At 39.7% G+C, this 57,671-nt stretch carries 44 protein-coding genes and 1 pseudogene (1 of these 45 running past the window's edge); 21 read left to right on the plus strand and 24 right to left on the minus strand.

What is annotated here, in order from left to right:
* The 3 genes and pseudogenes from V7K32_RS09580 to V7K32_RS09590 form a co-directional block, all read left to right on the plus strand.
* Positions 1 to 94 (plus strand): annotated as a pseudogene (locus V7K32_RS09580) (photosystem II protein D1); the annotation flags it as partial.
* Between the two features lie 247 nt (positions 95 to 341).
* A complete protein-coding gene (locus tag V7K32_RS09585; protein WP_334992496.1) occupies positions 342 to 851 on the plus strand; it encodes a hypothetical protein in 510 nt (169 codons plus the stop codon).
* A 48-nt stretch (positions 852 to 899) separates the two neighbouring features.
* Positions 900 to 1,787: a hypothetical protein gene (locus tag V7K32_RS09590; protein WP_334992498.1), complete on the plus strand. Its 888-nt coding sequence runs from the start codon at positions 900 to 902 to the stop codon at positions 1,785 to 1,787.
* A gap of 390 nt (positions 1,788 to 2,177) precedes the next feature.
* Here the strand turns inward: V7K32_RS09590 and V7K32_RS09595 are convergent, their stop codons facing one another.
* The 4 genes from V7K32_RS09595 to V7K32_RS09610 form a co-directional block, all read right to left on the minus strand.
* Positions 2,178 to 2,897: a hypothetical protein gene (locus tag V7K32_RS09595; protein ID WP_334992500.1), complete on the minus strand. Its 720-nt coding sequence runs from the start codon at positions 2,895 to 2,897 to the stop codon at positions 2,178 to 2,180.
* A 233-nt stretch (positions 2,898 to 3,130) separates the two neighbouring features.
* The gene (locus V7K32_RS09600) at positions 3,131 to 3,442 is read right to left on the minus strand and encodes an RNA recognition motif domain-containing protein (RefSeq protein WP_334992502.1); all 312 of its coding nucleotides are present in this window, start codon (positions 3,440 to 3,442) and stop codon (positions 3,131 to 3,133) included.
* Positions 3,443 to 3,838: 396 nt separating this feature from the next.
* Positions 3,839 to 4,699 (minus strand): 3'(2'),5'-bisphosphate nucleotidase CysQ family protein, encoded by an 861-nt coding sequence (locus V7K32_RS09605; RefSeq protein WP_334992504.1) that lies wholly within the window; start codon positions 4,697 to 4,699, stop codon positions 3,839 to 3,841.
* A 26-nt stretch (positions 4,700 to 4,725) separates the two neighbouring features.
* On the minus strand, positions 4,726 to 5,643 hold the full coding sequence (locus V7K32_RS09610) for a sugar kinase (protein ID WP_334992506.1): 918 nt from the start codon (positions 5,641 to 5,643) through the stop codon (positions 4,726 to 4,728).
* 101 nt (positions 5,644 to 5,744) lie between these two features.
* On the opposite strand from V7K32_RS09610, the gene rsmI reads away from it, so the two are divergent.
* From rsmI to V7K32_RS09630, 4 genes are all read left to right on the plus strand, one after another.
* On the plus strand, positions 5,745 to 6,605 hold the full coding sequence (gene rsmI / locus V7K32_RS09615) for a 16S rRNA (cytidine(1402)-2'-O)-methyltransferase (protein ID WP_334992508.1): 861 nt from the start codon (positions 5,745 to 5,747) through the stop codon (positions 6,603 to 6,605).
* A gap of 396 nt (positions 6,606 to 7,001) precedes the next feature.
* Positions 7,002 to 7,280, plus strand: a complete 279-nt coding sequence (locus tag V7K32_RS09620) for a GlsB/YeaQ/YmgE family stress response membrane protein (protein ID WP_334992510.1) — start codon at positions 7,002 to 7,004, stop codon at positions 7,278 to 7,280.
* Positions 7,281 to 7,338: 58 nt separating this feature from the next.
* The gene (locus tag V7K32_RS09625) at positions 7,339 to 8,268 is read left to right on the plus strand and encodes a hypothetical protein (protein ID WP_334992513.1); all 930 of its coding nucleotides are present in this window, start codon (positions 7,339 to 7,341) and stop codon (positions 8,266 to 8,268) included.
* Positions 8,269 to 9,116: 848 nt separating this feature from the next.
* Positions 9,117 to 12,761 carry a response regulator gene (locus V7K32_RS09630; RefSeq protein ID WP_334992515.1) on the plus strand — a complete coding sequence of 1,215 codons (3,645 nt, stop codon included), beginning with the start codon at positions 9,117 to 9,119 and terminating at the stop codon, positions 12,759 to 12,761.
* On the opposite strand, the gene V7K32_RS09635 is transcribed toward V7K32_RS09630, so the two are convergent.
* Both V7K32_RS09635 and V7K32_RS09640 read right to left on the minus strand, forming a co-directional pair.
* Entirely contained in the window at positions 12,735 to 13,070 is a 336-nt protein-coding gene (locus V7K32_RS09635) for a hypothetical protein (RefSeq protein WP_334992517.1), read from the minus strand. The genes V7K32_RS09630 and V7K32_RS09635 overlap by 27 nt on opposite strands.
* Before the next feature lie 200 nt (positions 13,071 to 13,270).
* Positions 13,271 to 14,287, minus strand: coding sequence for a ribose-phosphate pyrophosphokinase (locus V7K32_RS09640; RefSeq protein WP_334992519.1), 1,017 nt, complete (start codon positions 14,285 to 14,287; stop codon positions 13,271 to 13,273).
* A 1,202-nt stretch (positions 14,288 to 15,489) separates the two neighbouring features.
* On the opposite strand from V7K32_RS09640, the gene V7K32_RS09645 reads away from it, so the two are divergent.
* The 5 genes from V7K32_RS09645 to V7K32_RS09665 all read left to right on the plus strand — a co-directional run bounded on the left by V7K32_RS09645 (position 15,490) and on the right by V7K32_RS09665 (position 21,698).
* Positions 15,490 to 17,235: a protein kinase domain-containing protein gene (locus V7K32_RS09645; RefSeq protein WP_334992600.1), complete on the plus strand. Its 1,746-nt coding sequence runs from the start codon at positions 15,490 to 15,492 to the stop codon at positions 17,233 to 17,235.
* Entirely contained in the window at positions 17,235 to 17,915 is a 681-nt protein-coding gene (gene bioD, locus V7K32_RS09650) for a dethiobiotin synthase (protein ID WP_334992521.1), read from the plus strand. The genes V7K32_RS09645 and bioD overlap by 1 nt, the downstream gene beginning before the upstream one ends.
* Positions 17,916 to 18,346: 431 nt before the next feature.
* The gene (locus V7K32_RS09655; protein ID WP_334992522.1) at positions 18,347 to 19,249 is read left to right on the plus strand and encodes an undecaprenyl-diphosphate phosphatase; all 903 of its coding nucleotides are present in this window, start codon (positions 18,347 to 18,349) and stop codon (positions 19,247 to 19,249) included.
* A 329-nt stretch (positions 19,250 to 19,578) separates the two neighbouring features.
* Positions 19,579 to 20,271, plus strand: coding sequence for a DUF4337 domain-containing protein (locus V7K32_RS09660; protein WP_334992523.1), 693 nt, complete (start codon positions 19,579 to 19,581; stop codon positions 20,269 to 20,271).
* Positions 20,272 to 20,459: 188 nt separating this feature from the next.
* Positions 20,460 to 21,698, plus strand: a complete 1,239-nt coding sequence (locus V7K32_RS09665; protein WP_334992525.1) for a M20 family metallopeptidase — start codon at positions 20,460 to 20,462, stop codon at positions 21,696 to 21,698.
* A gap of 434 nt (positions 21,699 to 22,132) precedes the next feature.
* Here the strand turns inward: V7K32_RS09665 and V7K32_RS09670 are convergent, their stop codons facing one another.
* Positions 22,133 to 22,402 (minus strand): hypothetical protein, encoded by a 270-nt coding sequence (locus V7K32_RS09670; RefSeq protein WP_334992527.1) that lies wholly within the window; start codon positions 22,400 to 22,402, stop codon positions 22,133 to 22,135.
* A 93-nt stretch (positions 22,403 to 22,495) separates the two neighbouring features.
* On the minus strand, positions 22,496 to 26,134 hold the full coding sequence (gene nifJ / locus V7K32_RS09675; RefSeq protein ID WP_334992529.1) for a pyruvate:ferredoxin (flavodoxin) oxidoreductase: 3,639 nt from the start codon (positions 26,132 to 26,134) through the stop codon (positions 22,496 to 22,498).
* Between the two features lie 259 nt (positions 26,135 to 26,393).
* Between nifJ and V7K32_RS09680 the strand changes: the two genes are divergently transcribed.
* Both V7K32_RS09680 and V7K32_RS09690 read left to right on the plus strand, forming a co-directional pair.
* Positions 26,394 to 26,528 (plus strand): hypothetical protein, encoded by a 135-nt coding sequence (locus tag V7K32_RS09680; protein ID WP_334992531.1) that lies wholly within the window; start codon positions 26,394 to 26,396, stop codon positions 26,526 to 26,528.
* Between the two features lie 581 nt (positions 26,529 to 27,109).
* Positions 27,110 to 28,288: an endo-1,4-beta-xylanase gene (locus V7K32_RS09690; RefSeq protein ID WP_334992533.1), complete on the plus strand. Its 1,179-nt coding sequence runs from the start codon at positions 27,110 to 27,112 to the stop codon at positions 28,286 to 28,288.
* A gap of 172 nt (positions 28,289 to 28,460) precedes the next feature.
* On the opposite strand, the gene V7K32_RS09695 is transcribed toward V7K32_RS09690, so the two are convergent.
* The 12 genes from V7K32_RS09695 to V7K32_RS09750 all read right to left on the minus strand — a co-directional run bounded on the left by V7K32_RS09695 (position 28,461) and on the right by V7K32_RS09750 (position 43,232).
* Positions 28,461 to 29,282 carry a WecB/TagA/CpsF family glycosyltransferase gene (locus tag V7K32_RS09695; protein WP_334992534.1) on the minus strand — a complete coding sequence of 274 codons (822 nt, stop codon included), beginning with the start codon at positions 29,280 to 29,282 and terminating at the stop codon, positions 28,461 to 28,463.
* A 117-nt stretch (positions 29,283 to 29,399) separates the two neighbouring features.
* Positions 29,400 to 30,551, minus strand: coding sequence for a glycosyltransferase (locus V7K32_RS09700; protein ID WP_334992536.1), 1,152 nt, complete (start codon positions 30,549 to 30,551; stop codon positions 29,400 to 29,402).
* A gap of 107 nt (positions 30,552 to 30,658) precedes the next feature.
* A complete protein-coding gene (locus tag V7K32_RS09705) occupies positions 30,659 to 31,546 on the minus strand; it encodes a glycosyltransferase family 2 protein (protein WP_334992538.1) in 888 nt (295 codons plus the stop codon).
* Between the two features lie 214 nt (positions 31,547 to 31,760).
* A complete protein-coding gene (locus V7K32_RS09710; RefSeq protein WP_334992540.1) occupies positions 31,761 to 32,777 on the minus strand; it encodes a hypothetical protein in 1,017 nt (338 codons plus the stop codon).
* A 24-nt stretch (positions 32,778 to 32,801) separates the two neighbouring features.
* Positions 32,802 to 34,073 (minus strand): glycosyltransferase family 4 protein, encoded by a 1,272-nt coding sequence (locus tag V7K32_RS09715; protein WP_334992542.1) that lies wholly within the window; start codon positions 34,071 to 34,073, stop codon positions 32,802 to 32,804.
* Positions 34,074 to 34,238: 165 nt separating this feature from the next.
* Complete coding sequence (locus V7K32_RS09720; RefSeq protein WP_334992544.1) at positions 34,239 to 35,066, minus strand: class I SAM-dependent methyltransferase; 828 nt, start codon at positions 35,064 to 35,066, stop codon at positions 34,239 to 34,241.
* 42 nt (positions 35,067 to 35,108) lie between these two features.
* Positions 35,109 to 36,329, minus strand: a complete 1,221-nt coding sequence (locus V7K32_RS09725) for an O-antigen ligase family protein (RefSeq protein ID WP_334992546.1) — start codon at positions 36,327 to 36,329, stop codon at positions 35,109 to 35,111.
* Positions 36,330 to 36,367: 38 nt separating this feature from the next.
* Positions 36,368 to 37,294, minus strand: a complete 927-nt coding sequence (locus tag V7K32_RS09730) for a glycosyltransferase family 2 protein (RefSeq protein ID WP_334992548.1) — start codon at positions 37,292 to 37,294, stop codon at positions 36,368 to 36,370.
* A gap of 52 nt (positions 37,295 to 37,346) precedes the next feature.
* A complete protein-coding gene (locus tag V7K32_RS09735; protein ID WP_334992550.1) occupies positions 37,347 to 38,669 on the minus strand; it encodes a flippase in 1,323 nt (440 codons plus the stop codon).
* Positions 38,670 to 38,782: 113 nt separating this feature from the next.
* Positions 38,783 to 39,736 (minus strand): glycosyltransferase family 2 protein, encoded by a 954-nt coding sequence (locus V7K32_RS09740; protein ID WP_334992552.1) that lies wholly within the window; start codon positions 39,734 to 39,736, stop codon positions 38,783 to 38,785.
* A 274-nt stretch (positions 39,737 to 40,010) separates the two neighbouring features.
* The gene (locus V7K32_RS09745) at positions 40,011 to 40,952 is read right to left on the minus strand and encodes a hypothetical protein (protein WP_334992554.1); all 942 of its coding nucleotides are present in this window, start codon (positions 40,950 to 40,952) and stop codon (positions 40,011 to 40,013) included.
* A 75-nt stretch (positions 40,953 to 41,027) separates the two neighbouring features.
* Positions 41,028 to 43,232, minus strand: coding sequence for a GumC family protein (locus V7K32_RS09750; RefSeq protein ID WP_334992556.1), 2,205 nt, complete (start codon positions 43,230 to 43,232; stop codon positions 41,028 to 41,030).
* Between the two features lie 1,192 nt (positions 43,233 to 44,424).
* Here V7K32_RS09750 and V7K32_RS09755 point away from each other — a divergent pair.
* The 4 genes from V7K32_RS09755 (at position 44,425) to V7K32_RS09765 (ending at position 47,857) form a co-directional block, all read left to right on the plus strand.
* Positions 44,425 to 44,817, plus strand: a complete 393-nt coding sequence (locus tag V7K32_RS09755) for a hypothetical protein (RefSeq protein WP_334992558.1) — start codon at positions 44,425 to 44,427, stop codon at positions 44,815 to 44,817.
* A 520-nt stretch (positions 44,818 to 45,337) separates the two neighbouring features.
* Complete coding sequence (locus V7K32_RS28705; protein WP_442938718.1) at positions 45,338 to 45,544, plus strand: DUF3172 domain-containing protein; 207 nt, start codon at positions 45,338 to 45,340, stop codon at positions 45,542 to 45,544.
* Between the two features lie 681 nt (positions 45,545 to 46,225).
* Positions 46,226 to 47,245 carry an RpoD/SigA family RNA polymerase sigma factor gene (locus V7K32_RS09760; protein WP_334992560.1) on the plus strand — a complete coding sequence of 340 codons (1,020 nt, stop codon included), beginning with the start codon at positions 46,226 to 46,228 and terminating at the stop codon, positions 47,243 to 47,245.
* Between the two features lie 117 nt (positions 47,246 to 47,362).
* A complete protein-coding gene (locus tag V7K32_RS09765; RefSeq protein ID WP_334992562.1) occupies positions 47,363 to 47,857 on the plus strand; it encodes an ureidoglycolate lyase in 495 nt (164 codons plus the stop codon).
* Here V7K32_RS09765 and galK read toward each other — a convergent pair.
* The 4 genes from galK to V7K32_RS09785 all read right to left on the minus strand — a co-directional run bounded on the left by galK (position 47,854) and on the right by V7K32_RS09785 (position 53,340).
* Positions 47,854 to 48,936, minus strand: coding sequence for a galactokinase (galK, locus tag V7K32_RS09770; protein ID WP_334992564.1), 1,083 nt, complete (start codon positions 48,934 to 48,936; stop codon positions 47,854 to 47,856). The genes V7K32_RS09765 and galK overlap by 4 nt on opposite strands.
* A 5-nt stretch (positions 48,937 to 48,941) precedes the next feature.
* The gene (locus V7K32_RS09775; RefSeq protein ID WP_334992566.1) at positions 48,942 to 50,027 is read right to left on the minus strand and encodes a M24 family metallopeptidase; all 1,086 of its coding nucleotides are present in this window, start codon (positions 50,025 to 50,027) and stop codon (positions 48,942 to 48,944) included.
* Between the two features lie 374 nt (positions 50,028 to 50,401).
* On the minus strand, positions 50,402 to 51,502 hold the full coding sequence (gene galT, locus V7K32_RS09780; protein ID WP_334992568.1) for a galactose-1-phosphate uridylyltransferase: 1,101 nt from the start codon (positions 51,500 to 51,502) through the stop codon (positions 50,402 to 50,404).
* Positions 51,481 to 53,340, minus strand: coding sequence for a glycoside hydrolase family 2 protein (locus V7K32_RS09785; RefSeq protein ID WP_334992570.1), 1,860 nt, complete (start codon positions 53,338 to 53,340; stop codon positions 51,481 to 51,483). The genes galT and V7K32_RS09785 overlap by 22 nt, the downstream gene beginning before the upstream one ends.
* An 868-nt stretch (positions 53,341 to 54,208) precedes the next feature.
* Between V7K32_RS09785 and V7K32_RS09790 the strand changes: the two genes are divergently transcribed.
* The 3 genes from V7K32_RS09790 to glf all read left to right on the plus strand — a co-directional run.
* Complete coding sequence (locus V7K32_RS09790) at positions 54,209 to 55,018, plus strand: phytanoyl-CoA dioxygenase family protein (protein WP_334992572.1); 810 nt, start codon at positions 54,209 to 54,211, stop codon at positions 55,016 to 55,018.
* Positions 55,019 to 55,112: 94 nt separating this feature from the next.
* Positions 55,113 to 56,120: a glycoside hydrolase family 43 protein gene (locus V7K32_RS09795; protein ID WP_334992574.1), complete on the plus strand. Its 1,008-nt coding sequence runs from the start codon at positions 55,113 to 55,115 to the stop codon at positions 56,118 to 56,120.
* Between the two features lie 1,073 nt (positions 56,121 to 57,193).
* A protein-coding gene (glf, locus tag V7K32_RS09800) for a UDP-galactopyranose mutase (RefSeq protein ID WP_334992576.1) crosses the window boundary here: on the plus strand, positions 57,194 to 57,671 show its beginning. It continues 2,000 nt past the right edge of the window; the window shows 478 of its 2,478 coding nt (coding positions 1-478); it begins with the start codon at positions 57,194 to 57,196; its stop codon lies beyond the right edge, outside the window.

Consider the following 57,671-nt stretch of genomic DNA (forward strand, 5'->3'; position numbering starts at 1 on the left):
AATGCACGAGCGTAACGCTCACAACTTCCCCTTAGATTTGGCAGCTTTAGATGTTGCTCCTGTAGCTCTTACCGCTCCTGCTATCAACGGTTAATCATAATCTGAGATACAATCTTAACGATTATCTATAAGTAAAAGACGCTCTCCCGAAAGGGGGGGCGTTTTTGCATTGGGTTAATTGGTACATTTTTTTGAAGTGCAAAATCATGGGTGTTGCATCAAAACTAGACCGCTATAGTTCAGAAATTAGTCAATAATTATCAAAAAGTAAATTTTACAGGTAATAATTGCTAGCAGCGCAGATAATTGCCTCAAAGCTCAAGTATAAGGAGAAACCAGGAATGATTTTACACCGTGGGCGTAGGGTAGTAGCTGCTTTGTTGCTGTCAGTTTTACTACTGACAACAGCCTGTACTCCAAAAGCACCTGGACGTTTTGACCAGGCGCAAAAAGAAAGCACTCAACAAAAAAGCGGTCAAGCGGTTGCTAAGAGTGCAACTCAGGGTAGCGAATTTAATAAACTTTTCCCTGATGCAGGCGATGGCTACCAGCGCGTCTATACCCAAGAGAAAAAAGGCTTTGCGGAAGCGAAGTTGAAAAAAGGCGGTAAAGATATAGCCTTGCTGTCTATTTCTGATACGACAAGCACACCTAGTACAGTAGCAAAGTTCTCAAAAAGCACCAAAAAAATTGGCGGTTATCCCGCAGTAGAAATTGGTAAGACGCAAACTGCAATTTTGGTAGGTAAGTACCAAGTAAAAGCACTTTCCCGCGATCCGTCATTTACAGCTAGCGATCGCGCAGATTGGCTAGAGAAGTTTAATCTTAATGGTCTGGCTAAACTGAAATGATTTGTACTACGAACATTCAAATAACAAAACCTAAATAAGGAGATTTTTGTGAGCAAATCAATTGTTGATTTAGTTGATCAATTACCAACCGGTGGCTTGACCATTTCTATGTTGAATTCTCTCGATTTTGTTGCTCCTGGCCAGTGGCAAAATACTGTCGGCTTTGTCAACACCATTAAGACTGTCACTGGCGAAGACGACGAAGATTTAATTCAGCAAATTGGTGAAAGAGCGGTTTATCTATTCAACGACAAATCTCAAGGATACCAAACAGCCTTGTGGTTATATCAAACCGTTGATGGTACAGATAAAGCACTTGGTGCAGCAGCTTTAGCTAACAAAGTTGGTGAGAAAATTCCATTGTTTGGTTTTTTAAACTCTGTCACTCCCAAACCTGATAAAGCCCAAACCATTGATTTGACATTAAAATTAGTCGCTGAATTGGTAGCCTTTTGTCAAATTAACGGCATTCCTGGAGATAGTATTGGGGATTTTGTCGCCTCTTTAGGTGAGTATAGTGGTGAGTCGCTTATCCGCATGGTGGCATTAGTTTGCGTTGATGGTTTGATCCCTCTGGGGCCAGACTTTATCAGTAAAGCAATATCTGGGCTTAATCAGACAAATCCACAGGAGTTAGAACAAAACTCGACTTTCCAAAATATTAAAGATGTGATTCCAGGCAACAATGCTGGTAGTAAACTCAACTTTATCGGCGAAAGTTTTGACTCAGTTAAAGGTTGGATGAGTGGGTTAGTCAACGCAAATAATTTAACGCCACAAAAAGTTGTCCACAACTTGCAAAATTTTGTCGATATTGCCGATGACAAGTTAGACTACCTCGCAGCATTCCTAGATGTAGCAACAAATTACTATGAACATACTGGCACGCAAACTTTAGCACGTCGCTTGATTGAACGGGCGGTAGCTGAGATTTAGGTTGATTGGGAGTGGGGAGCAGGGGAGTAGTAATTTTAGATTTTAAATTTTGGATTTTTGATTAAATTTTAATTTAAAAGACGCTCGCGGACTCGCTCTAAGCGAAGCTATGCCGTACCACTTCGTTGAAGCAAGCTAGCAAGAGCGTCTCGAAGAGAAGGCTTTACGCTGCGCTATCGTCAATTTTAAATTGAATTGCCCAATGCCCCATGCACCATACCAATTAGGGGACTGACAAATAAAAAAATGTTCCAAAACTGACGCAAAAACTCTCTCTATTTCTTCTCTCTGCGTTCTCTGTGCGGCAGTCGCTCATGGGCGAAACCCCCAAGACCGCGCTGCCTTGTCTCTGTGGTTCGTTTATTGGAATAATTTATTTCTTGGAAGTCCCTAGGGTAAACGCAAATCTGCTGCGATCGCATACAAGTAAGGTTGAAAAATAGCTAAGTTTTCCAGTTTGTCAAACTTACCTGTTTGTGAGCCTGGGTCAAAGGCAGTGGTAATTACGTAAAGTTTACTGCCATCAAAGGCAACATGACCGATATGTTGCTCTTGTACTCCACCTTTTTGCTTGAGTCCGGCGAATCCATAGCGGATTCCCTGAAGCTTACCAACGGCTACTGGTTCGGGTGGGTAGGTTAAGAAAGTAATCTCTTTTCCATATTCACCTTGACGATCTTTAGCAAACGCAGCGTAGTGGTCTGCAACCCAAGCTTTGAGTGCTGCTAATATCTGAGTTTGGTATTTAGAACTTTGGTAGTCCACTTGAGAACCAGGTGGAATCCCGGCTGCTACGAGTTTCTTTTGGAAATCCTCGTTGTTTGCTAATGGGTAAACGTTAATCTCAACTGTACCCAAAAGTTCTCCTTTGGACGAGACACACAATAAAGGCACATTTCCCTTACAAGGAGCAACTTCCCAGGTCGTTGGAACAGGAGTATTTCCCAGAATTTTCTGCCAAATATTTCCCTCATTAGCGTTAGTAAGTTTCGCAATGACAGAGGGTTTTTCCACTTTGGGTGCAGAAAATTGAGAAAAAATAAATTTTGCTCCCACTGGGATTAACATCAGCAAAATAAGACCTAATAATAAATGATAAAGTCGTAACATTTTCTTGAAAATCCAGAGCCAAGGGTTGCAGACTAACAATATTTACAATACTTTCTTAGATGTTTTTTAGCTTATTGCAACCTACCCTTAGATTTATAAAAACTAATTACAACAAAGGTTTCTAATTTTTATCTAGCGAGATCATACGGCATAGCTATAAAATATTCCAGCAGAGTCAAGCCAAAGGCTGCACTCTGCTGGAGACTCTAAATGTGAAATTTTTAGGAATCGACTTAGTAGCGATTATTGTTGCGGCGGGGATTAGCGCCATCCCAGCTACCACGAGAGGAGTTACTTCTTTCCTCACGAGGTTTAGCTTTGTTCACTTTCAAATCACGCCCCATCCACTCAGCACCATCAAGTGCATCAATGGCAGCTTGTTCTTGTGTGTCTGATTCCATTTCCACAAAAGCGAACCCACGCGGCCGGCCTGTTTCCCGATCTGTGGGTAGTTGAACACGACTTACTGTTCCGTATTCTGCAAAAGCCTGCTTTAGGTCATCTTCTGTAACCTGATAGGACAGGTTCCCGACGTAAATTGACATAGAAATCTCCGAATTCAGGGAGTGTAGAGACTTAAATTCGGAGAGACACTTTTTATAAATTAAAACGAGTTACTCAACCGAAAATAATCTTTATATCGATGAGTCTAGCACGACATTCAGCCTTTGAATATCGTCTTATTGTGAATTTTATTCACAAATCAAACCTTAAGGGTAGGTTTGTAGACTTCTCCAAAGACTAGCTTTTGTTGCTTGTATTATAAAAGTTACACTTGAAACAGGAAATCGCAATCAACTAGCGATCGCCCTGGGATTTAGTGTTTTGAAAATTAAGCTGCGGACTCAGGCGTAAAGATTATTATCGTTAGTCAGGCTAATCATAACATGGCTAACTCTTTTCAAAGCAAATTAAAAAATATTCATCCTCAAATGCCCCATTTAGCTATGCTCGAACTGCCCTAAAATCCTTTCTGCTTCTTTACACAGCACCTCGTGATATTCGCCGTTACTAGCCAGCAAACCTCCCCATTGATTGATATCACCGGTGTTATAGTGCAACGGAGTAACGTCAAAGTGGGTAAATTTACCACCGGCTTCTGTTAAAATCAGTTCTGGCGCTGCCATATCCCAATCTTTGGGCGCAGACTTGCCGGAAAGGGAAATGTAGATATCTGCTTGTTGCTCAACAATGGTGGCGATTTTGCAACCTACACTACCCACAGATTTATGATTTTGACAGGGTAAATTTTGTAGTAAATAATCTAAGCGTTGGTTGCGGTGAGAGCGACTAACGACTAAGGTTAAGTCCTCAATTCGTTTACCTGATGACACTTGTATAGGAACAGAACCATCACAAGTTTCTACAAATGTACCCCCGCCTTTGGTAGCATAATATAACTTTTTAGCTTCTGGTACTGCCACCACTGCCAAAACTGGTCGTGTTTCCTTGACTAAAGCAATGTGAACTGCATAGTCTCCAGTTTTTTCGATAAAGTCTCGTGTGCCATCCAAAGGATCAATTATCCATACCCAAGGGGGGGAAGGCTGTGCTACACCACTTGAAGATTGATAGGTTTCTTCGCTGATATAAGCAAAATCTTCATTACCCAAAGTTGCTTGTAGTCTCTGCAAAATGTATTGACTCACAGCTACATCGGCAACAGTCACAGGCTCATTTTGTTTATATTGTACTTCTAAATCAGGGTCTTTTGCAGTCCCGTGATAATACGATCGCAGTATATCTGCTGCACCCCAACCTACCTCACGAGCGATCGCTAATATTTCTTTTAAGTCTTTCATTAATTTGGCCTTATTAACTTGACTACTCAGCACTTTAAATCCATCCAGCGCCGAGTGCCAAAAAATTTACAGGAATCAGCAGCAATATTAGCTGCCAGCGCCAGTGCATCAGTAAAGCTTTGTCTTAAAATGTAATTACAGAAAGCGCCGTGGAAAATATCGCCAGCCCCTAATGTATCAACCGCTTGAATCTGCGGTACATCTACGATACCAGTTTTACTGCAACTCAAGTATTTAATTGGTTTTTGTCCGTGGGTAATAACGATGTGAGGAATGTCAAATCCGCTAAGATAGCTAAAAACGTCTTTTCCAGTCTGGCAGTTAGGGGGATAAAAATTAGCCGAACAGATGGCGTAATTTACAAAAGGCAAAACTTCCTCAAATCCAGGCTTCCAACTTCCACCATCAATTACTACTGGGATATTTTTGGCTTTAGCCATTTGGACTATAGAATAACTAACCGCCATTTGATGTCCATCAATCAGTACTATATCGACATTTTGCAAAATATCTGGGGGGATAGATACGCTGTTGGCTTGAGTTTTGACAGCATTCATAGAAATTACAGCTCGTTCACCTGTGGTTTGGGTGACAATGATTGAGGAAACGGGCGGTGCTAAATCAGTGGTAGGCTCAAGGTCTGCGATCGCAACTTTGTAATTTGCCAAATCCCCCCGAATTAGCTGTGTCATTGGGTGAGAACCCACTACACCCAAGACTGTAGCCTGATTTCCTAAATGGCTGAAAGTCACAGCCGCGTTTGTAGCTGGCCCCCCTGCTGCCACACTATAGTCAGTAGCAACAATCTTCTGATTATTCTTAGGGACATCACCAAGGTAAACCAAATCTAAGGTTACTAAACCTACAAATAACCCACGAGCCGATTTTGGATTTTGGACTTCGGCTACGCTCAGTTGAACGATTTTGGATTTTTGATTATCCATTTATCATATACGTTCGTATAGGTGCATAAATTATTATTTTTAACTCCAAACTCCTAACTCCAAACTCCTAACTCGTAACTCCAAACTCCTAACTCTTACTCATGCAAACCGATCCAAAACCAAGAACACTTTACGTTGTCGGCACACCAATTGGCAATCTGGAAGATATAACCTTTCGGGCGGTGAGAATTTTACAAAATGTAGATATCATTGCAGCAGAAGACACTCGTCACACAGGGAAACTATTACAGCATTTTCAAGTTAAGACTCCCCAGGTGAGTTACCACGAACACAATCGTACCAGCCGCATCCCAGAATTATTAGAGCATTTACTTAATAATAAAGCGATCGCTCTGGTGAGTGATGCTGGAATGCCAGGTATTTCCGATCCTGGATATGAACTGGTAAAAGCCTGTATTGAGGCGGGAATTGCAGTAGTCCCCATTCCTGGGGCTAGTGCAGCAATTACGGCTTTGAGTGCATCTGGATTACCAACGGATCGGTTTGTCTTTGAAGGCTTTCTTCCAGCTAAAAGTCAACAGAGACAACAACATTTAGAATCTCTGCAAACAGAATCTCGCACATTGATTTTCTACGAATCGCCGCACCGTTTGCGAGATACTTTACAAGACTTAGCTCTTGTTTGGGGAAGCGATCGCCAAATTGTGCTGGGGCGGGAGTTAACTAAATTGTATGAAGAATTTTGGCGGGGGACAATTGCCGAAGCGATCGCTCACTATAACCAACGAGAACCCCAAGGTGAATATACATTACTAGTGGCAGGAATTCAAGCCATTCACCCCCAACTCACAGAAGAAGAATTGAAAGGCGAATTGAAACAGTTAATTAGTCAGGGGATATCGCGATCGCAAGCTAGCCGTCAGTTAGCAAAATTTACCTCCCTTCCCCGTCGCCAACTTTATCAACTAGCTCTTTCTATAGTCCTCACTCCTGAATTATGAGCAACTAGTACCGTAAGGCGGAAGTTAACCCCGTAGGGGAAGTCAAAAGTCAAAACTTACGCATAATAATTGTATTCCGAGCTTCTTGCGCCATTTGAAATGGTATGTTTATTACGCGGCCGCTCTACTAGTACCGCTTTTGTAAAATCACAATACTTGCAAAAGTGATGCTCCCAACTCTAAGTTTTGCACAATCGTAACTTAGAGTCAAATACTAAATTTACTAAATTTACTAAATTTATATATTCATCCTCAAACACAAAGGAGTGAATATTAAAATGATATCTAAAGATTTTTGATATTAGTTCTCTAGATAGATCAGAAATTTTGGAGAGAAACTTTAATATGAAATAGTGAAAGGCAAACAAATAATATTCTCAAGGAAGGAGAAATTCAATGGGTAACATAATTGCTTGGCTGGTTTTGGGTTTAATTGCAGGTGCGTTAGCTAAGTTATTTTATCCAGGAACCCAAGGTGGCGGTATTGTCTCCACAATTGTATTAGGAATACTGGGAGCAGTAGTCGGGGGTTATTTAGGCCAAGCTTTACTGGGAAGTGGTTCAGCAGCCGCCGCATCTGCTGGAGCTTTCTCGTTTGGAAGCATTTTATTTGCTGTTCTTGGCGCTATGCTACTGATTTTCCTTTGGGGTTTAGTGACTCGCCGAGCTGTGTAATTACCTCATATCAGCTAACCCTTTTGGGAATTGCTTTAAGCTGCAATAAACCGATAAAATGACATTAGAAAAAGAGCGAACAACTATAGGAGTTTTCGCTAGGTGTTCCGATATACACTTGGTACTTGAGGAATTAAAAGCTTCTAATTTTCCCATGCACAAACTTTCTGTAATTGCAGGGAATGTAGAAGAAAGCGATATTGCTAGTGTTGAAGTTAAAGATCGCACTGGCAATAATACATCCTCAGAAGATGCTGAAGCCTTTAAAAGTGGTGCTTTGGGCGGTATTACTGGCTTATTAGTCGATTTAGTCCTCTGGGTAATTCCTGGTATAGGACGAGTGATTTTAGCCGGAGCAAAAGCAACAGCGATCGCTACTACTTTAACAGGTGGGGCGATCAATGCAACCGTAGGTGATTTGCATCATGTGCTGCTAGGTCTAGAAGTTCGTAAAGAGCAAGCACAGGGTTACAGCGATTTAATTTGCAAAGGTTACTATTTGGTGATAGTAACCGGCATAGATATAGAGATTCGTCTTGCTAAAAGGATTTTTAATCGCCGTGATATTCAACAGTGGAGTAATTATGAGCCATACTTGACCCCAAATAATCGTTATAAAAATGCAGTTGCTGTTTTTTCTACACGTCAAGATACAGAAAAAGCACTTGCTGAACTAAAAATAGCTGGCTTTCCTATGGCTCAAGTTTCGGTGATTGCTAAGGATACAAACACAATGAATGGTATTACTGAGGTAGATATTAGCAGTTGCAAAGATAACTATACTACTTTAGGAATTCCTGAGGATCTAGCTAGATATTATGAACATCAAGTGACCCTTGGCAATTACTTATTGGTTGTAAATAGTACTGATATCTACATGGCAGGTGCGAGAGCAATTTTAGAGAATCACAAAATTGAAAAATTTTGTATTTATAGCCCATCTGTAGTTAATCCAACTAAAAGCGATCGCCAGGTTTTTAGTCAATAAGCTTGGGTTAATACCTAATTGTCCTTAATAAGGCTTCACCGATGAGCGTTACTTAAACGTCAATCTTAATTTTAAGAGATTTGACAGCATCTAGAAATTGTACATATTCCCGATAATTTTTAGGAAAGTATTTTTTTCCTGTAAATGATATAATCATTTAAATATATTTTAAGAAGAATTCATAAGTCAGAATCAATGGGGGATTCAGAGCCGCGACTTTATTGTTGCCCACCAAATTGGAAATTTGGTGGAGATGCAAAAACGCCGATTATTGATCAGCTTTTTCGGTTAGGGGACTTCCAAATAAAAAAATATACAGCTATTTATTGTGGGGTGGGCGACACGAGAGCCCATAGTCAAAGGCGCTCATGTTGCCCACCCGACAAGATTGGATAATTTATTTCTTGGAAGTCCCTAGAATACCCGACTGAATTCGTTCGATAAGTTGTATAAGACTTTAAGTTTGTACCCAAATAAATACTGTTTTAAAAGAAGTAAAATTAGGGCGGAACTGTATATTTAGCAGGATAATACCAATTCTGTAGGATCATGCGCTAAACTATGCTAAATCATATTTAAGTACAAGAAAGAAAAACGAACCGCAAAGGACGCATAGACACGAGGTGGCTTCCCGAAGGGTAGACACAAACAAATAAGAAGTTAAAAGGATTTGTCCTCACAAAAAAATTGTATAATACACTATATATTATAGATATTCTGGTTGAATGAGCTTATTTTGGACTTTTATATTGCTCTATTATTAAGTACAAGTATCATAGAGCAAAATCAAAAATTTCAAATCAATATAGTGCAAAAAATATCAATTGTTGGAATATCTGCCTGGAATAATGTTGAAAAGTTTGAAGATTGGAATCAAAATTGGAATTAGTTTTGCCCTAAGTTTGGCAACTCTGGCCACTATTGGTCTAATCTCCTATCAAAGCACCAATGAGCTAATTGAAACTTCGGCAAAAGAAAGCCATACCTACCAGGTCTTAAGTCAGCTTGAAGACCTCAATTTGCAATTGACAAATGCTGAGACTGGGCAACGCGGTTACATTCTTACTGGAGAACAGCGGTATTTAGACCCTTATAATACTGCCATTCAAGTACTAGATCAAAAAATCAATGAACTTCAGAGATTAACGGCAGATAACCCCAACCAACAGAGTCGGCTTGATATTTTACAGCCACTAATCACCCAAAAGCTGGCTGAACTTAAAGAAACCATTGACTTACGTCAAAAATTTGGGTTTGAAGCTGCCCAGAAGGTTGTTTTAACCGACCAAGGCAAGCAGCTGATGACTGAGATTAGCAAAGTTATCCAGGCGATGAAAACTGAGGAGAATACACTGCTGAAACAGCGTTCTGAAAAGGCACAAGCAGCTGCTCGGCAAACGATCGCCAGCATTGTATATAGTATTCCCTTATTTTCTTTAATATTAGCTTTGATTGGATTCGCCTTAACCAGACATATCTCAGCACCGCTAAAGCAAGTTTCTGATTTAGCAGAAAAAATGACGGATGGGGATTTATTGGTGAGTTTACCAGATAGCGATCGCCACGATGAAATCGGTGTTTTGACACGCACTTTCAACCAGATGATCGTTAATCTGCGAAACACAAATAAAAAAAATGACGAGCAAAACTGGCTAAAGTCTAACTTAGCTGAATTTACCCAGATGCTCCAAGGGCATCGAAATCTAGAAACTGCGTCTCGCCTGATTTTGTCAAACTTAGCACCACTAGTTGGGGCATCGCAGGGTGTTTTTTATTTCATGGACTCAAGAGACGACGAGCCTGTACTGAAAATGCTGAGTAGCTATGCTTACAAAGAGCGTAAATCTCTGGCAAATCAGTTTCGTTTGGGTGAAGGATTGGTGGGACAATGTGCCTTAGAAAAACAAAGAATCCTGCTAACAGAAGTTCCTAGTGACTATATCCGTATCAGTTCCGGGTTGGGAGAAGCCCCACCGTTAAATATTATTGTCTTGCCTATACTGTTTGAAACACAGCTAAATGCTGTAATTGAACTGGCATCATTTGCGCCTTTCAGCCATCTGCATCTGACATTTTTAGAGCAATTGAGTGAAATTCTGGGTGTATTTTTAAATAACATCGCCTCACAATTGCAAACTCAGCAACTACTTGAAAAGTCTGTTGCTTTAACAGAAGAACTGCAAAACCAGCAAGAAGAACTACAGCAGAGCAATCAACGCCTGGAAGAACAGGCGCAGGAATTGGAGGAATCGGAATTTGTTGTCAAGCAGTCTAACGAGGAATTACAGCAACTAAATGAGGAGCTAGAAGAAAAGGCAGAATTGTTAGAAGTTCAAAATCAGGAAGTTGCCCGCAAGAACCGGGAAGTTGAGCGAGCGAGGCAGTCTTTGGAAGAAAAAGCTGAACAACTGGAGTTGTCTTCTAAATACAAGTCGGAATTTCTAGCGAATATGTCCCACGAACTACGGACACCGCTAAATAGCCTGTTAATTTTAGCAAGGCTGCTAGCAGATAACTCCCTGAAAAACTTGACCGACAAACAGGTAGAGTACAGTCGGACTATCTACTCGGCTGGGACTGATTTGCTGGAATTGATCAATGACATTCTAGATTTGGCAAAAATTGAGTCGGGTACTATGTCGCTCGATATTGAGCAAATTGCTTTTGCAGATTTGGAGACATCTTTAGAGCAGACTTTCCGGCAAGTTGCCCACAATAGAGAACTTAGCTTTACTATTGAACGAGATGAAAAGTTACCACCGACAATTTATAACGACTCCAAACGTCTGCAACAAGTGCTAAAAAATCTTTTAGCTAACGCCTTTAAGTTTACCGAACAAGGAGGGGTGAAGTTACAAATTAGCATGTCTTCTGAGACAGCCCAAGTTGATAATCCCATGATTGCTTTTGCCGTTAGCGACACGGGCATAGGCATTCCACAGGAAAAGCAAAAGATTATTTTCGAGGCATTCCAGCAGGCAGACGGCACAACCAGCCGCAAGTACGGGGGAACAGGATTGGGCTTGTCCATCAGCCGCGAACTGGCTCAACTCTTGGGCGGGAGAATTGAACTAGTCAGCCAACCAGGACAGGGAAGTACCTTCACCCTCTACTTGCCCAGGCGACATGAAGGGAAGGGTAAAAATACTCCCACTCCATCACCTTCTAGGCCAATCATCTCCCTTAACGCACTATCGGCCATAAAAGAAGTGCCTCTAGTCGAAAATAGACCTACAACTGTAGATATCTCTCCATCAGCGAAAGTCGTTCCCAGCTTACCCAACGATATTCCAGATGACCGGGAAATCATTCAACCGGGCGATCGCATTTTGCTAATTATCGAGGATGATGATAAATTTGCCCGCATCTTACTAGATATGGCCCGCGAACAGGGCTTTAAAACTATTGTTGCTTTACAGAGCAAACAAGGTCTAGCACTAGCGCAACAGTTTAAGCCCGATGCAATTATGCTAGATATCCACATGCCAGAGATGGATGGGTGGACAGTGCTAGATCGTCTGAAACATAACCCAGATACTAGACACATACCAGTACACATACTTTCTGTTGATGAAAGACAGCAACGGGGATTACAACTAGGGGCAATTACCTATTTACAAAAACCCGTTTCTCCAGAAGCGCTAACTCAGGTTTTAACTGAGATTAAAGGCTTTATTGAGCGTCAGGTAAAAAATCTCCTGATCGTAGAAGATGATCCCGTACAAGCCCAAAGTATTATCGAACTGATCGGAAATGGCGATGTTCAGAGTACAGCAGTGGGTACGGGGGCAGAAGCGCTGTCGATTTTGCGATCGCATCACTTTGATTGTATGGTACTCGATCTTGGTCTGCCCGATATGACCGGCTTTACACTAATTGAGCAAATAAAGCAAGAACCCAGGCTTTTAAAACTGCCGATCATCGTTTACACCGGCAAAGAACTCAGTCGCCAAGAAGAAACGCAATTGCGGGGACTAGCAGAGACAATTATCATAAAAAATGTGCGATCGCCAGAGCGGTTGTTAGATGAAACTTCCCTGTTTTTGCATCGGGTGCAAGCAAATTTGCCTCCACCAAAGCGACAAATGCTAGAGCAACTACACCAAAACGACCCGGTGCTGGCGAATCGGACAATTTTGATTGTGGATGATGACCTCCGAAATATTTTTGCCCTCACCAGCTTTTTAGAAAGCTATCAAATGCAAGTGCTGTTTGCCGAAAATGGCAGAGACGGCATAGAGAGGCTGCAAACTAATCCTGAGATTAATTTAGTTTTGATGGACATCATGATGCCGGAAATGGATGGTTACGAAACCACCCGCACCATCCGCCAGCAACAACAGTTCCGCTCATTACCAATAATTGCTTTAACTGCTAAAGCCATGCCAGGCGATCGCGAAAAGTGCATAGAGGCTGGAGCCTCTGACTATATCACCAAACCTGTAGATACTGAGCAGTTGCTTTCACTACTCCGAGTTTGGTTGTATCGGTAAGGAGTCATCTTTTTTATTAGCCTTTTCCAAGAGAGCTTTTCCATACTCATTACATTCTAAAGAATCCTCAAAAATAGGAACTCCCATTTTTTCAAGATACCTTATGTATATTCCATTAAGTTGATCATCTTCAACTAAAAATGTGACAATTTTATTGTCAAATGATAAACAATATATAATTCCAATGTTTAATTTAGGTGTACCCCAAATATAATAATTTTCTATTAAACCGAACTGTGTAAGATAATCATGAATAAGCTCATCAGTGATTTCAGGTCTAGTTTTAATTTTAACTTTTTTAGCTTTCATATTTTTAACTTCCTATAAGAGGATGTCTGAAAACTTTTTTTGTATACACTTAACCCTTGGAGATGCTTACAATATTTAGTTTTCAAGATTCAGGTTTTTAAATAAAAACAGTAATAATTAAAAAACCCACACCGCATCCGATCAAAAGGACAGTGTGGGTAATTTATGCCTGTAACACGAATGATAATCTGTGTATCTGGCTAGCGGAACATACTACTAACTGAAGTATCTTCATGAATCCGCCAGATAGTTTCTCCTAAAAGATTAGCTACTGACAGCACCACTAGTTCGGGAAAACGATTGTTTTCTGGTATGGGAATTGTATTGGTGACAATGACTTCCTCAAACAAACCACTAGATAACCGTTCCATCGCTGGTGGAGAGAACACTGCATGAGTTGCACAGGCGTATACTTGACGCGCCCCTTCTTCACGCAGTAATCGCGCTCCTTCAGCAATCGTGCCTCCAGTGTCAATCATGTCATCCACTAAAACTGCCGTTTTGCCTTTAACATCGCCAATGATATTTAACACCTCGGCAACATTATGTGCCTGACGACGTTTGTCAATAATCGCCAGTGGGGCATCATTCAGTTTTTTGGCAAATGCTCTGGCTCGCGCTACACCGCCAACATCAGGGGAAACAACCACAAGGTCGGGCAGTTCTTTGCTTGCTAGATAATCCAGCAATACTGGCGAACCGTAAACATGGTCAAAGGGGATATCAAAATAGCCTTGAATTTGAGCCGAGTGCAAATCCATTGCTAGAACGCGGTTGGCACCTGCTTCAGTGATCAGGTTAGCAACTAGCTTGGCGGTTATTGACTCTCTTCCTGCGGTTTTGCGATCGGCACGGGCATAGCCATAGTAGGGAACTACTGCCGTCACCTGTCGCGCAGAAGCTCGACGACAGGCGTCAACCATAATCAATAATTCCATTAAATGATCGTTGACGGGTTGACAACATGGCTGGATTAAATAGACATCACAACCCCGAATCGATTCTTGGATTTGAACGTAAAGTTCTCCATCCGCAAATCTTTTGCGAATCATTGGCCCCAAGTCCATGCCCACATAACGAGCAACTTCTTGAGACAGTTGTATATTGGCAGAGCCAGAAAACAGCCGCAGGCGATGATTATCGGTGAGTCCTGTTGCAGATGGTTGCACTTTGAAAGTTGCAGAACTGAGCACAGCAGATCCTCTATGTGCATTCATAGCAATATTATCATTGGAGATTTAATAGGTTTAACCGAGAAATCGCCTAAAAAAACATTTGTGAGTTTTGTTAAAGCTTCCATACAAAATTTAAACATTTTTCCATAAAATTATCATTCGCTAACTGTCTAATTTTTTTGGCAAGCAAACTATTGATAGCTTAACGGACATTTAGTCCGTCCACTAGGTCTATAGTTCAAATTTTTTGGGTTGAGTTAAACATTGGTGTAGTAGGTTCTTCTAACTACCTCATTTATAGCTAACACTAAAGCATTTACAAATTAAGTGATATTGAAGCTTGTTTTCATACAGTATAGCAGTATAGCACCTGCGACTAAGTACCATAATTGTAGCTTATTATTCAAGACCTTACGCATTGACAAAAACGGCAATTATATAAACTAGAAGACGATAGCAGTGGAGACAACCTTACACACAATCAAATTTTTAGATAAAGATTAGATGAATTTTAAATGAAGATTTAATAAAAAGATTCTTCATCATACCTAAACATTACTTAACAAGAGTATTATCATCTAGGTAAAAATTTGTAAGTATTTGTACTAAAAAAATTTTAATTAAATCTAGAAAAATTGTTCGCTCTAATTCTCCTGAGACATAAAAGTGGGAAATACTTATGGACTCTCGACGTAATTCGGTAGCAGAAAAATCTTTATCTATTTGTTTTAATAGTGATTCTTTTGGCTATTTTCCTGCGCTTTTTTCTGTTGCCAAAACCAAAATCTGTAATTTTATTTGGTCATCCCGGATTATTTAGATACTACGGTGACTTTCAAAGTCTGAATGTACACGAATTTGGAAATAAGTTAAGGAAGGGGATTACTGATGAAAATTTTGCAGAAAAAATTGAGAATTTAACAAATCGCGCGGATACAGTTTTGATAGTAGTTAATCGTAAACATCTATTTCCCAAAGGATTGATTGAAAAAGAGATGAGCCAGTTGTATAAACTGGATTCTCAAGTTAATTTTCCATATTTCAAAATCTCTCGTTTTTCCAGGAAGATAAATTGAATTGAGAGTTGGGGGCTGTTAAATGGACTACGAAATAACCTAGCTCTGGTGGGGGTGTACCCATTGGGTATAGTAGAATATTGCCGCAGGTAACTGTCCGTCCCCTCTTGACTTAAATCTTTGTGGGTGACTTCCTCCTCAGTTGCTACTACACTCAATCATTCGCTCATGCAACCACCCCTTACAGTTGGCACTGTCTTGCAAAACCGTTATCGCATAATTCAAATTCTCGGACAAGGAGGATTTGGTAGAACCTATTTGGCAGAAGACCAAAGGCGCTTTAACGAACTTTGCGCGATAAAGGAATTGATTTCAACAGCAACGGAGGCTTTGGCTTGGGATAAGGCACAAGAGCTTTTTCACCGAGAAGCTGCGATTTTATATCAAATTGAACACCCACAAGTCCCGAAATTCCGGGAAAGATTTGAGCTAGACCAACGTTTGTTTTTGGTGGAGGACTACGTTGCAGGTCAAACGTACCAAACTCTAATGGCTGAACGCCAAGCTGTGGGTAAAACCTTCACAGAAGCTGAAGTATTGCAGTTGATAAAGTTGTTGCTACCTGTTTTAGAGCATATTCACAGTCGAGGGATTATTCACCGAGATATCTCGCCAGAAAATATTATTTTGCGAGATAGTGACGCTAAACCTGTGTTAATTGACTTTGGGGTGGTAAAGGAACTGGCAACTCGTTTACGATCGCCAGAGAGCGCAATGCCACAAACCACTGTGGGAAAATTAGGCTACTCTCCTAGTGAACAAATGCAAACAGGGGGAGCTTATCCTAGTAGTGATTTGTATGCATTAGCAGTGAGTGCAATTGTTTTGCTGACTGGTAAAGAACCGAGGGAGCTATTTGACGAAAACCAACTAACTTGGAATTGGCAACGGTGGGTAACAGTTAATCCGCTATTTGCTGTAGTGTTGAATCGAATGTTAAGTCATATACCAAGCGATCGCTATCAAAGTGCTGCTAGTGTATCTCAAGCACTACAATTTTTAGAGCAAGTCAATCTTCCGCCCTTGAATAGGTCTAACTTGCAAACAATTGCTGTTGGTCGCCGTCCTGACTCAGTACCACCAGCAGCATCGCCCAAGAAACAACCCAATCCTGTAATTCCACCAAGTTCGGCTAGCTCAGTCTTGGATAATCCCTTAGCGATCGCAGCAATTGCAACTGCTGTAGTGATCATAGCCGGATTTGGTTCTTGGGCGTTGGTAAGTTCCATCCGCAGTCAGTCGAAAACACCAAATGAGACGCTTCCACAAAATTTCCCTTCACCAGTTATTTCTGGTGGTACTACATTCACATCCACACCCAGCCCCGAACAACCTATCATATCTATTAGGCAGCTTAATCTTAAAGCATCTAAGCCAACCACAGTTACAGATACTCTCAAAACAAATCAAATTATCCGATATACTTTTTTTGGTCACTTAGGTGACAATTTAACTGCGTTTATTAGCCCAGGAAGCAACGTTTTATTAACAGTGTTCAGTCCCAATCAACAACCAATTGATCAGAATGTTCAACAAGTAACATCATATAAAAGCCCATTGCTGGTTACTGGTAGATATACTATTGAGTTAACACTGGTTTCAGGAGTTGTCGAAAGCAATTACAGCCTGACTATTGGATTAGAAACACCATCTAAACTAATACCTACACAAACACTTACCCCAATTCCAACAGAGACACCCACTCCTATTTTTACACAAATACCTACCCCAATACCGACAGAGACACCCTTCCCAATACCTACCCCAATACCGACAGAGACACCCCTCCCAATTCCGACAGAGACACCCTTCCCAATACCGACAGAGACACCTACCCCAATTCCGACCACTGGTGAAACGCCAAGTTTTCCGCCAGTTGATGGAACACAACCATTTTCTGGCCAAAGAAATTAATGTTAAATACACTACTGATTACTGGAACTGATACCGAAGCTGGTAAAACTGTTTTAACAACTGCCTTAGCAGCCTATTGGCAAAAATATTATCCTCAGCGTAGCTGGGGAATCATGAAACCGATTCAATCGGGGATTGGCGATCGGGAGTGGTATCAAAAGCTATTTACACTAGAACAATCTTCAGAAGAAATTACACCTTTGTACTTTCAAGCACCTTTAGCCCCTCCGATCGCCGCAGCACGAGAAAATCGCCAAGTAGATTTAGCAGTAGTTTGGCAAGCTTTATCTAAATTGCGATCGCAACGTGATTTTGTGCTTATAGAAGCCTTGGGTGGATTAGGTTCGCCTGTAACTGAAGAATTAACGGTAGCTGATTTAGCAGGAGAATGGCGTTTACCAACGGTATTGGTAGTGCCAGTGAGATTGGGTGCGATCGCTCAAGCAGTGGCGAATGTAGCATTAGCTAGACAATCGCGCATCAATCTCAAAGGCATTGTGCTCAACTGCGTACAACCTAGAACTGATGCAGAAATAGCCGACTGGACACCACCCCAATTGATTCAATCACTTACAAACACACCAGTTTTAGGCTGCTTACCATATTTAGATAACCTGAGTGATTTAGATAAACTTGCTCAAGTAGCATCAGATTTAGATTGGGAAATACTGACATTTTAAATTGGGGATTGGGCAAAACAGTTCTGAGTGCTGAGTTAGGAGTTAGGAACTCAGCACTGTTGATTAGGTTAGGCATTGAGCATTTTGTAGCGAACACCCAAGCCCTGTTTACACCTGGTGCAGTCACAGTTATGACATAACTTGGTAATAGCTTTGTCAATAAGACGTGCAATGGTAAGGAAAGATGAAGTTAACCTAACTTTGGTGACACACAGGGCAGGATTTACCTGCCTTATTTAATATTTTGAACTACAACACCACTTCATTAGCAGCTTTCGTCTGTGCCAAACATAAATATGATAAAACTTTAAATAAAATATAGGCTAACCTATTAAATGTCATTCCAGTGGCATATCTTAGTCATAGAAACGTCATTGGCATAAGTTAATTTGTCGGTGTTTGATTAAAAATAAATTATTTACGCCTGACTCATGATGCTTTCTTTTGCGGTGACGAGTGCAGTCTGTGGCACTGGTAGTGAAGTGAATCTAGACTTTGCTAACCTTAGCTGGATTGACGTGATTATTTTAGGCATCGTTCAGGGAATTACAGAACTATTACCAATTAGCAGTACTGCTCATTTGCGGATAGTACCAACTCTACTGGGACTCAAAGATCCGGGGTCTGCTTTTTCAGCAGCAATGCAATTAGCTAGCTTGACTGCTGTTTTAGTCTATTTTTGGCAAGACTTAAAAAAATTAACAGGAGAGACAGTTAGAGCAATTAGCGGGCAAGATTATCAATCTAGTTCTTTGCAATTGATGTTAGGTTTATTGGTAGGAACCTTGCCTATTGCTGTGGCTGGTGTGCTACTCAAACCAATTCTTAACGCCTGCAACTCACCGATGCGAGGGTTGGTAGTTATTGGTGCAGCTTCAATTATTATGTCAGGATTGTTGGCGATCGCTGAAAAACGCGGAGGACGCGATCGCACTTTCGACAACCTCACCCTCTGGGATGGCATTTGGGTAGGAATTGCTCAAGCTTTCGCCCTAATACCTGGCGTTTCTCGCTCTGGTTCCACCCTCACTGCTGGGTTATTTTTGGGCATGAAACGGGAGACATCAGCCCGATTTTCTTTTTTGTTGGGCTTACCAGCCGTGATTTTAGCGGGTGCTGTAGAACTCCACACTCTTACCAAAGCGGGACTGAGTGCAGCTGGTTGGTTGACTTTATTGGTAGGCTTAATCTCTGCCAGCATTTCCGCTTTTCTAGCAATTTGGGGACTTTTACGCTACCTGGAAGAACACAGTACCTTGATTTTTATTTTCTACCGCTTGGCGATGGGTGTATTTTTGATAGTTGCAGTGATGGCTGGTTGGTTGCAGAATTAATTTTAACTAATAATGCTTAAAACTCTATTTTTTTATCCCGGATTTCTCACCACATCTCGATTAAGCCTGCTCTTGAGCAGAGAGGCACTTGTGCTCTTGATCCGGGGGGAAAGAATTTATACAACAACTCTCCTCTGCCCCTCTGCTCAAGTTTTAGACTTGAAATGTATTAGACATTTCCGAAAAAGAATGTAGAGACGCGAAATTTCGCGTCTCTACAAGGGTTTTAGGTTACGCATATTTAATTTCTGGAGATGTCTATTGATTCTGTATTCTGAATTCTGTATGCTGACCACTGTTTTATGTTTAAGTGAAATTGGTATAACGATATGGACATAAACCCAATCGACCTGGTTGAAGATGAAAACGATGACCCCGAAACCCCAGCTAACCGCGAAAAACGCAAAAGTCGTCTAAATAGTGCTGTTGCAATTGCAGTTGCATTGCTCGCAACCTTTATGGGCATCTGCAAAGTCAAAGACGATAATCTAGTTCAGGCAATGCAGCAAGCTCAAGCAAATAAAATTGACGATTGGGCGTTATACCAGTCTCGTAATATTCGTGAAGAAATAGCCAAATCAAATGTCGTGCAACTGAAATTTCAATCTGTTTCTCAACCTTCTGCTGTGAGGGCTGAGTATGAAAAACAGATTGCCGCTTATCAATTAATTGCCGATAAAGAAGACCAGAAAAAGCAGGAACAGAAGCTAGTTGCCGAAAAAGATCAAACAACCTATGACCAGCTTAATTACCATGACGACCAGTTTGATTTAGCTGATGCTTCCTTATCGCTCTCGGTATCGCTATTTGCCATTACATCTTTATCTCAGAAAAAATGGTTGTTCTACGCCGCTTTAGTTCCAACTCTATTTGGCTTAGTCATGGGGTTATCGGGATTATTAAACTGGCAACTACACCCCGATGCTTTGACCAAATTACTATCCGAAAATTTCTTAGAAAAACCAGCCGAAAACAAAATACTGCTTTCCACTCGCACTTTTGCAAATCCCAAAGTGTTTTAACAAATTCTGGGGGTTTAAGTCTCATAACCCCTGAGATACCTCACCCTGGTTTTACGTAGTAAATAAAACCTGTTCCTCTCCTTACTAAGCAGAGGGATGTCCGATAGCACAGGGTGAGGTTTTGAAATTCCCTACGATAAACTAAGAAAATAAACTTGCCTTAGCTGTACTTAAACTAGTTTGTCATAATGGTTTCTACCTTTTTCAATTCCTCTTCTGTTGATTTATCTCGCATCCGATTGGCGATCCGTTCATTGCAACCGCAATTGGTAGAGTGGCGGCGGCGATTGCATCAACAACCAGAGTTGGGTTTTCAAGAAAAACTGACAGCTGAGTTTGTATCACAAAAGCTGCAAGAATGGGCAATTAACCACCAAACTGGCATTGCCCAAACTGGCATTGTTGCCACCATCAAAGGTAACAAACCCCACACTCCCCACTCCCCACTCCCCACTCCCCAAGTTTTAGCGATTCGGGCAGATATGGATGCTTTGCCAATCCAAGAACTCAACGAAGTACCCTATAAATCGCAGCATGATGGAGTAATGCACGCTTGTGGACATGATGGACATACTGCGATCGCATTAGGTACAGCTTACTATCTTCAACAGCATCGCCAAGACTTCTCCGGTATCGTGAAAATTATCTTTCAGCCAGCAGAAGAATCACCAGGAGGCGCAGAGCCGATGATTGAAGCTGGAGTGCTGAAAAATCCTGATGTTGACGCGATTATTGGTTTGCACTTGTGGAATAATTTACCCCTGGGAACAGTAGGTGTACGTCCTGGGGCGCTGATGGCGGCTGTGGAGTGCTTTAACTGTACAATTTTGGGCAAAGGTGGACACGGCGCACTACCCCATCAAACTGTGGATTCTGTTGTAGTTGCTGCCCAAATTGTAAATGCCTTGCAAACCATTGTCGCTCGGAATGTTAATCCCCTTGATTCAGCTGTGGTGACAGTAGGCGAACTTCATGCTGGAACCAAGCGGAATGTGATTGCTGATACAGCGAGAATGAGTGCCACTGTCAGGTATTTTAATCCTACTTTGAAAGACTTTTTCAACCAGCGTGTCGAGCAGATTATTGCTGGAATTTGTCAAAGTCATGGTGCGAGTTATGACTTAGAATACTGGTCACTTTATCCGCCAGTTATTAATGATATTAAAATAGCGGAATTGGTGCGAACTGTAGCAGAACAAGTGGTAGAAACCCCATTGGGTATTGTGCCAGAATGCCAAACTATGGCTGCTGAAGATATGTCATTCTTCTTACAAGAGGTTCCTGGTTGCTATTTCTTTTTAGGTTCTGCGAATCCAGAGAAAGACTTAGCATATCCCCATCATCATCCCCGGTTTGATTTTGACGAAACGGCGTTGGGAATGGGTGTGGAAATGTTTGTTAGATGCGTGGAAAATTTTTTTAGTTGAGTCGGTGTAAATTAGATAGATTTTTTTAATCAAGTTAAATTTAACCACGTCTATTTTGAAACCTATAGTTGTTCCATGATGAAAAGGATTTGCTCTCATCCCCCAACCCCGAATCCCAAATCTGGGATTCGGGGAGCCAGAATTTCAAACTCCCTCTCCCAGATTTGGGAGAGGGATTTAGGGAGAGGGTGAAAACTACGGTTCTCAACTAAGATTTGGTTTTACTTGAATTTTCTGGCTACTGCTGAACTAACTATTGGAGTCGCAAAAGCAACTAATGCGACTTGAAAACTAACTTTTGAACGAACTAAGTAAGTCGGGGCAAATAATCATCACTGGTTTGTAGTTGCGCTTTAGCGCTAAAGCGCAATTACAAAGCAAATACAGAGATTTTACTTTTCGTTACATAGTTTGCTTTTTTCTCGCCGACCTACTTATGCTTGCAAAACAAAATCTGATGCGGCCAGAGTTGGCGCACCAGTTAGAGTTGCAAATAGACCACCACTGCCAAAACCCGCCGTGCTGCCATTTTGGTTGTAAAACAACTGTCCACTTACAGAATCGTAGACAATTTTTGCTGTGCTAGTCGCTGCTGAAGAAGTGACTTGAAAATCACTCTTGTTACTAAAACCTGTTCCCGGAGCAGAAGCGATGCCGTTGATACGGAAGCCGTTAGCGCTAAGCTGCGCGGGCAGGATGCCCACCCCACAAGAGTTATATTTAATTCAATTATGCAAATTAGATGTTTTTTAGCTTACTAAAGTCGCAATGTTTATAACTAAAATCAGGGCTAATGTTCAGACAATATCGCGTTTTGCCAGATATTGATACATCTGCCAACGTGTATCTACCTCAGCTTGCGCTTGTTCTAACAAGTGCTTGGCTACGTCTGGTTTACTCTTGGTGAGCATCTTGAAGCGATTTTCTTGATACATTGAATGTTCTACAGATTGCTTCGGCGATCGCATATCCAATTGCAATGGATTTTTACCCTGTTTGAGCAACTCTGGATTATGCCGATACAGTAACCAACGTCCTGATTCTACCAAAGTTTTCTGATGATTCATCCCTGTGGTCATATCAATACCGTGGGCTATGCAATGGCTGTAAGCAATAATTATTGATGGCCCATCATAAGCTTCTGCTTCCAGAAATGCTTTGAGAGTATGTTCATCTCTAGCGCCAAGGGCTACACTCGCTACGTAGACATTTCCGTAGGTCATGGCAATCATCCCTAAGTCTTTCTTAGGTGCTGGCTTACCACTGGCGGCATATTTAGCAACTGCTGCTCGTGGCGTAGCTTTGGAAGATTGGCCGCCTGTATTAGAATACACTTCTGTATCCATAACTAAAATGTTGACATTTCGACCACTAGCAATTACATGATCGATACCGCCAAAATCAATATCATAAGCCCAACCGTCACCGCCAACAATCCAGACGCTTTTTCTCACCAAGTAATCGGCGAGGGATTTGAGATTTTGGATTTTGGATTTTAGATTAGGATCGAAAGTGACGATTTCATCTAACTTCTGCTGCAACAGTTCTATCCTTTCGCGCTGCTCCCAAATGTCAGCCTCAGATTTTTGTTCAGCTTTCAGGATTGACTCAATTAAATCACCAGGAATTATTGATTGGTGAATTTCCCCACTCCCCAACTGTTGCAACAATTCCGCCGCAAACTCAGCTTGTTTGTCGAGAGAAAGACGGAAGCCAAAACCGAATTCGGCGTTATCTTCAAATAAATTATTAGACCACGCAGGGCCACGTCCTTGGGCGTTGGTTGTCCAAGGAGTTGTGGGGAGATTACCACCATAAATTGAGGAGCAACCTGTAGCATTGGCGATGACGGCGCGATCGCCAAACAATTGTGTTAATAATTTTAAGTAAGGTGTTTCACCACAACCTGCACAAGCACCAGAGAATTCAAATAAAGGTTCTTGCAGTTGTTGTTGGCGAATCTGGTTTAATTTTAGCGATCGCCTGTCAGGATTAGGTAAACTCAAGAAGAAATCCCAGTTTTTTCGCTCTTGCTCCCGCAATGGCAACTGCTGTGCCATATTAATCGCTTTCCGCGATGGCTCAGATTTATCCTTAGCAGGGCAAATATTTACACAAATAGTGCATCCTGTGCAATCTTCTGGGGCAACTTGAATGGTAAATTTTTGATTGGCAAAGTCTTTATCTTTTGCACCAGTTGACTTGAAGGTTCCTGGTGCATTAACTAACTCATCCGCTTGATAAGCCTTTGCCCGGATGGCACTGTGCGGACAAACCATCACGCACTTACCACATTGAACGCAGACATCAGGCTGCCACACAGGTATCTCTTCGGCAACGTTACGTTTTTCCCACTTTGCAGTACCTACGGGAAAGGTGCCATCAACAGGTAGTGTGCTAACAGGTAAATCATCACCTTCCCACACCATGATTTTGCCCAGAACTTCTTGTACAAATTTGGGAGCAGAATTAAGTGAAGAGTGAGGAGTTAGGAGTGAGGAGTTAGGAGTATTGATTGTCTGTGGTATGTCTACCTTATGCAAGTTGTCTAAGGTGTTGTCTACAGCTTGCAAGTTCATGCGGACAACTTCAGCGCCTTTTTTACCGTAAGTTTTATCAATGGCTTGTTTGATTTTAGCGTTAGCGTAGCTCGCCGCAGGCATCGCTTCTTCCTGTGGCAAGACACCCGCTAAGGCAAAGAAGCATACTTGCATAATAGTGTTAATTCTGCCACCTATGCCACTGTCGCGGGCAACCTGGCTAGCATTAATTACGTATAACTTCAAATGCTTATCAATAATTTGCTGCTGTACCTTCATCGGCAGATATTGCCAGACGCTATCTGCATTGTATGGACTGTTAAGCAACAAAGTCGCCCCAGGAATAGCAGCTTTCAAAATATCTATCCGTTCTAGAAATCCCCAGTGATGACAACCAATAAAGTTGGCTTGGTCAATCAAGTAGGTAGAGCGAATTGGTTCTTTCCCGAAACGTAGGTGAGAGACCGTTATTGATCCAGATTTCTTGGAATCATAGACAAAGTAGCCTTGGGCGTAATTGTCGGTTTCTTCACCAATAATCTTGATGGAGTTTTTGTTAGCCCCAACAGTGCCATCAGCACCTAACCCATAGAACATTGCCCTAACAACATTATCCGATTCTGTAGAGAAGTTGGGGTTAAAGCTCAAGGAAGTATGACTAACGTCGTCATTAATCCCAACAGTAAAGTGATTTTTCGGTTTAGCTTGGGCAAGATTATCAAAAATGCCCTTCACCATCGCCGGAGTAAATTCTTTGGAAGAAAGACCGTAGCGACCACCAATAATTTTAGGGTATGAGGAAGATGAGGGGGATGTTGCTCCCATTACTCCCTCATCTCCCCACGCCTCATGGATAGCAGCCACAACATCTAAATACAAAGGCTCACCGGCGCTACCTGCTTCTTTGGTGCGATCGAGAACTGCGATCGCTTTTACACTAGTTGGTAATACTGCAACAAACCTTTGGACATCAAAGGGGCGGTAAAGTCGCACTTTCACTACACCAAGTTTTTCACCACGGGCGTTAAGATAATCTACTGTTTCATGGACGGTTTCACAACCTGAACCCATAAGAACGATAACGCGCTCGGCATCGTTGGCTCCGTAATATTCATAGATTTTATAATGCCTTCCCGTGCGTTCTCCAAACTCATCCATGATCCGCTGGACAATTTCTGGACAGGCGTTGTAGTAAGGGTTAGCCCCTTCACGTCCTTGAAAGTAGACATCGGGGTTTTGAGCAGTCCCGCGCAATACTGGACGATCTGGGGTAAGGGCGCGACTGCGGTGGGCGAGTATTAGGTTATCGTGAATTAGCGATCGCAAATCCTCATCTGACAATAATTTGACTTTTTGCACTTCATGGGAAGTACGGAAGCCATCAAAGAAATGCATAAACGAGACTCGCGTCTCTAAAGTAGCAGCATGGGCGATGAGAGCAAAATCTTGACTTTCCTGCACCGAAGCCGAACACAATAGAGCAAAGCCAGTAGCACGGGCTGCCATCACATCACTATGATCGCCAAAAATTGATAACGCATGGGTAGCCAAAGAACGCGCGGCAACGTGAACCACAACGCTAGTCAGTTCACCAGCAATTTTGTAGAAGTTGGGGATCATCAACAATAATCCTTGAGATGCCGTGAAGGTGGTACTCAAAGAACCTGTTTGTAATGCCCCATGCACAGCACCCGCGGCTCCCCCTTCGCTCTGCATCTGCACGACGCTGGGAATAGTACCCCAGAGGTTAGGACGACCTTCTGCTGACCAAGCATCTGCCCATTCACCCATAGCTGAAGAGGGAGTGATAGGATAAATGGCAATCACTTCATTTAATTTGTAAGCAACACGGGCGACAGCCTCATTCCCGTCGATAGTTGCAAAGGTTTTGTTCATAATTTGATTTTTGTCCCCGCCTCTAAACTGCATTATCAGAACACGTAAATAGGAAAATTAGAACTAGCCAGAGCCAAGTAGACAGTGTATTCTGGGCTTTTAAGTTAACTTTAAATAAATACTGTATATATAAGCATCTCATCCGAAAGAGCGCATCTATTAATATCTCTTAATCATGTACTCAATAACCAAAGTATTGATGAGATAAAGCTTTGGGGTAATTTATTATTTTTTGTGGGGTATAGGTTCGGGAATCTTTTTGTTCAAGCTAAACTGCGATCGCTCTTTGCAATTACTATTAGGACTTACGCACACTCTACGCTTGGCGCTCTTGGCGTCTTGGGAAACCCGCCGTCGGCGACTGGTAAACCCGGAGGGCGGTTCGATAAATTAAGCTTTTTAGCAATTTTTGCGTAAGTCCTGATTTCTTTGATATCGCGCCCATATTTTTTGTCGAGTGCAATGCAGCAGTGGGTTTATCTGCTAAGACAATCTTAGGATGTCTAACTAAGGCACGAGCAATGCCTACGCTACCCGTTGCTTTTGCTCGTTAGACTCCTATTTGATTGCGTGAAAAAACTCGCCCTCAACTCGAAAAGGCTGATTCCCTACTCCCTACCTATCGCGCTTCGCGCACCACGCAAAGAAGTATGGCTACGCCAAGCTGCGCGAACAGAAATCAAATCAGATTGCTAAGGAACGTGAATTAAATAAAATGCAAAACTTCATCAATTATCTCAATCCCTCTCCAATATATCTGAGAGGGATTGAGGGTGAGGTAAGCTCTCGAACATAAAATCTATGTTATTTAATTATTATATGAACATCTTTATTGCTGACATATAAAAGCATATTTGATTGATTTAAATAGAACAAATAGTGCAGTAATCATAACTAAAACTAAAAAATATTACAGATTATTTTGTAATATAATATATATGGCTATATATGGCTTTTTATTAAATTAAACAATTTATGCTTTATCGAAGAAAATTCTTAAAAAGAGCAGGATACACAACTCTTTCTGCCTTATTAACTACGAGCTTTTTGCAAAAGGATAAGCAAAAAGAAGACTATAGCACGAATGCTGATATAGGAAATTATGCAAACACAAATGTAAATTCTTCTCTTCGGCAATTAGCAGCCGCCAAAGGCAAGCTTTATGGTGCAGCAATTTCTAGTGATATTTTGCTAAAAGAGAAAGATTACGCTAACCTGATTGCTCGTGAATGTTCGATTGTGACACCGAATGGTGAATTAAAATGGAACGCCACTGAACCACAGCCAGGACAATTTACCTTTGAATCAGCAGATGCGATCGCTGATTTCTGCCAAAAGTATAATATAGACATGCACGGGCATACCCTTTTCTGGCACATGGGAAGACCAGACTGGCTTCCTTACCCCCCCACTCTTAAAATGATCGAACAGCATGTTAAGGGAGTCATGGGGCATTATCGTAATAGCAAGGTTTTAAAGTCTTGGGATATTGCCAATGAAATTATCGCTGATAATGAAAATGAAACTGACAACCCTACATACGGTTTGCGTAGAGGGTTAAAACCAGAATTAATTCGAGACTTATTTTTAATTGCCGCTTCAGTTGATAACAGCAAGAAATTTTACCTAAACGATTTCGGCATCGAAGGCGCTACATGGAAATCAGATCGTTTCTTAAAAATTGTCGAATATCTGAAGAATAGCGGCGTTAAAATTGATGGGGCAGGTATCCAATCGCATCTATGGTTTTCTACTGCATATTCTTTTGACGAGAAAGGATTTAATTCTGTTTTAAAACGCCTTAATGATATTGAAGTAAAACCAATAATTACAGAATTAGATATTATTATTGATGCCCCACTACCCGATAGTATCCAAAAGCTCGACCAGATGGTAGCCGACAGTTACAAGCGATATCTTGACCTGTGCTTTGCGGCTAAAGTCGATACTGTAATTACATGGGGGCTTACCGACCGTCATACCTGGATACGACATCCCGACTGGATGCCAAGACAACGCTTTAGAGAGAATCCCAATCTCTGGAAATTTCTGCGTCCACTTCCCTTCGATGAGAACCTGCAACCTAAATTTGCCCGTAATGCTATTGCCCAGGCTTTTGAGCAAGCAACTTATACTACACCCACGTATAAATAGAGCTTTTAATTATTATTCCAACCGAAATACATAGGAGATTCTTCGCTATTCACAAGCACGAAAGTTAAATCAACCGTACTCACTAATTAATGATTAAGCCTAGCCTTAAAACAGTATTTCATAAATTCGTGACGAATTGAGCGATCTCCTGATAAGGCTTGGCGAGACTCAATCACGCTATAAACTTATGAAATTTTGTACTGAGAAATAGCAGCATTTTATTTTTTTGTTGACTTGGCATACTCCAAATTTCTCGTAAAAATAAAGTAGCTAGAAACCAAGGCTCAAGTAAGTAACGTCTCCAAAGTCTTTTAGGTTCAGATAACAAGCGATACAACCATTCCAAGCCCACCTTTCCCATCCAGCGAGGAGGAGTGGGTACTGCTCCTGCTACATAGTCAATACAGGCTCCACTAGTCAAAATACTGTTGGTATGAATATGCTCAAAATTTTCATAAATCCAACGTTCTTGGCGTGGCATACCCATCCCCACCATCAATACATGAGGTTTGTAAGCATTAATTGCAGCCAGAGTAGCAAGATTTTCTTGACTATCTTTATCCATGTCAATATAGCCATGAGCGCAAGCAATCTGTAACCCAGGAAATCTGCGGCACAAAATACTTGCTCCTTTTTCAGCGACTCCTGGTTTTGAACCTAAATAAAATACACGCCAACCTTTATCAGCTGCTTCCCCCATCAAAGGCCATACCCAGTCAGCATAGGTTACCCTTTGTTCTCGTTTTATAGGAAAACCCAAGAGCTTTCCAATCAACAATAGAGGCATACCATCAATATGGGTATATTCTGCCTTAGCATAAAAAGCTTGCATTCTTGGATCATTATGGAAGAGATAAAGACTATGCATGTTATGATTAGCAATAATCCATTTCTGATTCTTCTCAATAGATTCTTCAATCAATAAATTTAAGTTTGGGATAGAGAGTGCATCCACTTTAACGCCGAGAAGTTTATAAGAAAATGGATTTTTCATGAGTTAATTGTTATTTTGGAAGTATGAAAGGTTAGCTCACAGCCAAGGTGAGTATTTTAAAACTAGTTTTTAGCATATTTAAATATGCTAAAAAATTTTTTTTGTAAATAAATATAGCTAAGAACTACTGCCTTCAATTAGGATTCTTGCGATATTTTGCGCTCTTGCATTCCAGGAATATTTTTCTGTAATTAAGGTATATGCACTATCTACAAGTGATTGATATTTAGCAATATTTGAAGCTGCATCCAGCACTGTATTAGCGATTTCTTCAGTGGAATATCCTGTTACTAAAAGATGTTGTAAATGGCGAAATTCTTCTAAACCTCGCAAACCTTCTGGTGTTGATATAACTAACTTTTTACTTGCAAAATAATCTAATGCTTTATTGCGAGCGCCACCTGCTACTGCTTGTTTTGAAAAAGGCAACAAAGCAATATCTGCATATTTAAGATGAGCAACAAAAGCTTCTCTTTTAGGTAAAAACCCTAAAAAAGAAATATTAGAAGGTATCGGTACTAAAACATCATTACTATCTCTACCAATAATAACAAAATGTACTTTTTGTGGATAATTTTCAAGATATTTAGCCACCTCAATAGTCATTAATACAGACATATCATTGCTTGGAAATTGAAATGTCTTAGGAGCAATAATAACTACTATTTTGGCTGGTCTAAATGCTAGATAGGGATCTTTATATAGGAACAATTCAGCATTTAGTAAGTCTTCAGTCACACCATTCCCAATACTATAAATATGCTGTGAAGTTTTACCATACCACTGAGAAATTAATTTAGGGATTGAGTCACCGGCAGCAATAATTGGAACACCAGAAAATATTAAAATTCCTTGAGCAATATATGTTTTAATACATTGTACAAACTCGTTAAAAGGATTGGCAACTGAAAATAAGCGCATCCAGTATTCGTATGCGGAAAATGTATGGAAATCTAATACAAGATAGGGCTTATTGCGTTTTATAAGCTTCAGTGAAATTAAAGCAGCTAATCCAGGTAATGTTTCTTGAGCATAAATGATATCTGGGCAAAACTCATCAATGCACTTTTTTATAGTTTGAATATATGACTTCAAACTTCTTGAGCCGATTGAAATAGAAGGTGCATATTTAACAGATGAACAATCTAATCCTATTTGAAAAATATCAAAATATTTAGTTAGGTATTGTCCGAGATAAAAAGGTCTAGTAAAAGCACCAAATGGCTGACTAGAATCGAGTGTTGAGATAATTAGTAAGCGTTTACCCATAATGAGGATTGCTGATTATTCTAATACTTAAGAACTTCATGTTTGAGGCGGCATTCGTAACTTTATGCAGATATTCTTGGAGAATAACTTTAGTGCAAGGATAAAGCTTATAAATTACTTTGGTTAATATCCTCAGAAAATGTGGAAGAGATTGCCAAATTTTTGTAACCAATAATTGCTCTGATATAGGGTAAAAACCAGTAAAATATCCAGGTTTTCCCAGAGTGTCTGCTACAAAATATAGTCCAGGATTTCAATGGAAATGCTTTAATTTGTAACACCTTATTCAAGCGTTCTAGTATACTTAAATTGGTATCTACCCAACTATTTCGGATAGAATTTTTAGTACAAGTACCAACATATCCAGGAGCTGCCCATATTTGACAACCCAATTTACGCGCTCTGAGGGCATAATCTAAATCTCCTAAAGTGTGAAGAAAAGCTGTATCAAGATTGCCAACTTTTGCTACAACAGTTTTAGGGATTAACACACAGTTACCATACATAGCATCGCATTTTTGGATAACCGAACTTGGTTTTAAAAATTCAAACTTATTAGAATACCACTTTTTAGATTTTACTGCTCCTCCATAGGTTGCTTTTCCTGTTATTGGGTCTTTAGTTGAACCAACTACAATTGAGTCTGAATAACCTTGTTTAATCAAATTTTGATGAATCTGTAATAATCTACTAACAGCATTGGCTTCCAAAAATGTATCATCATTCAACCACAGATAATAATCATATTGATTTCTTATCGCCCTACCAAAGGCGAGATGCATTCCTCCTACCCAGAATAAATTGCCATTACCTTGAAGAATGTGTACCTCTGGATATTCTGCTTTGATAGCTTGTGCAGTCCCATCAGAGCTACCATCATCAGTTAAATAAACATCACAATAATTTGTTTGCTCATATAAAGCATGTAGACAGGCAAGAGTTGTATTCCGCCTGTTGTAGCAGGTCATAATTACAGCCAAATTTGCTTGTTTCATCTCATTTACCTCATCTAATTTTTATAAAATATTCAATGCAAATAATTTTTGCGTAACTTTTACATCAGGACTTACGCAAAACTATAAAAAAGTTAACCGCAAAGGAAACAAAAAATACGTTCGCGCAGCATCTTGCAGAGAATAAATAAGAGTTCCAAAGAGTTCTTATTTTTATATTCACAGCAATAAATACTTATTTGATTTTCGATTAGGTTTAAAGTTTAGCCATCCTTTCTATCCAGCCACTCAGGTTAATATCTAAACTAAAGTTTTGTAATTTTTGTTCCATTCTTCTGACTACTAACATATATCGATGCAAAACTGATACACGAGGCATATTGAGTCTGACAACCTCTTCACACAACCATCGATATTTTTCGGAATTGTTATTAAGTTTTTTCAATTTTTCGATTTGTGTATTCCAATCGTTGTAAAAGAATAAGTTGAAATAATGAATGGATATAATTTCATCCCAATGTTGAATTTGTAGTTTTTTTGACAAACGGTTATGTAAAGGTAATGGATAACTATAATTAGGAGGAAGATGTTCGACGGTTTCTTCTAAGGCACATAAAGTTACAGATAAAACAGACTGCTCAACAAAATAAATACCCTGAGGAGGACTAATATCCAGCCGCATTACTTTTTCAAAATTCTCTTTCCAAGCTGTAAATATACCTACGCTCTTTCTTACAACAACCAAACCAGAATTCCAGTAGGCTCTGATTCTTTTATTACCAATTGGTGTCTTAACAAATACTTCACGCTTTACCCCCAGCACTTCATATAGTTTTTGCCAGTACCATTCTTGAGGATCTTGCAGTCCTGTAGAACCAATTCCTTGACCATACTCAGGACGCATTCTTACATTACAATTTACTGGCAATACAAATTCTTTTGGTTCAGAGAAAAAGCATTTGTCACTGTCTAAAAAAACTAATATTTCTGCATCGATATTTTGTTCTGCATAGGCACAAACTAAAGGTTTATTAGCTAAATAATATTCATGAAATTCTTGGTTTATAGGAAGTTGTTGATGAATCACCTGCAACGCTTCAAATGCTTGTTGAGTTTGCTTTGATATCGGTTCACCTACTCTAGGGTGAAAGCTATATATAGGTGTGTTTTTCAATTCGCCGCAGAACTTACGAATACTTTCTGCAAGCATTAAAGATTGATCTTCTAAACGACCAGGTTCTGTACAAATTATAAAAGCTATAGGTATTGACATATTATGAAGTATTGATTTCTTAAGTTAATGACTAAATGAAGATTTATTCGCTGTCATCAATATTTCCTGAAACAAAGCTGAATAACGACGTGCTTGAAGTTCCAGAGTGAATTCTTGTTCGGCTTTCTCACGAGCATAAAATGACAGCTTTTGTAGCCTCTCTTCATTTTCAAGTACCCAGGTAATTCCTTTGGTAAAATCTTCAATTTCATAAGGTTTAGCCAAATAGCCGTTTTCCTGATGATCAACGATATCTTTTAAGCCAGTAGAATTAAACGCCACAACTGGAGTACCACAAGCGAGTGATTCAGAAGCTGTCTGTCCAAAAGATTCTTGAAGAGACGGTACAAGCATGACATCAGCTGCTGAGTACACAGTTGCTAAAGATATATCATCGTGTAAATGTCCCAAATAGTGAGTTCTGAAACCCAAGTCAGGTGGCTTTTCAGGTTTAGATGCACCAAAAATAACAATCTCCAACTTATCTTTCCAGCCAGATTTGCTTAATTCTTGTAGTGCTGGTTGCAAGTAATGAAAACCTTTTCTAGAGTCATTGGTTGCATCTAGCGCTCCAAAGAGAATGAGTTGTTTATCCAGAGGTAAATTCAATAATTCTCGCGCTAAACCTTGATGAACAGGTTTATACTTCTGAGTATCCAGCCCATTGGTAATTACTTCAATTCGCAAATTTTTAAACAGTGAACTAGACTTAGCACATTCCGCTAACCAAGTGCCTGGCGAAACAATTGTCAGATTCAAATTTTTCAAAGCTTTGATTTTGCGTTGCCATACCCAATGGGATAAATCCCCATCCTTTTTGCTGTTCAGTTGAGGGCAGGCTCCACAAGAGATTTGGTAGCGATCGCAATCTCCAGCATAGCTGCATCCTCCAGTAAATGCCCACATATCATGAATTGTCCAAACTAAAGGGCGCTTTAGTTTAGCAAGGGTTTCTATTTGCATAAAAGCTGCACTAATCCAATGCAAATTGATGATGTCTGGATTAATTTGAGCAACTTTATAAACAACACTATCTGGCAACCATTGAATAAAAAATGGAGTGTTTTGCTTTTGAGAATAAAGCTTTAAAGGTAAGGTTTCAAATGTCAATTTGGCCTTGGCAATACCTTGAAATAATCTGATTTTAGGTGCAATTACTGTTTTGTCATCAATAGATTTTTCTTGCACCAGCATTTGTGATTGTAAATCAATATTTTGTAACCCTTTGTGCAAGCGATATGCAGCACGAGCCGCACCACCAGCCACATCCTGGGTGCTAAGGAGCAAGACGTTCATATTAATTACTACTATACTATCTTTCAAAAAATCTACTTGATATAGCGGTTATCCATTGGATGAGAACACCAAAGTCGTTGCTATCAAATCATTTCAGCAAACTTTTTGTATCTCACTGAACTGCACACCGCTATAATGCTGCTTCCCTATCACAGATAATCAGTATTATTTGTTTGGCTTGATGCCCTCACAATATAACGAGCCTGGTAGATATACTGTTCCATCAGCATTAATATCTAAGACTTCATTACTAAAGTTTGGAATCTCACTTATATGGGCATCCAAAAATTTAATATCCCAAAAACCAACTCTTTCAAAGAGGGTTTTCATACTATAGCTATCATACATCCACTTATGTTTTTCACCTAGGGAGGTTTCATCTATAAGAGACTTGCGGACATACCGTGGTATCAATCTCTTTACTATGTCAACATAGAGGTATTTAAATTTATTTTTGAGTTTATTTTCATTAATACTAAATACCTTTTCTAACAAAGAAGCAGTATCATGGGTTGCTATTTCTTTTTTGATATTTACACCTGTTCTTGCTTCTACATAAGTTCTGGATGATTCATCATTATTTTCAAGCAATTGTCGCCAATAACTTTTCATCAAACCACCGTGTTCTGTTCTAACTAATTGGTCGATTAACTCAATAATAATCCATTCATATTGTTTCCTTGCTTCTTGATTCTGAATACTATCGATAAGTCTTAAATATTCACGGCATGTTCGCTCTAAGTCAGGAACAACGATACGTAAAATCCCTTGAGGTTTTAAAACTCTATAGCATTCTTTCACAAGCATTTCTCCCGTGTCTTTAGAAAAATGCTCTAAAACATGACTGCTATAAATCACATCGAAATAATCTTTAGGGTATGGAAGTGGTTGCAGTAAGTTATGAGCAATTACTTCAGGATGCTCAGAATTAAAATCTATATTTATCCATCCCGACGAAAATCTGTGTCCACATCCAAAATTTAACTTTTTCATGTTTTTTCTCCTTTTAGTTATGCAAGTATGTAAACTATTTACCTATTTATATATTGGTGTCCTTTGAAAACTAAGAGTTAGAGATAGATAGGTTGTGAGATACATCAACCAATTCCAGCTGGGAGTTAATAATCTTGCTTCTGATAAATTCACTATGACAATGATAATTAGCATTTGCATTGGCCAATAATCTTCTGGTTTTTCTGCTACTGAAACAATTCGAGTCAGCGCCATTACGAAGAACCGGATAAATCCTGCTACAAAAGTCAAGAAACCTAAAAATCCTAATTCTAACAATAGTTGCAAAAAGCCATTATGAGCATTACTTGCCCAATCATAAGTAGCTCTCAGATTAGATGCAGCATTACTAGTCCAAAATCCAGAATATCCATAACCTAGCCAAGGTCTTTCCCAAACCTTAGCTATCACTAATTCCCAGAGATCAGAGCGACCATTCAAGGTAAGGTCTTTACCAGAAGTACCAACTACAGTTTCAGCATTATTGATCAGTAATATTGAAACAATAATCAGTAACATTAAGGCTAAAGTTATCATAATAACTTGTAATTTATAATTAGTTTTTTTAAAAGATTGGTAAAAAGGTAAAAGTAATATCATCGTCAATAGGATAGCCAAAGATGTTGTTGAACGCGTGAGGATAATTAGACATATAGATAACCCGCATAGTGTCCACATCAACCAGCGATATCGATAGCTACTAAGGGCAAGATGTAAAAAAACTCCTGCACTCCAATTCATCATGTAACCTAATTCATTTTTATGACCATAAATTCCACTCCACATATTTAGTAATTCAGGTGATGTGTGAATATAACCTGGTATGAATGCAGAGAATATCATAGATAATAATGCTGCAACACCAAGCGCCCAAGCTATTAGCCTCATTTGTTCCCTAAGGGGATAACGCATTGCCAAATAGATTGCAATAAAATATATTCGGATTAAACCTTTTATATCTTTTAGAGTAGAACTTAGGTCTTCTGACCACAATATAGAAAATATAACTATTGCTAGTAAAAAAAACTGTAAGGGACTTTTGCTAATTACATAAATAAAGCCTTTCCAGTATGAAATTAAAAAATAAAATAATATTAAATATGAAACTATATTGAACAAAGTATCTACCTTATCGCCTCCAAGAGTAGACATAGAAACTTCTTGTGCAGGGTGTATTGTTAATGCTCCTACAGCAATTAGTAATAGCAAAATAGTTAATATTTTTTCTGTTAATTTAACATTCATTGTTAATGTTTAATTTTACTGATATTCTAAATATATCACTATTTTTTTATCGTTGAGTAATTCAATCTTTTCTTTACTTCCTCTTTAAAAATATCCAATACAGTTGCTTTATAGACTGTATTTTGTGTAAAATTATCTGCGTCTATATTCCTTACAATAAACGGTGGATGTTTTAAGGGAAATTCCATCGCTTGCATCGACATATTAATGAACGAAAATTCTTGGTTGGAAGTGAAATGAGTCGCATCGACACCAACACCAACATTAGAGATTAAATTGACGTTGGGAATAATGCTTAAGCTACCTTGTATCCAGCAAGCAAATGTCCATTGATAATCCCAGGTTATACCTGTCGGATTATTATAAACAGACTGAAATATTCGTTGCCAATAACTTATTGCTTTTGGGTCTACAAGAATGTCATGTAAAAGGTTTTCTGCTTGTACCTCTTTCCAGAGTTTGATCGTCAAATCATAATGTTGCCAAGCACGTCTCCAACTTGCCCAACCCCAGCAGTGGTTGTAGCGAGAAAAATAGTAACTGTAATTTGTGCGTTTTCGTCCAAATTGAAGATTTTGAGCAGAGATTGTGGCAACTCTGGTATCATTTCTATATTTTTCTAGCAGTTCTTCACTCAATCGGAAAAATGTTGGGTCAGGGATACAATCATCTTCTAAGATAATTGTCTCTTCAACATTATTAAATACCCAATCTAAGCCACTAGATACTCGTTTTGCACAACCTAAGTTGATATCAGAATAATTTTTGATAACTTCGCAGTTCCAATCAACTCTTTCAATAATTGCCCGAGTTGCTTCACACTTTTCTGCTTCATCTTGGCGGTCAGTGCGCGGACCATCTGCAATTACAAAAAGTTTTGTTGGCTTGGCTTGGCGAATAGCTTCAAAAACTTTCTCTGTTGTTTGTGGACGCTTGAAAATAATAAAAGTTACTGGGGTTTCCATATTTAATTAACTTGGGTAATGAACTTAATATGCAAAGGTTAGGTAAAAACGATCAATATTTATAAAATGGAAGAAGCGATCGCACCTGAATCTGAAATATTTTTTGTGTTCTTGAATCAAATGCATTGCACACAAAAGTAGCAGCAGCTTGAGATATTATTGTTGAGATAGCAGCCCCAAGTCCTGCATATTTAGGAATAAGTAATAAATTGAGAACGATGTTTAATATAGCCCCAAATAAAGTTTTACCTAAAGAAACATGGTTCAAACCTTCAGCAATAAACCAAGGTGTTGTTGCAAGACCCATAAATACAAATAAAGAAGTCCAAATATGAACTGCTAGTATTGTTCCTGCTTCTGCATATCCACTTCCGAACATCACCGTAATTATCTTGTCAGATAGGAATGTCATTGGCAGAGCAATTCCAAAAGATATACATGTCATTAGACTGAGTAATTGTCTTATTCGCTGATAATAAAGACTTTCTGATTTTTCCTTAGCTGCATAAATTGCAGGAGCAACAGAAGAAACAATAGCCCCCGGAATAAAATACCAAATTTCAGAAACTCGGACAGCAGCAGAATAAATCCCAACCTCAGTATTTCCAATCATTTGGCCTAACATGACCTGATCTATTTTCATAAAAATCATGATGGCGAACCCCGAAAAAATTAAAGGTAAACTCTCTTTCATAAGAGTTTTTGCAGCAGAAAAACTCCAACGCCATAACCATAACGAAGACCCTTTCACTTGGTAAACAATCAGCAAGCCAATTGCACTCATCACAAATTCTGCTAATGTTACCCAAGCAAAAGCTAACAATGGTGCTTTTGTTAAAATTAGTGCGATTTTGATAATACTATTTAGTAGAAACGCTATATTTTTAGCGATCACAGTGTATTTTGACTGTACTTGTGATTGAAACCATAGTTCAATAGTATCAGCCGCCCTAAAAATTCCTGCCATTGCTAAAATTGCAACTAGCCATATTTTCAGTGTTTCATGCTCACCTAAGAAAAACATAGTGCCAACTGTCAATAAAACAGAAGCAATTCCACCCAGCAACTTTAGCCAAAAAGTGGTTCCTAAAATTTCTTCTTTCTTTGATGATTGACGGACAATATGACGAACTACTACGTCGTCTAGTCCTAAAGTGAAAATAGGGCTAAATAAGCTAACAAAAGCTAAAGCATAGTTAAACAGACCATACTGTTGTACTCCTAAGTAACGTGCTATCCATACTCCTATGACCAAGCTTGCACCCATACGGAGAATACGATCAGCAAACAACCAACCTGTATTGGCAATAATTGCACGCAGCCCAGAACGAGATTTAAATTTTGATAAGTTTTGAAATTTTAATTTACTTAACATTATTTTTATAAATTAATCATGTGACATTATCTATTAATACAAACATCAAGCATTTTTTATTTATTAAATTTCAAAACCTCATAGATTTATTTAGAGTTGAAATTATTTATTTCCTACCATTTTTTTAGTTTTTTAGCCATTATATTTCTCAAAAAGTAGCTAAATAATAAAATAATGCCCTTTATTTTCCAATAAAAACTATGTTCAAATAAAAAAATTATTTTTAAATATAAAACAAAATCTTTATATTTTGGAAATGGTATGGTTTTTAACTCATTGAGAGACGTGAAAGCTAATAATAACGGTAAACTAAAATTATTTTTTTGCATGATGTAATTAAATAGGGAATTGCGTTTCCAGAATCTCTTGTATTCATAGCTGTTGTCTATGTTTAAAAATTTGTTGTTATGATACTGATTATTTGAATGTATTCTATACATCACTAAAGCTTTAGGCATATAAAACTTTTTAGCCCCTACCAAAGAAGCTCCCCATACTAGGCAGTCATCAGCCCTTACACGCCAATCTTCTATATTGGGAATAGGTAAAAATTTTCTAATTATTTCTCTACGCATTGATAATGTTGAAGTTATAGAGCCAATCCATTCACCACTATATAAAGTTCTGATTACTGAATAACCCAAATCTAAATCAACTGTATCAGCTTGAAATGTTTCTTCTACTGCTCCAATCTTTTTATACGCACAAAATATAAAATCACATTCACTAAGTATTTTATAAAAATTTAGGGCGGTTTCTAAGTATTGGGATTCATAAATATCATCTGCGTCTAAAAAAAATATAATGTCTCCAGTTGCAGCTAAGAACCCTTCGTTAAAGGATGATAACTGTCCTTGATTTTTTTGTTTTAGGATAAATTTAACATTATCTAAGTGAGTAAAATTAGCGATAACTTCGGCAGAACTATCTGTGGATGCGTCATCAACAATAATAATTTCATCAAATTTAACTGTTTGATTTAAAGCACTATAAATTGCTTCTGATACAAATTCAGCATAATTGTAATTATTAATTAAACAAGATGTTTTAATATTATTTTTATCCATATCAAAAAGATAAGGTAGATAGTTTTGACAACCTAGTAGTCTGTCAAGTCAACAATGCTTAAGTAAACTAAGTTTTATATCTCTCTCCCTGTGTCGTGCTACAACGGGGGGGAACTCCCCTGCGAGTGACGCTCCTACGGCGGGAAACCCGCTTACAGTATTGGACTCACAACAACGCACTAGCTTCTCTGTGCCTGGAGCAGTAGCTTGCGGCAAGCCGCTTTGCGTCTACGTTATTTAATCCAAGCATTGTTAGCTTGACACAGTACTATAATTACCAATACGCTGGATATTTTGAGGGATTTGTAGGAATATCTTCAGGGCTACACCTGACCCAATATTCATTATAAAGAGACTGAAAAAACGGAATTTTATCCCAACGGTTGCCTTTAATTCCAAAAAGAATTTGAGTTGCTCCTCCAAGATGCACAGCCTGTTTACCCATAGATTTAACGTAAGCAGCTAATGGAAGTCCATAAGCACCGCATCCTATAATAGCTATGTCAAAATCTTCATCTTTAATCTTGTTACACATCCACTCATAAGCATCGAACCAAGTATTAAACTGGGTTCGAGTTCCAGCCATAGATTGAACTGCTTTTAAGGTAATTAATTCAAATTCAGGTAGAATGTTCTGGTTTTGAAAAAGTAACTTTCTATGGTTGTTATATTGTGATGAAATAGTTTCTACAAAAGGATGAATGACTAAAACCTTTTTTCCTTCAATATTTTTGCTCCAAGGCTCGTTGTGATAATAAGGTTCAAGTGTATTTAATTCAACCAAAGAAGCTTTTTGGCAAGATTTTCTGATAATTTGCGGCTCTCCAATTTGGAACCATACTCCTAAAACATCTATAGATTTTGACGATTCTAAAAAAAATTGACTAAATTCATCTAGATATTTTTCATCTACTGGAAAAAAACCAGAGTTATTAGACATTGACTCAAATATAAATCTCTTGTAAGCTCCTTTTAGATATTCATGTACACAATAAGCTTCTGTGCTACCAAAGCGACTAATCATAAAAGGTTTACTATCTTTAATAAGATTGGTTACTAATTCATTACTTTGTTGAGAAGATAAAATTTGCTGATATATGTCATAGTTTTGTACGTAATTTTTAAATATTATTGCATTTGTGTAAAGAGAGCCTTTCCATTTAGCTAATGGAGTCTTTGTTTTTACCAATTGCTTGTGATTTTTGCTTAACACCATTAATTTATTCCTGCCGTTAAAAAACTTGCTTTATATGCTTGTAGTAAGGGTTATTTTCGCAATTTATAGGGTAACTTAACGCTCTTTTGAAAATTTTGTTAAGCTGCTAGATACTAAATCTTGTTCAATTTGTCGTTTTTTGTTGTCATAAAAATAATTATTAGTTTCATTTTTAGTATTCACGCCATTGATGACTATCCCTAACACTTTCTGACCAGACTGAGTTAAAAACTCTTTAGCTGAATTCGCACTGTTAAGGTCAACCACTCCAGGACGAACGACTAATAAGATCCCATCAGTGAGAGTACTTAAAACAGCAGCATCTGCTATTCCTAACAAAGGAGGTGTATCAAAAATCACGAAATCGTAATCTCTTCCAAAGTTACTAATTAATGTTGCCATGCGTTGAGAATCTAGCATTGCTACTGGATTAGGAGGCAAAATTCCAGAAGTAAGAACCTCAAGATTAGGCATCACTTCTTGTACTGTTGTATCTAAAGATGCTTCTCCAATAATTACATTACTTAATCCAATTGCATTTTTTAGCCCCCAGATATGATGCTGTATGGGATTACGCATATCTGCATCCACCAACAAGACCCGCCGTCCTGCCTGAGCCATAGTCACAGCTAAATTTGCAGATACGTCAGACTTCCCTTCTTTAGCAACGGAACTTGTGATTACAATGCTTTTTAGCGGTTTATCAGAACGGAGAAACTTCAAGTTCACTTGTAGTACTTGGTATGCGTTCCCAAGAGGGAAGTAAGGAATATCTCTGCCAATGACTTTGGGAATAGCTCTATCGAGTCCTGCTATAGAAGAATGATCTTTACCATTTCTACTTTGTATCGGAATCACTCCCAAAACACTGTATTTCAAGACTTCTTTGGCTTCTTTGACGGTCTTTACTGAGCGGTCTATTAAGTCTAAACCAAAGGCAACAATGATACCTAAGAAAATACCAACTCCTCCTCCACCAACAATAAAGAGGATTTTGCGAGGACTTTCCGCTTTATCAGGGGTTAAAGCATAGGAAATGACACGAGCATTAGGAATCTTTTGGTTCTGGGCAATATCAATTTCTTGACGTTTCTTTAAAAGTGTTTCGTAAGTCGTTTGAGCTGCTTGTAACTTTCGTTCTAGCTCTCGTTGGCTCTGTTCTAGCTTTGGCAAATTATTTGCTCGTTTGATATAGGCATCTTGCTGTTGCAAAAGTGTGGCAATTTGTCTTTCTAGACCGACGCGTTCTGCTTGAGCACGAGTAATATCTGCTATTAGGCTTTGGCGTAGTTGTCCAACCTGTAAACTTCCCTCTGTTATCTGCTCTGTACCAGCGACTTGTCCCGTCCGCTCTTTTAGTAAGCTCTTAAGAGCTACGATTTTTTCTTGTAAGTTAGTAATTGTAGGGTGTTCAGATGAAAAACGGGTACGCTCTAGTGCGAGTTGGCTTTCTGTTTCTTGGAGTTGGGCAAGCACTTTCTGAACTCCAGGTGCTTGACTCAATTCAGATGCGATTACACCTTGCTGTGAATCTATCTTAGCTTCACTGCGTAACTGTTCTAAACGACCTTTGACATCATCTAATTGAGCTAAAGCTTGAGAAATTTGGTTTCCTAATTTGGAAATCGTATCAACTGCTGCACTTGCTTCTTGTTGCAAGACAACAATTTTATTTTTTTCTTTAAATAGCCGCAGTTTTGATTCGGCTCTTCTGACGATTTCCTCAGCTTTGGGTACTTCCGTTACAAGAATCTCTTTGGCTGTAAGCGCTTCATTCTGATTAGCTTTAATATTTAGCTCGATATAACTGTTGATAACTTTATTGACGATTTTGGCAGCCAGTTCAGGATTGCTGCCTTTATAAGAAATTTGTACAACATCAGTGCCTTTGATTCCTTCTATTTTTAGTTGTTTTGCCAAGTCGGGAATCAAGAGCAGTTTGCCTTTGATATCTTTGAGGTTGAGGGAATTAATTGTTTTCTCCATCACTGGATTTGATCCAATAACTCTCACCTGAGTTTCCAGAGGATTATCGTTTACATTCAAAGCTTCCAAGCGTCCTATGTCTTCCGATAACCCTGTAAGTGAGGAAGAACGATTTGTTTTAATCATCAAACTTCCTTCTGCCCTGTATGAGGGTTTTAGTGAAAATGCATATAAGCATCCAAGGGTAACAGCTATGCCACAAATTCCGACAAGAGGTAGCCAACGCCGTTGAATAACTTCTAAGTATTTCTGAATATTTACTTCTTCAATGTGTGGTAAAGGTTCTCTGGTCATAATATATACAAATTTTATAAAGAAGTTGATTTACTTACAGGAGATATTTCTCAGTTTTTACCGACACTAGCACTGCGGTCTAATTTTTTATGGTAATATCTGCGTTGCTTGCCTGCTAATTGATAAATAGGTGTAGACGTTAATGATTTAGTTAATTAATAGTCAATTATTTTGAACACCAAAACCTTTCTCTATCTCCTAATTTACTGAATATATTAGACTAAAATGCACCATTTTTATCCTCCAGATGTATATTATGGCGAACACACGGTATTTTTAAAACTCTTGCTGGATAAGGAGATTGAGCAAAAAATTGCCTAAACAATGAAATATTAAAACCCTTGCTATTAAACGATTTTTCTACTTTAGATACGTTTGCCCTGACATCTATCAATATAGTCTTATCAGCGAAGTTTTACCTGATATTGCTTGATACTATCCTGACAAAAACCAGGAATACTCAAAGTTTTTTCCCTACTTGGATGAGTTCTGATTTGTTTTGGTTAACTTAGCATTGTGTTACTAGTGATGGAAGTATTAATTAATCATCTATTAATCAACATCATATTACGTAATAAAACTGAATTGGAGAACTTTACAAAATATTCATACAAATGCTACTATATTTGCTACCTTTTTGCTGATTCTGAAAAGACAAAAGGAATTAATTGGTTAAGGATAAGGAATAAAACAACTGTGCCAGCCTACAAGCAATGAACCAGTTACTTGTAATATGTATTGCGTATTATGTGTGTAACTTGACAGTAACACTTGGAAGAGATAAACGCCTAGTAACTAAGTTTGCACAATGAAACCGAACTATGTCAAGAAAGATAAACTAGGTAGAATTGTTTTCATTCCTGGTTTATACCAAGAACAAAGTTTGACGCTGACCGACTTAAGTTAATTAATACGGCTAAAAGAATATGAGTTAGCACAATTGCAGCAGAAAGGAGAGAACAGACAAGTGTCCAATTCCGACATCGTTAGAGCATGGACACATCAACTGCATCCTTTTAGATACAAGTCTACATCTGACTAAATAAACTTCACTATATTTTTAATGAAGTTTAGCTAAACTTCTTGCTAACTGTGTTAGCCTGAAGTATTAAAACTAGTCCGCTATTTTTTTGTTTCTGTATTTAGCTAATTTTCATTATTAAACTTACATTAAATGTAAAGACATTGAATTATGAAATTATCTTCTATCGCCTTAGTCGTTGTGATTAGTGGACTTGCTCTCCCCCAGAGTGCCTATGCTAACCAAGAAAATGTTCCCATCACAACAGGGAATTACAATCAGACTGGAGTTTTATTGACGGAACCAGCCACGATTAATACTACATGGAGTAATTTTACCGGACAGACTAATAATCCCAAGCAAACTTCTGAACCAATTTCGCGCGTGCAGGAGGGAGGATGCCAAAAGATTAACCCGCTTCAGTTCATCAATAACCCAGACGCTTTCTTTAAGCAATGTCAAAAGCCAACAAATAGCCAAACTTCTCAAAGTACTGAGCCAATTGAGTATCTTAAGGTTCCTAAACTCGATTCTGGTATTAGTGTGACAGTTACTAAGTTTTGATATAGAACTTTTTTAGCAAGAGATAACTAATTATTGGTAGGCCATTTATATAGATAATTTACGCTGAACATAAAAGCAGGTTAGACACTTAATTTCGACTTATTTGGCAATGAAGATGAATGCTTTTCTTAACCAATATCTACTAAAGTGATGGTTGAAGAGTTAGGTTAAAACTTCAATATATAGCGATTCTCCGCCCTTGTGAGGTACAAGAAGCCCACCCCCAACCTACTAGGAGCAAGCGATGAGGGGGCTATGATGTACCTCATGCGATTAGCAAACGCCTATAGTAGCATTTCCCCAAAAATCTTTGCCATAGCTGAATCATTTGGATGGATTCATAATGGTGTAATTGTGTCAAGTTAAGGTGAAAACTAGCAGGCGGCGAAGCTTTAAGGTATTGTCTCATTAAGGATATCAGACGATTTTTAGATAAGTCGGGAATCTTGTTATTGAAATTATTCTGCATAATAATCAACCACCCACCCCTAAACGTAAGTCTTTTCGCTTCAATAGGATAATTACTTGCGATCGCGGCGCGGGTGTTGCTGTCTTGCCAAGTATTATCCTTGATGTTAATGTGACCAATATTACTACTTTTAGTCAGAAAAATGTCGTCAAGAGTAATTGCATTGATAGTACTGCACCTAATACAGATGTCTGCGTGCAGAATGACACAAGAGCAATTATCATGGATACTTACCTCTTTGCCCTCCTAAATCCCTAGTTAGGGATTTCCAGAGAATAAATTACCCAATTTATTCAGATGATATTTTTCTTTTCCCCCAGCTAATAGCTCCCTGCTCCCCTGCCTATAGAACGATTGATTATTTTTTTCATGGTTACTTTTCTACGTACCACGCTTAATATGATTGAATTATTTAGTAAAAAACTAGAGGTAAAAAATAGGCATTTTATGTTTAATAACTTTAAATTTTATGAAAATCAAATTGAGATATAATCAAAATAGCACAAATGAAAATAAATCATTATTTTGTGTTTTAATAATCTTAAATTCCGACTCATGTAGAAATTTATTCTTCTTAAGTTCTTTATTGGAAACAAATATTTTATATGGGAATTTTTATTATTCTCAAGTTTATTGCAAAAATAAATTAATAAGAATCAAGTTCACAGATATGCAAATATCAATAATAAATCAGTGTAATAGGTTCAAAAAACATGGTGATGATCCTTGAGGTAATTGATTTGTCACTACTGATGATGTTATTATTAGGGAGTGGGTTGATTTTGGGTTTATTATCTCCAATAATTGACTTGTAATGTATCATAGACCAGAATTCTTCAGTATTGCCAATTGATTGATTAGCAGTGTGAAATGGCTATGGGTCTGAATATCTAGACTTGATACCAATAAATTTATGAGGTTACAGAGGAGCAAATAACCATGAGCAACTTAACATCTCCACCTACCGAAGTTCAAAAAACGAAGAAAAAAAGTTTAGCCGCAGATAAAAAACCTCGATCTACAGATGATATTGTGCGTAGTTATCTGCAAGAAATCGGGCGTGTAGATTTGTTGACTCGTGAACAAGAGGTTATTTTTGCCGAACAAGTGCAGCAGATGATGAATTTACTAGCTGCTAAAGAAGAATTGGCTATGAAATTAAAGCACGAACCGACGCTGCAAGAATGGGCAGAACGGGTGGAGTTAAGTTTTGAGGTGGTAGAGCAACAGCTAAATTTAGGACATCAAGCCAAGCAGAAAATGATTCAGGCTAATCTCCGGTTAGTGGTAGCTGTGGCGAAAAAATACCAGCACCGTAACCTGGAATTTATGGATTTAATTCAAGAAGGTACTTTAGGTTTAGAGCGAGGGGTGGATAAATTTGATCCTGCTCTTGGTTATAAGTTTTCTACCTACGCTTACTGGTGGATTCGTCAAGGAATCACACGAGCGATCGCTCAACAAGGACGGACAATTCGTTTACCTATCCACGTCTTTGAGAAACTGAACAAAATTAAACGGGTGCAGCGAGAATTATCTCAACAGTTAGGTCGCGTTCCTACTACTGCTGAAATTGCTAATGCGTTATCTTTGACACCTAGCCAAGTTCGAGAGTGTTTGTTCTTGGCCCGTCAACCCTTCTCTTTAGAGGCGCGAGTTGGTGAACAACAAGATACAGAATTGCAGGACATACTAGAGGATGATGGGCCTTCTCCAGAAGATTATGCTGTTGAAGAATCTTTGCATCAAGACTTACAAGACTTGTTGGCAAAGCTGTCTCCCCAGCAGCGAGAAATATTAACCTTGCGCTTTGGTCTGACTGATGGATATGAACTTTCTTTAGCACAGATAGGCGATCGCATGGGTATTAGTCGAGAACGGGTACGTCAGATAGAGCAAAAAGCTCTCAGCCTTCTACGACGGCAAAAAGAACAAGTACGTAGTTATCTAGCTAGCTGAGATTATTTTTTCAGAATAATGTAGAGCATTTAAACTCAGGAATTCACCATTATGACTGTATAAAACTCAGTCATTTTGGCGGAAAATAAACCTAAGTAATCGTTTCAAAGTTTTGATATGAGTACATCAAAGACAGTGCAAGAATTACAAGCACAGTGGGTGACTTCTGAAAACTTTCGGCGTTATGGACAGGTGATTTTCGCAAGTCTTGATGGCAAAGCTTATGATGTGGAAGATGCCCAGTTAAATCTGCAAAATGGGATTCCCCGATTTTATATTATGCGGTTGGAGAAGAGAGGGCGAAAGTTCCACAAAATGACTCGCCATCTGCAATGTACTCAATGTCTGGGTTCTTTGTCAGGGAAGGATTGGTTAATTGCAGTTTCTCCTCCTAATAATGATGTGAATGAACCAGCATTAGAAAAAATTGCTGCTTTCCGCATTCTAGGAAATTGTTTTATCAAGCTACATGAGGGTACTTGGCACGCTGGCCCCTATTTTGATCATGAAGCTATAGATTTTTATAATTTGGAATTAGCTGATACAAATGTGGTGGATCATTTCACCCATGATTTTCTCAACAGTCATCAATTAGAGTTTGAGATGGTTTAGGCTGCATCGCTCAATCCCAAAGAAGGAACCAAAATTCGTCCCTTGTAACCCGCTTGCTTGTATTGTTCAAGGACATGAATTGCAATACCTTTGCTCTGTCCCGATCTAACTAAAGCTACACTTGCCCCCCCAAAGCCTGCACCCGTCAGTCTTGCACCAAACACCCCTTCTGTTTTCTGCAAAATTTCTACCAACTTATCTAGGGCTGGTACTGAAACTTCGTAATCATCTCGCAAGCTGGCGTGGGAAGCGTTCATCAATTCGCCAAAGCGTTCAGATGTTACTCCCTGCAATACTTCCAAAACGCGGTTATTTTCTGTAATTACATGACGGGCGCGACGCCGTAGTGGTTCGGGTAATGTTTCTATTATATTAACATCAGTAATATCTCTTAATGCTTTCACTTTGAGCGATCGCGCCGCCTCCTCAGACTCAGCCCGACGCTGGTTATAGCCGCTAGTGGCAAGTGTGCGCGGTACACCGCTATCAATAACCAAAATCTCCGCTTTCTCAGGCAAAGGCATCACCCGGCGTTCTAAAGTCCGAGTATCTAAAAATAAGATATGTTCAGTATCAGCCAAACTAGAAGCCATCTGATCCATGATGCCGCATTGCACACCAGCATATTGAATTTCTGCTTGCTGGGCGAATTGGGCGATTTCAACATCATCAATGGGAAGGTTCAGAAGTTGGCGTAATGCCCGGAGGGTTGCCACTTCCAAAGCTGCGCTGCTAGATAAACCCGAACCCATAGGAACCGAGGAGTTGACGTATACAGAAAGTAATGGTATGGTATAGCCTGCTTTTTGCAAAAGCTCAATACAGCCAAAAATATAACTAGCAAATCCAGACGGCTGATGATTGATATCTGAAATACTCACTTGCTCGTTGAGATTTTCCGAGTAAAAGTGATGCTGGCTATTGCTACTAAAACCTAGTTGTACCGTCGTACTTTGAGGAATCGCAGTTGGAAGAACAAAGCCATCGTTATAGTCGGTATGTTCGCCCAGTAAATTTACTCTTCCTGGCGCACTGGCTTGAGTTTCAGGTGGTTTACCGAATACTTGTTGAAAATCCATAATTTTTAATTATATAGAGGTACAGGGCGCAATCTTCCTTCTACCTCAACATTAGGAAAATTTGGATCAAAAGTCAGATTTTCCAACTTTCCATCTTTGAGAATCACAAAAGTATCTTCAACCTTTGCCCCAGTTAAACTAGGATTCCAAGCGAGAGCAACACCTTCTGTCAAAGTATCACTAGTAGTTGGATTTGCTACGATTTCTCGTGCTAAATATCCAGTGGTTCCTCCCTGGTGATGTTCACGGATGGCATTGGGAAATCCATGCTGTTCATAAGCCTGAGCTAGCGCGTGATAAACTATGTCCAGAGTAGTTCCAGGTTGGCACAAATTTAAAACTACTGCTTCTATTTCGCGCACATGGGAATGCAATTGGGCTTGTTCGTTTGAAAGCGCACCAAAACAAACAAATCGAGTCAGATTTGCATACAAACCGTAACCTCTAGCGCAAAACACCAGCATCGCTTGCCGTCCAATTTGTTCTGCTGTGGCTGTAGCATGACGGTATAGCGGTAAACGTCTTTCACCCGCTACCAGTGTCAGCGCTGGATGCAAGCCTTTCGCCCATAATGCCTCTGCACCCGCACCCGCTAACTGATATTCTGTCCAAGTTGGCTTGGCAACTTTGAGTACTTCTGTCATTGCCTGACTAGCTTTTTGACCGATTTGCCGATATCGCTCTAATTCACTTGACATTATTACGCGTTTATGAATTTGCAGAGATGGGGGTAACGGCTGTTCTAAATTGGAGATGGGGCGATCGCTAATTACTTTTTTGCCACCAGTTACATCACGAATAAAAGACTCACGCGCGGCACCATCAGCCCAAGGGTTCACGTACACCTTAAAATTAGCAGGCAGTTCTTCATCCTTAAGACGCTGCGCTTCAATTTCATCCGTCAATACCCAAGCATCTTCAGTAGTTACTAATACTTCTGCTACGCCAGTTTCAGCAGTCAGCAGCACGGTGTTAGAAGCGCCAGCTGTCGCCCAGGCAAACCAGTCTGTACCGCGCAAACGCACGCCTTGCACTTCGTCACGCAAGGTTTGCCTGATTAACTCTAGTTTTTTGGAGACTTCTTCATTCATAGGAAAAACATTGATAGATACAGATGATTATCAAACTTATCTACGTCTGTCTGCGTCTGTCTAAGGTTGATATTCAAAATGGTACAATTAATCTATGTATAATTTTCTAACCAGTTCTCTAATTGTAAGTTAGGAATATTAGTAAAATCTTTGATATTATTAGTCTTAGTTAGAGTTCAAGAAAATATATAGAAAAAAATGAGGTGCATCCTTTATGAAATGCACCTTTTTTAAGTTCCCTATTTTCTCTTTAGGGACTTCCAAATAAAAAAATGTTCCAAAACTGACGCAAAAACTCTCTCTATTTCTTCTCTCTGCGTTCTCTGTGTCTAGAGTGGTTCGTTTATTGGAATAATTTATTTCTTGTCAGTCCCTTACGCCGAAATCGGTTCTTCAATATTTACCACCACGGCTTGTAACTCCTTAGCTTTCTCCTCCGGTAAAGCATCATTGGCAAACATCCCTGCTGCGAGTTCAGTCCCTGCTAGATACTTCAGCCTTTCGCTTGTCCGATATGGTGGGAAAAACTCGGCGTGTAAATGCGCTTCTGGATGCGCTAAACCGTCAGTTGGTGCTTGGAACCAAGCCATCAAGTAAGGAAACGGGCGATTCCACAAGCCGTCATACTTGAGAGTGACAGTTTTTAATGCCTTAGCAAGTCCCCAACGTTGCTCTGGGGTAAGATCCATAAAAGTGCCAACTGGTTCTTTAGGAGCAATCCAAACTTCATAGGGGTAACGAGCGCATACCGGGACAAATGCGATCGCATCCTCATCTTCATAAATAATCCGTTGATTGTCTGCAATCTCCTTCAAAATCAAGTCTTGCAGTAAACCCCGCCGATGTTTTTCATAATACTCCTGCTGCATTGCCAGCATCCGCGCTGGAACAGGGGGTATAAAAGGATAAGCGTAAATTTGCCCGTGGGGATGGTGCAATGTTACACCCACCTCTATACCCTTGTTTTCAAATGGCAGCACATACTGAATTTGGGGGTTTGCTCCTAATACGCGGGTGCGATCGCCCCACACTTCTAAGAGCAAATCAAGGTGTTCCAATTCCAGAGAACTAAGGAAAGCTTGGGCATTTTGAGTAAAAACCACCACTTCACACGCCCCATTAGCAGGTAATGTTTCCACAATACACTGCGGTGGATCGTGTGCCGCTTGAGCCATTGAAGGAAAGCGATTATCAAACACCGCCACATCATACTTACCTTGGGGAAGTTCTGTAGGAAACTCCGGTTTTGTAGTGGGTGCGAGGGGGTTATATTCCGGGGGCGGCATGAAAGTCCGCCCTTGACGGTGAGAAGCATAAGCAACCCATTCGCCGCGTAAAGGATGCCAGCGTAGGTGGGGATTTGCCTGTACTGGTTCATTACTAGGGCTAGTGGCGATGATATTCTCAGCAATCGGGTATCGACTGTATAAGGTCAGTGGGCGACCATCCGGCTTTAACAGCTTGTGGGAGTACATAATCCTTGTCCTGAAAGGGTCGCAGCGCGGATCGCCTGTAGGGGAAATTTAGGCGTGCGATCGGCGTATAATAAACCGTTAGCTTCTTGGAAAGTATCTGTAAATTGGGTGTAGCAAAATCCGCTAAATAACTCGATATTATTAATCGTTTCGAGCAGAGAAGCGTATTTCATTTCTAGCTCGGAAATATTCGAGCAACGCTCATATCCCCAAGCTTTCTCTGCATCGGGGTTATCAACAGGAGCATAGGCAATACCACCAAACTCAGTCAGCATCACTGGCTGTCCCTGATGCGGAAAGTTATCCAGTGTCAGTATGCGCCCTCCAGGACGCTTCCGATCAAACAAATCTGATAGCTTCACTTCTGGCCCATAGCGATGAGCTAATTGCTGTGCCTGGGTGTCGTAGTCATGAATAGCCAGAATATCTGTATCTGTACTTTCCCAGCCATCGTTGGCAATCACTGGGCGGCTCGGATCGAGAGTTTTAGTTAAGTGAAACATTGCCAACACGTAGTTACGGTGAGCCGCAGTTTCAACCAGATTCGGAACTCCCCAGGATTCATTAAAAGTTACCCAAGCTACGATACAGGGGTGGCTGATATCTCGCTTAATCACCTCAGCCCACTCTCGCGTCGTGCGTTCCACTGCTTTAGGTGTGAAACGATATGCACTGGGCATCTCTTCCCATACTAACAACCCCAGCACATCTGCCCAATATAAAAATCGCGGGTCTTCAATTTTCTGGTGCTTACGGACTCCGTTAAAACCCATTGCTTTGGCAAGTTCCACATCACGCCGCAATGCCCCATCGTCGGGTGCTGTCATTAGCGAATCAGGCCAGTAGCCTTGATCGAGAACTAAGCGCAAATAATAAGGACGACCATTGAGCATAAAGCGATCGCGCTGTATCCCCACAGTCCGCATTGCTGTATAGGATTTTGCTTCATCCAAAAGTTCATTGTTATGCCAAAGTTCAATGTGGGCATTCATTAGAGTGGGCTTTTCTGGACTCCACAGTAATTCGTTGCGGTAGTCGTCGATACCTGGATCGGAAAGGGAAATGCGGCGGCCAATTTCACCGTTAAACACTTCATAAGTATCGTTTGCCAGCACGGTATTGCCAATGCTCAATTTTACCTTGATTTGGATACCAGCAGGGGCATCACCTGCGATCGCAGCATAACAACCAACTTCCCAGCGCTCGAAATCCGGACTCCACCGGATTTGATCGATGTAAGTTTTACCCACACGCTCAATCCAGACTGTTTGCCAAATACCACTGGTGCGAGGATACCAAATACTGTGCGGTTCCAATTGCCAATCCTGCTTTCCTCTAGGCTTGGCTAGGTCACAAGGATCATCTTGGGCCCACACTGTTACTTTCGTTATGCCAGTGTCATTCAAAACTGCGGTAATATCCAGCGTGAAAGGAGTATGTCCCCCTTCATGCTCTACCATGTATTGACCATTAACCCATACACGGGCGCGATAATCCACAGCCCCAAAGTGCAGTAATAATCTGCCGTCACATAAAGGCGTTTCAAATTCTCGCTCATACCAGCAGTTTGGATGAAAACCTGTATCACCAATACCACTTTTGGTAGATTCGGGAGCGAAGGGAACTTGTATATGATGACTCCACGCCTGGATATCGCCTGGTTGAACACATCGCCCCTCATCGTCAAAAGCGAACTTCCACAGACCGTTTAAATTTAGCCAGTGCGATCGCTGTAACTGTGGACGTGGATACCCAGCTTCTGGTAAACCAGAAACCCTTTGATTATCTGTATTAGTGGGTAATTGAACTTTACGATTTTGTATATCCAACAATTTCATTAAAACCTCTTAGATGTAACTACAATAGAACAAATTTTTTTGTGCCTTCGATTTAGACTAAACTAGGCTCTTTTGAAAGATTCCAGGAGTTTTTTATTCTCCTTTCTCTGTAAGCAATATAACTTTATACCTGTACTTGCATAACGATATTTTCCGCTTACTTAGTAAACATAAAAACATCAAGCGCCCTAATATTGGGGCGGTAAAATTAGGTATAGACTGTTGACTCGTGACATTATGGCACACATATAGTGAATATTTGCCAAGTCGGGAGGAAAAAAATATCGCATATACTGTGAGGACAAAACGCCCACCCCACAAGAGTTATGTTGAATTCGGTTTTGCAAATTAACCCATTGCCCCATAATGCTGGAAGTTTTTTACTAATTCTGGGGGTTGAAACATCAACTTAAGGGGCGGGGTGTATCTTGCAAAATCCACATTGAAGGAAACTTCCGCTCCGGTTTGGCGCTAAATCTCCGTTACAAAACTTAATTAGCTAATTTTCAGCAGTTGTGGTATCAATCTGCGGCGAAAACTCCCATATTGGCGGCAAAGGCAACAATTTTTGCCTTCAGTAGTTTTATCACCTCTTACTAGACTTATAATATCACAATTTTGGGAGTGAACTGGCTTAAGAAGCATTGCTGTATTTCTGATTTTGCACCTTATCTCCCAACCGAAAAACCCTAGAAACTAATCAACATAAAGCCTTATCTACAAAGAGATTTGGGTAACCTAAGTCTAGGAAAACTGATAAGTCAATTCCAGAAATGGTGCGCTATTATCGACGAACAATTGCAAAAACTGCTATTGAGAGTCCGATTTAAATTCGACTTTAACATGATGAATTGGCGAGGAGAAGAAAATGGTTAAAAGTATAGGTACAGTAAATAAATATACGGATATTGACCTAAACCGATTTGCCGAAGACCTGAATCGAGACGGAATTTGTGTGATTCGCGGTCTTTTTGATAAAGAATTGATTAGCGAATGGGCAAAAGCTTTTGATAATTTATTCCGAGAACGCCAAAATCAACCAGGTGGACTGGCTCCCCGTGAAATTGCTCGTTATTATCTAACGTTGCCTTGGGTTTCCCCCTTTGCCAACGCTGAAGTTTTCGCCAATCCGGTGATTATGGGTATCCTTGAGCGAGTATTCTTTCAGGAATATGTGATGGTTCAGTCAGGAGTTGATCTGCCAGTCCAAGGTTCGGATTATCAGGAAATCCATCGGGACTATCGCCCTTTGTTCTCCGATCAAATAGTAACGCCACTCTACGCCCTAGCGGTTAACTTCCCACTTGTGGAAGTAACGGCAGAAAACGGGCCGTTCCAGATGGCGCGTGGTACGCATCTTTTGCCGCGTGAAGAGGGACTAAAGAAAATTGTCACTGGTGAAATTCCGATGGAATCTTTTTATATGCAGCTAGGGGATGCAATGATTCGGACACCTTTGGCGCTGCATCGGGGTTCACCAAATCGGACTAACCAGCCAAGACCAATGGTAGTTATGGGCTATGCTATGCATTGGTTACACACGCCGAAGGTAGATTTAACTCTAGGGCGAGACTATTATGAGAGCCTACCAGAGAATTTAAGGCAGATGATTCGTTGTCAGGTGGTGGAAGAGTTGCCAAAAGAAAAGGTTGAAACTTACGTGAATTTCAAGTACTAATAGGGTAAAAATGACGCGAACCAGCATAAAGATAGTTGTTTTTGCGATCGCACTTCCTCAAGAATTGAGTTAACACGCTATAGCGAGCGCCGAGATGTTAACTTATACCAATCCAGTCTACAAAGGCTATTTTGCCGATCCTTTTGTTTGGGAATTTGAGGGTGTATACTATGCGATCGGCACTGGTGCAGCCGAAGCAGAAGGAATGGTAGACGAAATAGCAGATTCTACTAACAAACTGCGTGTATTTCCTCTATTAGGCTCTCTCGATTTCATCAATTGGGATTTTCTTGGTAACGCCCTGTTGCGGCCAGACCCCTCCCTTGGCGATAATTTTTGGGCGCCGGAAGTTGCTTATTGCAACGGCAAGTTCTACCTCTACTACTCTGTAGGACACGAGGACAAGAATCATCAGTTGCGTGTTGCCACCAGCGATACTCCCTTTGGCCCCTATAAAGATGTTGGTGAGCCACTTGTAGACCCTAATTCTTGCTCCTTCGCCATCGACCCCCACCCATTCTGTGATGATGATGGGCAGTGGTACTTATTTTACGCCCGTGATTTTTTAGACACAGAGGGCGGACTGCGGGCTGGCACTGCCCTCTTTGTAGACCGGCTCCAAGAGATGACGAAACTCTGCGGTATTGGGAAAGTCGTCTTACGGGCGCGTTCCGATTGGCAACGATTTTTAGCCAACCGATTGATGTATGGTGAACATTTTGATTGGCATACCTTAGAAGGCCCCTGTGTCCGTAAACATGAAGGTCGATATTATTGCTTTTATAGTGGTGGGCGCTGGGAAACTGAGGACTACGGTGTAGATTATGGAGTTGCGGATCATGTGATGGGGCCTTACTCTGATTTCGGTAACGAAACGGGGCCACGGGTACTGCGATCGCTTCTTGATCGTGTCAAAGGCCCTGGACACAACTCAATCGTTGTCGGCCCCGATGGTCAGACTGAGTACATTGTCTACCATGCCTGGGCAGCGAACATGGATGCGCGGCGAATGTGCTTGGATAAACTCATTTGGACGGCAAATGGTCCATGTTGCGAAGGCCCCACTTGGACACCCCAGGCGATCGCCTCCAAATCAATTTGATTTCCAAGGATTAATACCAATTCCCGAAAACCTTGATACATATAGATTTATCGTAAGGGCATGGCAAAGACAAGCCCTTACTAGGGTATTTGTATCATTATTAAAGTGAAATGGTATAAGGGGCATCGGCAATGGGGTTTAATCATGATCGGTTCCTAAGAAAGCTTGGCTAAACCAGCGTGTATTTCCACTAGAGCATTTGCTCAAAATTCTTTTGGCGAGATTGATGCTTGTGCAAATAACTTGATATGTCTGGAAAAGTACGCTATCTCCAATAGTCTTATCCTTGCGATAAATATCCATCTTTCTTGAGGTGTGTTTAGAACTCCAAATAAAATGTAATTTTTTCTTAAATCGACTTTATCCAATCAAACGAAATAAACCATATTATTCAGCAATTGCTCAAAAGTTCCAGTCCCAAGCGGATATTTGGACAATTTTAGTTAGTTTAGGTGAAGAACAAAAAGTCTAAAGTTCTGATAAATATAGATTTTAATGTCTTTAATTTGGAATTTTTAATTATTAATGTCCTATTAGTTAAAGGATAAATCTAGTGGAAGCCTTGCCTAAACTGCTTTGATATCAGAATTGTATTAATAATTTTTGGACTAGACATCATCAGATATTTCTCAGCAGTAACTATAAAACATCTATACCAATCCGATTTGATTCCTGAATTACTCGTAGGGACTCTTTACTGGGGACTAGGGACTGGGAAGAAGGAATAAAGGTGTACTGAGTTTTTTTCAAAAATCAAATATGAGTCTTATATAGTAGATACTTAAGTACTCCGTATTTTTTATATTGTTAATATACTTAGTTTTAACCTTTACTTACAAAAGTAACGCCTAACTAAGTCCTTTGGCGTATATCTAATTATATATTTAGCTAAATTTGACATAAAATTAAGTACTATTAACGTTATAATTTTAATACTTAAGAATAATACAAAATTTTTTGATTACTATATTTAGATAGATGAATATGTAATTAAAAAAAGCAAATAATAAGATTAATTCTTACGAGAAAGAGAACTTGTTAGTCCAACATTCTGCAAGTTGAGTTAATAATCTATGTCAAGCAATAAAGTGCAAGTACAAAACAATGGTGTGAGTCATATTGTCTCACCAACACTAAATGAAGCAAAATCATCCGATACAGCTAAATTGCCATCGTTAGGGACATCAATAAATTTATCCTCATCCAACAAAAAGTATCGGTCAACAAAAGCTTTTACCGATACGCCTGATATAGTTTGTTTATCTCATTTGCGTTGGAATTTTGTTTATCAAAGACCACAACATCTTTTAAGTCGCTGCGCTCAAAAAAAGAGAGTGTTCTTTATCGAAGAACCAATTTTTAGCCAGGAACCATTGCGGCGATTGGACGTTAGTGAAGACAAAAGTGGAGTGATAGTTGTTGTTCCATATTTACCAGAAGGTCTAAGTGAAGAAGCAATAAACGCAGATATAAAAGTACTGCTGGATGGGTTATTTGCAGAACATAATATATCTAAGTACATTTGTTGGTACTATACACCAATGGCGATCG

Source organism: Nostoc sp. (assembly GCF_036917635.1).
GTDB lineage: Bacteria > Cyanobacteriota > Cyanobacteriia > Cyanobacteriales > Nostocaceae > Nostoc.

Coding starts and splice junctions, on each gene's coding strand:
- V7K32_RS09585 (WP_334992496.1), top strand. CDS start 342: ATGATTTTACACCGTGGGCGTAGGGTAGTAGCTGCTTTGTTGCTGTCA.
- V7K32_RS09595 (WP_334992500.1), bottom strand. CDS start 2,897: ATGTTACGACTTTATCATTTATTATTAGGTCTTATTTTGCTGATGTTA.
- V7K32_RS09600 (WP_334992502.1), bottom strand. CDS start 3,442: ATGTCAATTTACGTCGGGAACCTGTCCTATCAGGTTACAGAAGATGAC.
- V7K32_RS09605 (WP_334992504.1), bottom strand. CDS start 4,699: ATGAAAGACTTAAAAGAAATATTAGCGATCGCTCGTGAGGTAGGTTGG.
- V7K32_RS09610 (WP_334992506.1), bottom strand. CDS start 5,643: ATGGATAATCAAAAATCCAAAATCGTTCAACTGAGCGTAGCCGAAGTC.
- rsmI (WP_334992508.1), top strand. CDS start 5,745: ATGCAAACCGATCCAAAACCAAGAACACTTTACGTTGTCGGCACACCA.
- V7K32_RS09620 (WP_334992510.1), top strand. CDS start 7,002: ATGGGTAACATAATTGCTTGGCTGGTTTTGGGTTTAATTGCAGGTGCG.
- V7K32_RS09625 (WP_334992513.1), top strand. CDS start 7,339: ATGACATTAGAAAAAGAGCGAACAACTATAGGAGTTTTCGCTAGGTGT.
- V7K32_RS09630 (WP_334992515.1), top strand. CDS start 9,117: ATGTTGAAAAGTTTGAAGATTGGAATCAAAATTGGAATTAGTTTTGCC.
- V7K32_RS09635 (WP_334992517.1), bottom strand. CDS start 13,070: ATGAAAGCTAAAAAAGTTAAAATTAAAACTAGACCTGAAATCACTGAT.
- V7K32_RS09640 (WP_334992519.1), bottom strand. CDS start 14,287: ATGAATGCACATAGAGGATCTGCTGTGCTCAGTTCTGCAACTTTCAAA.
- V7K32_RS09645 (WP_334992600.1), top strand. CDS start 15,490: ATGCAACCACCCCTTACAGTTGGCACTGTCTTGCAAAACCGTTATCGC.
- bioD (WP_334992521.1), top strand. CDS start 17,235: ATGTTAAATACACTACTGATTACTGGAACTGATACCGAAGCTGGTAAA.
- V7K32_RS09655 (WP_334992522.1), top strand. CDS start 18,347: ATGATGCTTTCTTTTGCGGTGACGAGTGCAGTCTGTGGCACTGGTAGT.
- V7K32_RS09660 (WP_334992523.1), top strand. CDS start 19,579: ATGGACATAAACCCAATCGACCTGGTTGAAGATGAAAACGATGACCCC.
- V7K32_RS09665 (WP_334992525.1), top strand. CDS start 20,460: ATGGTTTCTACCTTTTTCAATTCCTCTTCTGTTGATTTATCTCGCATC.
- nifJ (WP_334992529.1), bottom strand. CDS start 26,134: ATGAACAAAACCTTTGCAACTATCGACGGGAATGAGGCTGTCGCCCGT.
- V7K32_RS09690 (WP_334992533.1), top strand. CDS start 27,110: ATGCTTTATCGAAGAAAATTCTTAAAAAGAGCAGGATACACAACTCTT.
- V7K32_RS09695 (WP_334992534.1), bottom strand. CDS start 29,282: ATGAAAAATCCATTTTCTTATAAACTTCTCGGCGTTAAAGTGGATGCA.
- V7K32_RS09700 (WP_334992536.1), bottom strand. CDS start 30,551: ATGGGTAAACGCTTACTAATTATCTCAACACTCGATTCTAGTCAGCCA.
- V7K32_RS09705 (WP_334992538.1), bottom strand. CDS start 31,546: ATGAAACAAGCAAATTTGGCTGTAATTATGACCTGCTACAACAGGCGG.
- V7K32_RS09710 (WP_334992540.1), bottom strand. CDS start 32,777: ATGTCAATACCTATAGCTTTTATAATTTGTACAGAACCTGGTCGTTTA.
- V7K32_RS09715 (WP_334992542.1), bottom strand. CDS start 34,073: ATGAACGTCTTGCTCCTTAGCACCCAGGATGTGGCTGGTGGTGCGGCT.
- V7K32_RS09720 (WP_334992544.1), bottom strand. CDS start 35,066: ATGAAAAAGTTAAATTTTGGATGTGGACACAGATTTTCGTCGGGATGG.
- V7K32_RS09725 (WP_334992546.1), bottom strand. CDS start 36,329: ATGAATGTTAAATTAACAGAAAAAATATTAACTATTTTGCTATTACTA.
- V7K32_RS09730 (WP_334992548.1), bottom strand. CDS start 37,294: ATGGAAACCCCAGTAACTTTTATTATTTTCAAGCGTCCACAAACAACA.
- V7K32_RS09735 (WP_334992550.1), bottom strand. CDS start 38,669: ATGTTAAGTAAATTAAAATTTCAAAACTTATCAAAATTTAAATCTCGT.
- V7K32_RS09740 (WP_334992552.1), bottom strand. CDS start 39,736: ATGGATAAAAATAATATTAAAACATCTTGTTTAATTAATAATTACAAT.
- V7K32_RS09745 (WP_334992554.1), bottom strand. CDS start 40,952: ATGGTGTTAAGCAAAAATCACAAGCAATTGGTAAAAACAAAGACTCCA.
- V7K32_RS09750 (WP_334992556.1), bottom strand. CDS start 43,232: ATGACCAGAGAACCTTTACCACACATTGAAGAAGTAAATATTCAGAAA.
- V7K32_RS09755 (WP_334992558.1), top strand. CDS start 44,425: ATGAAATTATCTTCTATCGCCTTAGTCGTTGTGATTAGTGGACTTGCT.
- V7K32_RS09760 (WP_334992560.1), top strand. CDS start 46,226: ATGAGCAACTTAACATCTCCACCTACCGAAGTTCAAAAAACGAAGAAA.
- V7K32_RS09765 (WP_334992562.1), top strand. CDS start 47,363: ATGAGTACATCAAAGACAGTGCAAGAATTACAAGCACAGTGGGTGACT.
- galK (WP_334992564.1), bottom strand. CDS start 48,936: ATGGATTTTCAACAAGTATTCGGTAAACCACCTGAAACTCAAGCCAGT.
- V7K32_RS09775 (WP_334992566.1), bottom strand. CDS start 50,027: ATGAATGAAGAAGTCTCCAAAAAACTAGAGTTAATCAGGCAAACCTTG.
- galT (WP_334992568.1), bottom strand. CDS start 51,502: ATGTACTCCCACAAGCTGTTAAAGCCGGATGGTCGCCCACTGACCTTA.
- V7K32_RS09785 (WP_334992570.1), bottom strand. CDS start 53,340: ATGAAATTGTTGGATATACAAAATCGTAAAGTTCAATTACCCACTAAT.
- V7K32_RS09790 (WP_334992572.1), top strand. CDS start 54,209: ATGGTTAAAAGTATAGGTACAGTAAATAAATATACGGATATTGACCTA.
- V7K32_RS09795 (WP_334992574.1), top strand. CDS start 55,113: ATGTTAACTTATACCAATCCAGTCTACAAAGGCTATTTTGCCGATCCT.